Raw genomic sequence first — 57,671 nt, 5'->3', positions numbered from 1 at the left:
GCTGGACCTTTCCATTCGCAAACTAATGAGGCATGGTTTACTAAAACCCCAGGTTTAAAAGTAGTTTATCCTGCATTTCCAGCAGATGCCAAAGGCTTATTGGCAACAGCTATAAACGACCCAAATCCCGTGTTGTTTTTTGAACACAAAGCCTTATATAGAAGCATTAGACAAGAAGTCCCAACAGATTATTTTACACTTCCTTTTGGAAAAGCATCTCTTTTAAAAGAAGGACATCAAGTAACTATTATTTCTTATGGTGCAGGCGTGCATTGGGCATTAGAAACTCTGGAAAAGAACTTAGAGATTCAAGCAGATGTATTGGATTTAAGAACTTTGCAACCTTTAGATACAGAAGCTATTTTTGCTTCAGTTAAGAAAACAGGGCGTGCCATTATTCTACAGGAAGATTCCTTATTTGGAGGAATTGCTTCAGATATATCATCCATGATTATGGAGAACTGCTTTGAGTATTTAGATGCACCAGTAAAACGTGTAGCCAGTATGGAGACACCAATTCCTTTTATCAATCAATTAGAAGATCAATATTTGGCTAAAGGGAAGTTTGAAACAGCTTTAAAAGAATTATTGGCATATTAAACATGTTATATTTAATAAAAAAAGAGAGCTAAATGCTCTCTTTTTTTATTAATGAATATTTTCTGTTTATTTTAAAGAGTCTGCATATGCTTGAACATCATCCAGTACTCGCAACAAATTCCCACTCCATATCATGCTAATTTGTTCCTCGGTGTACCCACGTTTAACTAATTCTAAAGTTACATTAAAAGTTTCAGACGCATTGTTCCAGCCCTCAATACCACCTCCGCCATCAAAATCGCTACTAATTCCAACATGTTCAATGCCAATTTTATCAATGATATAATCGATATGATCTACCAAATCGGATACATTTACGTTGGGAGGGAAGCCATCAATTTTATCTGCTTTAGCATTTGCTAAGTCCAGTACTTTTTTATAATATACAAAGAAATCATCCTGCTCTTCATTTGTCAACTTCATAAACTCTTCGCTTGAAGCATACCATTTTACACTTAGTGAATCTGCAACTTGTTGTTGAATGTCTTTTATTTCAGCATTTCTGGTTGCCATTTTATCTGTATTCAAATATTCGTCTAAGGCAACAACTTGTATAACACCTCCATTTTCTTTTAACCATTCCAATTGTTCATCATCTAAGTTTCTACTCTCATCACTTAACCCTCTAGCAGCTGAATGTGATGCAATAATTGGCGTTTTACTAAGTTCAATCATTTGTTTCATGGCTTCTTTTGAAGGATGAGACACATCGACCATGAGGCCTAAACGATTCATTTCAGTAATCACCTCTTTTCCTAAATCGCTTAAACCATTATGTAACCAATCACCTTTAGTTTCTCCTGTATGACTATCGCATAACTGACTGTGTCCGTTATGAGCCAAAGATATATATCGCGCACCGAGATTGTAGAATTTTTCAACATTTGATATCTCTAAACCTATGGGATAGCCATTTTCTACACCAATCATGGCTACTTTTTTTCCAGAAGCATGAATGCGCCTCACATCGTCTGAAGTTAGTGCTAGTTCTATTTGGTCTGGAGCTAAGTCTTCTACTAACTTATGGATAGCATCAAATTTTGACATGGCATTTTCATAAGCTTTTTTATAACCTTCGTCCGTTAAGGTATCTTGTCCTGTGTAAACAATAAACCATGCCACATCCAAGCCACCAGCTTTCATTTTTGGCAAGGTTACTTGAGCATTAATATCTTGGGTATAATTTATGGAATCTGTAAAATTACTCACTTCAATATCATCGTGAGTATCTATTGTGATTACTCGATTGTGAATGGCTTTAGCACGTTCCACTAAAGCTAGGGAATTCTTTGTCATATTAGAATCAGAAGTTTGTTTGGTTTCATTTTTGCAGGAGAAACAAGCAAGAATTGAAATGAGAATTAAAAGGTTTGTTTTCATGAGTTTGTTAGATTGGCTTGTTTTGTGAAGTTACAAAAAAGTAAGTTAGGTTTAGTTTCTTACTAAATGTTGTATATTTAATTTTCTATGCATTTAAAAATGATTTTAAAGATATTCTTAACCCTAATTATGTTGTTTTGGAACTCTAGTTGTACAAAAACTATAGAGGATCCGTATACTTGGAAGCCTATTAAAGTTACAGCCTCAGCATATAATTCATTGGCATATCAAACCAATGACAATCCGCATATCACTGCTTTTGGAGACAGTTTAATTCCCGGGTTAAAATATATTGCTGTTTCAAAGGATTTATTAAAATTGGGATTAAAACATAATACTCCAGTAAAAATTGAAGGTCTTGAAGGCATTTATTTAGTAAAAGATAAAATGCATTCTCGATGGGTAAATAAAATTGATATTTATATGGGCATAGACGTCCAGGCTGCTAAAAATTGGGGAAGACAAAAGGTAGAAATTCAATATGGCGTGTTGAAGGTGGAAGATGATGCGCTTGTTGATCATGAATAAAAAAGTCAGCATGTATATGCTGACTTTCTAAATGACTAATTTAAAATAATTAATGCGCATAACGCTTGATACCTGTCCAAAGTTCATCGTTTGAGTTATTAAATCTCTGAGTGAGTTTATTAACTGAAAGATGCTTAATTTTCTCGTAAGAGTCTCTGGAAATTTTAATAACTGCTTTCATAATAATTGTTTTTTGATTGATTGTCCTTTTAAGTTTTTAAAGCTGCTAAACAATTTACCTAGCAATTCAACGTAAGGGGTTGATGTTTTTTTTAGATATACTTATCTACATCTTCTTTTACCATTCCAAGTGTGGCCTTTACTCGAATTTGGTCTGCTTGTTACTTGATTACTGTCTAAAGTTCTCATGATTTCTATGTTTTTGATTGTTTAATTAATATGATACACTTATCTGTATCTTCTTTTACTATTCCAAGTATAACTTTTACTTGTATTTACTCTTTCTGATACCTGATTGCTGTCTAAAGTTCTCATAATTTTATGTTTTTAAGTTTGATTGATACTAAATAGACGACATAACTTTTAAATTGTTACAGTACTATGTATAACATAATAGATAATTAACATTATTTAACAGAATAAGAGGCGAGTAGCTTCACAACTAATGCTATCTAAGCGAGTTAAATGAGATTATTTAATTAAAATTTTGATAAAAAATTGGATATTATTTTTTAAGGTACGATTTTTGAACTTATAACATTTATTATATATAAACGTTATTCCAAAACCTATAAGCTTCACCATGAAATACTTTAGTTTTATTATTTGTTGTTTTATTTCCTTGTCTGCTTTTGCCCAAATTGATGCCAGCAAGGAATCTACAAGTATTCCTGCTATTAAAAGTGACACAGGTAGTCAGGGTACTTCCATATTAGAGTCGAAGCCTATTGAAAATAAAGGTTTAAGCAATACAAATTCAGATAGAGTGAATGGATTGTCTGTACCAAAACAAAATGAATTATCTGATCCAAATAAAAAAAGCTTCTCGATGTTTAGCAGTGAAACTTTTGGTAATCCAGCTGAATTGTATACCAAACAAATTAAAAAGCATGGTAAATACACTGAGGAGGAAGCTGGTTCCAGAGATAATGGAAGTAAAACCAATCAGTATTTAGGAGATTTTAAAACAGGAGTTTCCAAAGTAAATGTTATTTATAGAGATCATCAATATCCTGATGGCGATCGGGTACGAATTTTTGTAAATGACGATGTAGTTATTGCCGACGCTTTATTGCAGTCTTCATTTAATGGTTTTCAATTAGATTTGGTTGAAGGCTTTAATAAAATAGACTTTCAAGCGTTAAACCAAGGGGATTCTGGTCCTAATACAGCCGAACTTCAAATATTAGATAACACAGGAAATGTGATAGCTACAGGGGTTTGGAACTTGGCAACAGGAGTAAAAGCCACATTAATTGTTATTAAAGAATAGTCGAAATTTCTTCAACATCTCCAGGCTGCATTTGGTTTAAAGTAAAATTACCAATTCTTATACGCACCAATCTTAAGGTTGGAAAACCAACAGCAGATGTCATTTTACGTACTTGTCTAAATTTCCCTTCTGTTAAGGTTATAGACAACCAACTAGTTGGACCGTGTTTTTTATCTCTTACAAAACGTTTAGGAACATCTGGGTTTATTTCAAAAAGAAAAACTTTAGTTGGTTTTGCTAAATAGGGTTTTCCATCCACTGAAATTTCAACCCCTTTTTTTAAAATTTCAATGACTTCAGAAGTTATTATACCATCAACCATGACATAATATTCCTTTTCTACATGCGAACTTCTTATATGTTCGCTCATTTTTCCATCGGTTGTTAATAGAAGTAATCCTTCAGATTTTTCATCTAGTCTGCCAATGGCCATTAGGGTTTCAGGAAAATCAAAAAGGGTTCCTAAGAGTTTTTTATTTCGTCTTTTAGATTGATTATTAACAAATTGACTCAAATAACCATAAGGTTTATAGAGCTTAAAATGTGTGTGTGATTCGGAAAGTCCCATAATATAACGAAATAAGAAAGTGTATTAAAATAAATAAGCAATTCATTGTTGCATCTTATTAACTGCAAATGTTAAAAAAACTTAAGAATTTTATTCGTTTTAAAGCTACAAAAACTAAGAAAAGACCTTATTTTTGCACATTGACAATTTTTATGAGCAAGACAGTTACATCTTTAGAATTAGAAGACAGACGCGTAGGGAAGGACCTCTATAGCTACCAAAAAGGGGCTATTGATAAGATTTTTAAATGCTTTGAAGAGGCTCCAGAAGATTACCATCTATTATATCAATTACCAACTGGAGGAGGGAAAACAGTTATTTTTTCTGAAATCGTTAGGCAGTATTTAAAACACCATAAGAAAAAGGTGTTGGTTATGACGCATCGAATTGAGCTATGTAGACAAACATCTAATATGCTTGAAGAATTTGGTGTAAAAAACAAAGTGGTAAGTAGTAAAGCCAATTTGGACGACCAGGCACAATACAGTTGTTTTGTGGCTATGGTTGAAACCCTAAACAATCGTTTACAAGAAGATAAATTAGATATTTCTGATATTGGTCTAGTCATTATTGATGAAGCGCATTACAATTCTTTTACCAAGTTATTTAAGTACTTCGAGAAATCTTTTATTTTGGGAGTAACAGCAACCCCTTTAAGTTCGAATATTAAACTTCCAATGAAGGATAATTACGATGAGCTGATTGTAGGTGAAACCATCGAGTCTTTAATTAAAAATGAATTCTTGTCCCAAGCTGAAATTTACTCTTACAATGTAGGTTTAACTTCATTAATTGTTGGTGCTAACGGAGATTATACAGTTAAATCTTCTGAAGATTTATATACCAATAACGACATGCTTACCAAACTGATGCAAGCATACGAAGAACGCTCTAAAGGAAAGAAAACCCTTATTTTTAATAATGGGATTAATACGTCTTTGCATGTATATGATACGTTTCGTGCTGCTGGGTATCCTGTAGCACATTTAGATAATACCAATACCAAAAAGGAAAGACGTAAGATACTAAATTGGTTTAGAGATACACCAGATGCCATACTTTCATCTGTAAGTATTTTAACCACTGGTTTTGATGAACCAACAGTAGATTCCATTATCCTTAATAGAGCGACTAAATCTTTAACTCTTTATTATCAAATGATTGGGCGTGGATCTCGTATTTTGAAGAATAAATCGACTTTTAGCGTTATTGATTTAGGAAATAATTTACATAGGTTTGGACCATGGGGAGCCGATTTAGACTGGCAACGTATTTTTAAATCACCTAATTACTATTTAGATAATATTTTAAGTGATGAAGAGTTAGAAGATAACTTTAGATATGAGATGCCAGACGAGTTACGTGCCGAGTTTGGAAAATCGGATGTGGTGTATTTTAATATCAAGGAAACCTATATAGATGCTGTAAGAAGTGGTGAATCTTCTAAAGTTGTTTTAGAGCGCTCTATCGAACATCATGCTAAAATTTGTATCGAAAATAGCGAAGACCTATATGATGCTTTAGATTTAGCCAAAAAACTTGGGGACGACATAGACTATAGAATCCATAGATATACCAAATGTATTAGTAAAAGCACCTTTAATTTTGTGGCATGGTTGAAAGACGATTACAGAAAAAAACTAAGAGCGTATTTAAGATCTAACTTCGATGAAGTTTTTGAGGAAATACACGGAAGACCAGCAGAATAATTTGTAAGTTGTTTTTAGTAAATTACCACTTTATATGGTGTTTTAAAGGGCTGTTTCATTTTGTGGCATTCATGCCTAAAAGTGATAAATATCAATGGATATCTTACAAATAAATAATATCTTTAAACTTTAAATATAATTCTCATGAAAAAGATATTATTACCAACAGATTTCTCTGCAAACTCCTGGGAGGCTACACTTTATGCTTTAAAACTATTTAAGGATAAAGAATGTGCTTTTTACATCATGCATTCCCTTGAGCCTTTAGTGTCTGCTCCATCTACAGCTGTTTCTTCGAAAAGAGCCAATGAAGCTATAATTAAATCTAGGCTTAATGAATCTAAGCTTGAGTTAAAAAAAGAACTCGAGAAAATACATGAACTTCCTAAAAACGACAAACATAGGTTCGAGACTGTTATTGCTCATGATTATTTTTTAGAGGCTGTAAAAACTTCTGTTAAGAAATTAGATATAGACATCGTGGTTGTTGGAACTAAAGGAGCCAGTGGTATAAAAGAAATGACCATTGGAAGTAATACAGCCAACTTAATCAATAAACAAACCTGTCCTATTATTGCTGTGCCTCAAGATGCACTGTCTAACGACATGTCTGAAATTGGTTTTGCAACCGATCTTAGCATTAGTAATTACGGACATGAGCTTGATTTATTAAAAGAAATTGCAACTTCTAGCAAGTCTAAAATAGCTGCTGTACATGTTATAAACAAGAAAGGGGATTTAACCACGGAATTACTTGCCAAATTGCAAGCGTTAGAAGCGACATTAAAGCCTTTAGAGATGGACTTCTACCTCATTACAGATGTTTCTGTTGAAGTTGGAACTCGTGTGTTTAGTGAAAGCAGAAAGTTAGGCATGCTTTGTATTATTAATAAAAAACGAAGTTTCTTTGAGAAATTATTCAGTAAAAGTAATAGTAAGTCCATAAGTAGTCACCTAAACGTACCCTTGATTATTTTTAACCATGAAAGTTTTAAATAACTAAGAATAAAACACAAATAAAAAAGACGTTACACTATGGATAACGTCTTTTTTTTGGACTAATTAATATAATATTGAGGCTATATTTATTCGTTAGAAGCCATTAGGGCAAAAAACTTGTTAATGTTTGGTAAGATGATAATTCTTGTACGTCTGTTTTTAGATCTATTCTCACTAGTATTGTTATCTACTAAAGGTTGATAAAAACTTCTTCCTGCAGCAATTAGTTTTTCAGGAGCAACATTAAAATCACTTTGTAGCTTTTTAACAACAGAAGTAGCACGTAATACGCTCAAATCCCAATTGTCTTTTACAGCTGCATTTGGAACCATCAGTTTGCTATCTGTATGTCCCTCTACCATAACGTCTAAACTCTCTTCAGAGTTTATAACGTCGGCAATTTTCTGTAAAATATTATTGGCTTTATTACTTACTTTATAACTTCCAGAGTTAAATAACATTTTATCTGAAATAGAAATCATAACCACTGTTTCATTAATATCTATAACAAGGTCTTCATCTTCATTCATATTAGACGAATCCATAGATTTACGCAAGTTGTAACCTACAGCTAAATTCATAGAATCTTTAAGGGTTTTTGCTTGGGCTAAATCGTCTTGGTTGACGTTTTGAAGCGTCGATTCCATTTGCTTTCTCACATCGTTAGAGATTACAATGTCGTCTCCAACAGTTACTATTTTAGCATCGTTCTCTTCTGTTAAAGAACTAATTTTGGTATTGTAAGTATCAATTCTAGATTGGATTTCATCGAATTTAGCTTCTAAATCTTCTTTAGCAACCTGTGTTTTTTGTAATTCGCTTCTTATTTCTCCATTCTCTTGTTCTAATGCTACATATTTCTTTTTTGAGACACAGGCAGTCATTAAAATTCCTGTAAGTATAAAAATTGATAGTTTTTTCATAATATAAGTTTCTTGTTTTTGGGTTTTATATATCTACGCAAGAGATATATTGGTGGACGTTTCATATCTTATTTTATCATTTTTTTAACATTTAAAAACTTATTAGTTCTTTTATAAAGTTTTTACATGTTAAATTTTATTAAAAACTTGACATTTAACACTTTGTCTTTTAAATTTAATAAAAATTTATATGTTATGAAACGATGGATATTATTTATTATATTAATAATTTCGACAAAATTATTTGCTCAGGATCCAATGATACAAAGTCCTGATAGGTCCTTAAACGATGAAGTGGTTGCATTAACAAAGGCCTATAACATGGAGTTGGCTTTAAGTAGTGAACAAATAGGTTTGTTTGAAATTAAATTAGAGGAGTTCTTAATTAGAAGACAAAAAATAGAAGCAAGGCTGGAAGGTGTTGAAAAACTGGAAACCTTATATAAAATGCAAGCACATGAAACCTCAGAGATGCAGGATATATTAACTTCATACCAATTTGAAGTTTACAAAAAGATAAAGCCCAGAATTCAACCTATTGATAAGGTTGAAGCATCTGGCACTTCCAAAAACACCAAAGATTAATACTCATTATTATATTAAGGTAACATGATATTCTTGTTTAAAGAGTTACACGTTAAAACAAATCAAATACAGAACCTAATAACCAGTAAAGGATTAAAAAGACAAAAATAGTTCCGATACAACCACATTTTCCACCACCTATTTTTTTTGCTCCCCATGCAGCGCCAATAATTTGTAGTAATTTCTTCATAAATAATTGAGTATCTATTGTATAACAAGGTACAAAATTTTCAAATGTATTTAATAAAAAAGAATGACATGAATTTGAAGTGAAGTGTTTTGATGGTGTTATTAATCAGGTCAACTAAAAAACTAAGTAAGTAGAATAACAATATTTAGTTTTTAAACGGTATTCGGTCTATAACCACCAAACCACAAAACATTTTTTTAGTTCGCCATTTGGAGATTTTATCCAAACTAAAGGTGCCGTTTTCTTTTCTAAAATAGGGCTAACTGTTTGCATAAATAAGGTATAGGTTAGCCAAGACACCTGAGCATGTGGTTCTATCAACCAATTGGCTTTGCTTGGAATATAAAACTTAGCCATCTTGAATTGAGACAACTCTTCTTGCTTGAGATAAAACCCCATCAAGCAGTCAGGATTAATAAGTTTAAAATTGTAGGTTGTTTTGTTGAAAGGCACAAATAACTGCGCTTTAAATAAGACCTGTTGTTGTATGTCATCTACATGGATGTTGTGTTTCTCCAGATATTTTAAAGTTTCGGGATGATAGAGTAGTGGTAACTGTTTGTTTTTTAGCTTGTCTAGCTTCTGTATTAGACTATCTTTTCGGTTTGGGCCAATCCAATGTTCTAATTCTGAAGTGCCAACAGAGTCATCATACAAATAAAACTTATAGATAATTTCCAGATGCACTGGTTTTTTATCCATTAGTATTAAGGTGTCCATTTCTCCTAACGTGTGCTTTTCTTGTTGGATTTGAAGGTTTTGGAAAACGATTGAAATCTGAGACTGTTGTTTTAATTGATGAAATACAAATTGTTCCACACGTTTTCCTAAGCGAATGTTTTTAGGAAGGGGTTCATTAAAAACTATGGATGTTTTAGAAGGGAGCACGAATTGCTGTAAATGATATACCTCATGCTCAACCCATAAGTTTTGTGTGTTGGCGAATCCTTGGTATTGTAAATTTAACTCTTTAACATCCATAGCTGCAAATTACAAATTCAAGATTTTAACAAGTCATATGAATACAAATTTATTAAAAAAAGCTATTTTTAAGTTCAAAATAAACCAACCTTTAAACACTATGACTTATTTTAAACTCTTATTTTTTGCTTTATTTCTTTGTTTGTTATCCTGTCAATCGGAGAAAAAAGTAGACATAACACCCACACCAGCCGAACCAGAATTTAAAATTGCCTATGAGAAATTCACCTTAGATAATGGGTTAGAAGTTATTTTGCATCAAGACCATTCCGATCCATTAATTGCTGTAGCCACCATGATGCACGTGGGGTCTAATAGGGAAGAGGTTGGGAAAACCGGATTTGCTCACTTTTTTGAGCATATGAGTTTTAACGATTCGGAGAATGTACCAGTAGGTGCCAATAGAAAAATGATTCCAGAATGGGGAGGCAGTAGAAATGGTGGTACCTGGAGTGATGGAACCGTTTATTATGAAGTGGTACCAAAAGATGCCTTTGAGAAAATCCTTTGGATTGACTCAGATCGATTTGGTTATATGCTGAACACTGTGACTGAAGCAGCTCTAGAGCGCGAAAAACAAGTGGTTAAGAATGAGAAAAGACAACGGGTTGACAATGCTGCTTATGGATACACCGATGAGATTATTCGTAAAAACTTATATCCAGAAGGACATCCGTATAGCTGGACAGTTATTGGAGCTTTACCAGATTTACAAGCGGCAACCATAGACGATGTGAAAGCCTTTTACAAAACGTATTATGGCGCCAGCAATGCCTCTTTAGTGATTGCTGGAGATATTGATATAGAAGAAACTAAAAAGCAAGTAGAGAAATGGTTTGGGGAAATTCCGAGTGGGCCAGAGGTTGAAAAACTAATTGCACAACCTGTATATCTAGAAGCTAGCAAGTCTTTATATTTTGAAGACGATTTTGCGAAACTTCCAGAGTTACGAATGGTTTTTCCAAGTGCTGAAGAATACAATCAAGATGTTTATGCTCTGGGAATTTTAGGAAAATTGCTAAGTGGTAGTAAAAAAGCGCCTTTGTATCAAGTGGTTGTAGAAGAACAGAAACTAGCCCCATATATTGGAACTTATCAATCTAGTAATGAACTGGCCGGAGAATTTATATTTCGAGTTAGAGCCAATGAAAACACCGATTTAGATTATGTTAAAAAAGCCATAGATGAGGGATTGGCACGTTTTGAAACTCAGGGGGTTGATGCAGGCGACTTAAAACGAATTAAAGCCGAATTAGAAACCAATTTATATCAAGGCGTTAGTACGGTTTTAAACAAAGCCTTTCAGTTGGTTCAGGATAATGAGTTTAGAGGCGATCCAAGTTATATCACACAAACAGCCAAACTTACCAATGCGGTAACTGCTGAAGATGTGATGCGTGTTTATAATCTCTACATAAAAGATAAAAACTACGTGATGACCAGTGTGGTACCAAAAGGACATTTGGATTTAGCAGTAGAAGGTAGTGTAGAAGCTACTGTATGGAAAGAGCAAGTGGTGCAAGACGTTGCAAACGAAGAAGTGAGTCAGGGGGAAGAAGCCGTTTACGAAAAAACACCCAGCAAGCACGATAGAAGTGAACCTCCGTTTGGAGAGTTGCCATTATTTAAGTCGCCAGACATATGGGAAGGCTCTCTTGCTAATGGTTTAAAACTTTATGGGATTCAAAACAACGAAGTGCCTTTGGTACAGTTTGAAATCACCATTCCTGGAGGGGAATTATTAGATCCAAAAGGTAAAGAAGGAGTTTCTAGTTTGTTTGCCGATTTAATGATGGAAGGAACCGCCACTAAAACCCCAGCCGAATTAGAAGAAGCCATTGGATTACTTGGTGCATCTATCAATCTGTTTTCCAGCAAAGAAGACTTGCATATTACAGGATCTTGTCTGACTAAAAACGTGACAGCCACCATGGGGTTAGTCCAAGAAATACTATTAGAACCACGTTGGGACGAGACAGAATTTATAAGATTAAAACAAGCCTTAGAAACCAGTTTAAAAGGGAGGGAAGCTAACCCTAATGCCATTGGCTATATGGCTTTAAATAAATTACTATATGGAGATTCTCACCGATTTGGCATTCCAGGTTCTGGAACTTTAGAGAGTACCAAGGATATTAGCATGGACGATTTAAAAGCCTATTATGAACATTTATCTCCTAAAAATGCCTCTTTTCATGTGGTTGGTGCTATTTCGCCATCGGAAACAGAAGCTGCTTTAGCAGGATTAACCGAATGGACAGGAGATTCCATCGAGATTCCAAAAGAAACTCTTCCTAAGAGACCTTTAAAAGGAACCTTATACTTTATTGATGTACCTGATGCGAAACAATCGGTTATATATATAGGAAAACTGGCCTTATCTGCTACCCATGAAGATGCGAATAACTTACAATTTGCCAACGAAATTATAGGAGGAGGCTCTAGTGGTAAGCTGTTTCAGACCTTACGGATCGAGAAAGGCTATACTTATGGGGCCTATTCCAGAATTGGTAATAGTGAAGAAGTAGCACCAATTTATGTGCAAACCAGTGTAAGAGCGAATGCCACTTTGAAATCTTTAGAGATTATAAAAAATATGTTGAAGGATTACGCCAGGGAATTTACTGATGATGAAGTGGCTATTACCAAAAATAAGATTCTGAAAGCCAATACTACAGCTTACGAGAGTTTGGGGGCTAAATTAAATGTTTTAACGGAACTAAGTAAATACAACAAACCAAATACCTTTTTAGTAGATGATCAAAACGAATTGATTTCTATGAAACTAAATGATTATCAAGCTATTATTAGAAACTATTATAAGGAATCTGATATGATTTATGTTGTAGTTGGTGATAAGGCGACTCAATTTTCTGAAGTTAAGAAACTAGGAAAGCCTGTAATAGAATTAGATATTTACGGGAATAAAAAATAGTTTTTAAAATAGCTTAGTATTTAAAAACACACAAGCCATCAAACGGTTGTGTGTTTTTTTTTGTGATACATGGACGTTTGCTTGATGGTCTTAAAAAGAGGGAGAAAGATTATTCAGATGAGGGTCATTTATATACTGAATGCCATTGAAAGCATGGGGTTCTTTAAAATTTCTATTTTACATAATATAAATTATAATACATATTGTTAATGTAGCAAATTGGTGTATAGCTTTGCTATTTTAGCATAATTGTAGATATAGTGCCTTTAGGTCTATATCGTCAACAATTATGTAAAAACCAATTTGCGATTTAGTTTTCATTAATTCGTTAGCTATAATTCTATACTATCTAAAATATCCCAGAATGTTTTGTTTCCATAAGAAACGTTTGTACTTGGGGCATTAAACAGTATCGTTTTTTACTTTTCGATAAATTTAATATTCTGTACAATTGTTCAAGTTTTTTTAAATACGCGATTCTCAAGAAACATTCGAACTACAAATTTGATACTATAATTAGCCGTTATGTAAAATTACTCACACCTTTAATATTCAATAAACCTGTGTTTGTGATTATAAATCAGAGATTTATAGTTACCGTTGCCAACGCTCGATTGTTTTATAACACAAATGCAAAGCATTCACGAGCTCCAAATTATTAAATAGAAATAACGCGAGTAATTATCCATCGCTTGCCAACGCCAAAATAAAAGCTAACCTTTTTAGGCTGTATTAAAAATCGTGTATTCGATAAAATGTAAGTAATAAAAAATTTTACGCGATTCTCGTGACTTGTTATATGTAGAACTTCAATTTATCCTTTTTTAAAATATTCTTATCTATTTTTCTTGATAAAAAATAAAACAAAAAAACAAGGCTGCATAAACTTTTGGAAACAATTTGCGGCTCATTCCCTATATTTTAGGAAACATTGTAACTCATTTACATTAACTTTGAAATCCCTTGTACAATTGAAACTTTTAAAAAACTGTATTACTAAACCCCTAAAATATGCACGCTCACTTCACCTTATTGTTTTACCAAAATTTTATGAGGCCAAGTTAAAATCGAGATTCTATTTTACATAATACTATTTTATAAATTTTCAATATTAAAAATACTTCCATTAAACCAATTATTTATAGTTGCCATAGCTGGCACATCCATTGAAGAAAGTGTAAGAATAACCAGGTTATTTTTTGCTCTAGAACAGCAAACATATAGTAGATTCTTACTTCGATTAAACCTATTTTGGTTCTCTATATTATTAGCAAATACATCATTAAACTTATACTGATTCCACGAATCATCATCAATAACAACAAGTACATTTTCAAATTCAGCACCTTTTACACCATGTTTGGTGGAAAATGGCGTTAATTCTTCTATATATTTATATAAATAAATGAATTCTTCATATTTCATTTTCATTAATGATTCATAAAAGCTCTTTTTATTTTCATTTCCTTCATCATCTAACTTATCTATAAATTCAGCCATTTTTATGGGTTTAACTAATAGACTGTTATCAAATACATATTCAAGAACTTCTTTAATTGATTTATTCTTTCTCAATTCAATAAGGGTTTTTACTAAATCACTTATGATTTTTTTATCTTCATGTTTATAAATTTTATAATCTGAAACACCAAGGAGTTTTATAAATTCACCGTATTTTTTATCCTCAAAAAGCTCAACAAATTTTTCAATTTTATTTAAAATAAAATTAGCAAATAGCTCTTCTTTATTTAATAGTCTCTCTCTTCCCCATCTTCCTAATATTTGATATGTTGCTAAAATTGTTTCATAGCCTAATTTATTTGCTATTCCACGATGAGTTAACATAAGAACTTTTGTGTTTAAAACTCCATCTTTATCTGTTTCAAATTCCCATCCTTTATTTTTTAAAAAATCAAGTGTTTTTTTATAATTATCTGCGTTTGCAATGTCATTATTACAATTAATAAAAAAAATACTTCCATTTTTATTATCTCCTGCAGCGTTTTGTGTTAATTCTGGACGTATGACATTTAAGAGATTTATTACTTCTTTAGAACACCTATAATTATCTTTTTTGGTAACCATTACAAGATTTTCATGTTCAATCTCCCCTACTCCTTGGTTATAAATTTTTTGCATAGAATCTCCAAAAAAACCTAAAGTAATATTTCCTTTATTTTTAGTTAATAAATCATCAAGAAGTAATTTTACTGTGATTTCTTCGGTATCTTGATATTCATCGATAAATATATATGGGAATTTATTTGTTACTATTTTTCCCATTTTTGGATACTTTTCAAATATTCTAGCAGAGAATTTAATAACATCTTCATGCGTAATTCTTCCTTCTATAAGTTTTCTACCGTATTGACTATATGTAATGGTTTGAGACCCTAATATTGTATCAAGTTCTTCAATAGGTTTTCGACTTTCATCCTCATTATATTTTAAAATCTCAACTTTAAGTTCCTTCTGGTAATTCTTTATTACATACCATAAAAACTCATGTATAGTTAATGCTAAAACTAAAGGGTTGTTATCAATTCGTTCATTAATTTCATCTACTGCTACATTTGTATAGGTTATACATGCAATAGCCTTGTTTGAGTCATTTAAAGATTTTGATTTAGTTTCAATAAGATATTTTAAACTTTCTATTAATGTTCTTGTTTTACCAGAGCCTGCTCCAGCTTCAAGTAAAAAACTTTGTTTTTCACTTAACAACTTTTTAATTTGTTCTAATACTTCCATTATTCCGCTAAAATTTCATCTTTCTCCAACCATGCAAGACCTTCATTAATGTATTTTGGAACATTCCATTGTTCCATTAACATAATATCAAATGCAAAATCAGTTTTACTTTTGGACATTTTTTCGGCAATCTCATAAGCATTATTATAAATTTCATCTTTGGTCTTTCCATTAAACCTTTTGTCAATTATTTCTCCTGTTGCTTTTGTAAGCTTTTCAGCATTTGCAAGTATGAAAGCGTCCTCAAAGCTTCTTCCACAATCTTCTTTTTTAACACCATTTTCAGGAATTTGATATGCCACTTTTATTCTTTTAGATTTACTGAGTTTATTTTTGTCATCTAATTTTATTAAATCATCTAATAAAGTTTTTTCAGGAAGCCAATTCTTTAAGACAGCATTACTTGTTTTATCACCTTTACTTACTTTACAAGCTTTATTACTATCCGCACTATCAATTGAATCTAAATCAGTAATGACTAATGTTTTAATATTCAAAAATTCCAAAAATTCTTTAAATCTATGAGCATAAGCTCCACCAACTTCAATTAGTGAAAGATACTGAGAATTTAATTTTTTGAACTTGTTACTTATGATTTCTGATAACAATAATCTTTCTACTGTTCCTTCTACCATGATTACTTTATCAGCAAAAAACATATCGCAATTTTTTAAAACTAAATACTGCTTTAAAAACTTAATAGTTTCGGGTTTTTTTACCTCTATTTCATTCTTGAAATCTGACAAATTTTTAATTAAAAGATTGTCTGAAGTATTATCGAAATATCTTATTCCTTCAAATGACCCTTTTTCAACAACATGAGAAGAATGTGTTGTGATAATAACTTGAACATTCCAATCATGTTTTTCTTTAATGAAATCATTGATATTTTTAATAAAAACTTGTTGCATTTGAGGATGCAAATGTGCTTCTGGCTCTTCAATAAAAATTACTTGAAAATTTGGTCTAGGTTCTCTTTTATCATATGCCTCATAAAAACTTATGAATTGCAAAATCATATATATTAAATTGCTATATCCCAATCCATTATATGATTCAGGTAAAACACTTGTATCTTGATTATAAAATAATTGAGTATTACCTTTAAGAATATTTTCAGCATCAAATAGTGATTTAATGATTAATTTTTGAAGTGTAACACCATCTTCTATTCCAAATTTTTCTAAATCCTTAAATATTCCTTGGAACAACTTTTTATAATTTTCATCTAACTCGTCTGAAAATTTACTCAATAATCCTTCAATAGTTTTAACATCATCTTTAAACTGCTCTTTATTTAGTCTATAGTAATCTTCAAATCCTTTTGAAAGTCTCTTATTTTTATCTTTTGCTTGGTCATCAAGGTTTCTTTGTGCATAAATAAATTGAGTAATAAAAACATTTTCTATAAGAGATTTACGTTCTATTTCTCTGTAATTATCCAAATCGTTTTTATCAGTCGAATAAAATTTAATTGTGTAATAATTTTTCAGATTTTGTTTTACAAATTCTGCAAAATCATTGTTATAATCACCGCTATATTTTATAAACTCCTCAATAAATAATTCTTTTTCATTTATACTAAATAGACACTTTATGTATACATCTTTTCTGCTTTCATCCAAGTCCATAATAAATTCAGAGAGTGAACCTAATTTGCCATCATCATTGTCATCATATTCAATATAAATTCCTAATTCTATTGATGGTAATAAATCCTTAAAAACTTTTTCCAATTTATCCTTATCATCTCCATCTTCTAATGCTTTGTATTCTTTATACTTATTGAGTGCCTCATTAAAATTTTTAAGAGATTTAATCGATAAATCTTCAAAAATAAAAGTAGAATTCTCATAACTAAAGAAATTATTGAAAATTTCAATTACAGAAGTTTTACCACTATTATTCCTTCCTACAATTAATGATATTTTATCATCAAGTGAAATTTGGATATCTTCAAGTAATCTGAAGTTTTTTATTTCTACATTTTTTATTTTCATTCTATTATATATGTTTTTTCTTCAATTATGAATATGAAGTAATATTTAAGCAATATTGTTTAGATAATTAATTAAATAGGGAGAGTTTAAATATAATAAATTTTGTAGGAATTGTTCTGGAGTAAAACAGTAAATTTTATAATAATATATCAGAAGAAACTTTTCTAATTGCAGTTTAATAAAATTGCAGTTTTATTTTTATTTTAGTCCTTTATAAAATAAAAAATGTTTTAAAGGCTGAATGAATTAAATTGTTTTTATGGCATCTTTAACTATATCGTAATGATCAAAAACTAATTTAAGATTACTTAAATCTGATAAATGCTTCCAAAATACTTTTTTAGCATCTCCTCCATCTTTTATTTTTACAGATTCAGAATTTACAAAATATTTAAAAGCAATAGAAACGACTTGCGTTCGAGGATCTCTATTAGGTTTTGAATAAACACCTAAAAACAATAATTTACTGGTTGCAATTGAAGTTTCTTCAATTAATTCTCTAATTGCTGCTTCTTCAACAGATTCTCCATACTCAACAAAACCTCCAGGAAGAGCAAAACCAAATGGCTTTTTCCATCTATCTATTAAAAGCACTTCCTTCTTTTCATTTATTACAACTATATCTACTGCGACTTTGGGATAAATTTTAAATAAAGAATTTAGTTTGAATTCTATTTGGTCATTAAAAGTTTTAACTCTACAATACTTTTCAGTTATTATACCTTTCAATAACTCAAAAGACATTTCACTATTGTAAAAAGGAATTACATAGTCAAATTTTTCTTTTTGTTCCAATTCATTATTTATCAGTTTTATTCTATCCTTAACATCCTCCTTATAGTCAATTTCCCTTTTTTTTAAATGATTAATTAAATCTTTATAATTTGCAGGTTGTACAAAAATCAAAATAGATTTCGGAAAAATATTTTTGAATTTTTGAGCCAAAAAGACATCTAATATAAATATTGCATTTCTCTTATCATCAATAGCTTCCTCTAATTCTGTATTTAATAATCCATACCAATTATCATATATATTAGTATTAACTAAAAATTGATTATCATCTTTTAATTTGAAAAATTCGGAATCATCAACAAAATAATACTCACTTTCGTCCTCATTAGGTCTTTGTGATCTTGTCGTATGTTTTCTGGGAAGATAAAAATCAGAAAAATTCTTAACTACATTTTTACATAGAAAACTTTTTCCAACTCCAGAAGGACCTCCAATTATAAATATCATTTACCAGTCTTTTGTGTATAATAAAGAAATAATAACAACTAAAGTCAGTATTAAATCAAATATCCAAATACCTAAAAACAAATTATTGCCTTTAATAGCTAAAGAAAAAGTTAGCAGAATAGCAGATATATTTATACCAACAAAACCGATGACTAAAAATAAAGTATTCATAAACTTTCTCAAACTTCTAAACTTATCTTCATTTCTATGGAATAATTCCCATGTACTGATTTTATCCAAGACATCCTCAATTTTGTAATTGTAATTTTCATCAGAAGAATTCAATGTATTTAAAACTTTTAAGGGAAATTCTTGCTCAAAAAATAATTGAAGCTTAGATATCATTAAATCGTTATTCAAATAAACCCAATATATACAAGTTGAAATTACCGGAATTAATAAAAAAAATGAATATTCAATTGGATCACTTGAAAAAGCAACTGATAATATAGCTCCAATTGCTAAAAAATTTGTTAAATATGTATTCTCTCGTATTGCAATTCTTGTTGTCTGTTCAGCTTTTAAACTACTATATTCACTTTGTAATACACCTACAAGGTTGTCTTTTACATCATTTGGAAAACTATAAACTTCAGAAGGTATATTCTCTTCTAATTCGTTTGTATCTTCTGCCATAAAATTAATTTTAAGGTTTAATTATTGTTAGCTCATAATTTTGAAATAAACCAGATTCAACTACCCCAACGATATTTTTAATTTCTTTTTCCAAATTCCCTTTAATAAATTCAAAATCAACATCTAAGATGAAATTTCCGTTTTCAGTAATTACTGGACCATCCTTTTTTTGAGCAATTCTTAAATCTATTTTAATTGCATTCATCTCTATCAAACAATTCCTAACATAATTTATAGAATCAGGATATATTTCAATTGGAACTTTAAAGTTTGTGCCTAAGTTATCAACCATTTTTGTTTCATCTACAATAATGTAATTTTTATTGCTCGATACTAGTAATAATTTTTCTCTAAACATTGCTCCACCACGACCTTTAATAAGATTATTATTAGGATCTACTTCATCTGCTCCATCGAAATACCAATCTGGTTTATCCTGTTTTAAAGTGGTTAATGATAAACCTAATGATGAACAAGCTAGTTCTATTTCAAAAGAAGTAGGTATAACTTTAATATTTAAGTTTTCAGATTTTACTTTTTTTGCAATATGAGTTAATGAAAGAAAAACTGTTGATCCCGATCCTATACCAATGGTTTGGTTGTTCTTTACAAAACCAGCTATTTTTTGAGCAACAATTTCCTTTTGTTCTTTATTAGTTATTTCAAGTCCCCAATCGAAACTATCACCTATACTATTTTTCCATTTCATTAAGCAAGAATTTTTGTTATTAATTTATGGAATATAGCAATTAAATTCTCAGTATGTAAAGTTGATGTAAAGCAAAATAACCTTATTTCACTTCTAAAAGCTTCATCTAATACTTCTTCATTAAAAATAACTTCACCATTAATATTCTTATGCTTATTTGCAAACATAGAAATTCCATTACCAGATAAATCAAGGGTTAGGCAATAATTGTTTTCACTAGAATTTATAAAGTTAGCTGCTTTATTCCCCAATGATTCAAAATCTACTTCTGTAACATCATCATAAGTACCAAGGTCTACAATGCAATCCAAATAATTTTCTGAAAGTTCCTTTATTATCAAGGATTTTTTAAAAAAGCTTTTATTATCAGAAATAATACCAATTTGTTTCATAATTGAATTTTATACACTTAAAGGGAAGTCTTTAGAAATTAACCTTTGTGCCATTATTAAAATATTTTTATAGTAATTTAAGTTTCTAGGAACAAATGATTCTTTATTTATTAAAAAATCAATTGTCTCATTTTTTTTATTTTTTTCGTACTTATGTAGCTTTAGATTAACATTATCAATTTCATTGTTAAATAATTTTATACCAACATCTGTATTTAACCACATAAGACCACTAACTTCATTTTTGTCAGGGCTTATTGTATCAAGAGATAAATTCTTTTTCAGTAAGTATATATATTGAAATTCTCTATTTCTCATTTTATTATAATTTGTCATTTCAATTCTTGAACCTAAGAAATATAAATCTTCTTTTTCATAATTGAAACCTAATTCTTCATTTATTTCCCTTAATCCTTCTTCGGAAGTTTCTTTTACTTTTAAATGACCAGCAGCACTAATATCTAAAAAATCAGGAAAACTTACATTTGAACCTCTTTTTTGAATTAATATTGAATTTAATTTTTCTGAAACAACCCAGCAATGTACAGTCTTATGCCATAATCCATATTTATGAGCTAAATCACGACTGACAGAATCGAGATAGTTCATATCAGTATCAAAAACATCAATTTTTTCACTCATTAATTTAATTTATTAATTTAATGTGTAAAGTTAAAAAATACTCTGTAGTTGTACCTGAAATTAGTGAATTTATTATTCATTCTTTTTAATCCATTCCACACATATTACGCTTCCCTCCTACGTCGTCGCATAAAAAGTGTTCCATTAACATTGTAGAAGAAACTTTTTAGATATAAATTTTTTCAAGAAATTGTAGTAAAAACCTTCGCTTTTACCAAAGCTCAAGTTACATAACGCAGAACATTATAGTACACTTTTAATATTGGATTATCCAGTGGATGATTCAATATTAAAACAAATAATAATTATAAGTATTATTCATAATTAATCATTTAGGTCTATATCGTCAATCATTATGTTAAAAGCAATTACGGCTAATATATCCATGGGATTAGTGTGGCCTCTAATTTATAAATTTGTTATAGTCAGATCAGTTATACCATTTATAAAATCTTTAAGGATTTTATGTTGGTGTTTATGAAGTTCTATAGATCCTGGATTTCGAGACTACGGATAATTTAAATATTCTGAATACCCATGCATGGAAATTCATTTGAGGGATTTATTTGCGTTTGAAATCTTGTTTGATTTATAGACGCATCCTTATACAAACATTTTGATAATACATTAGTCTTTGGAGGTTTTAAACTTGTTATGTCCATAATTTCAACTTTACTAGACTTATACCTAATGATTATATGGCTAAACCCCGAAGTAACCCCGGAGTACCTATAAAGTATCTACGAGGGAACCCTTTATGAAGTCCGTAGTTACTAGCTTTAAAGCAGGTGGATGGCCTGCATAACCCGCATGTTTTTATAGCTAACATATGTGTGGCCTTCTTGTTTAAGGAACTGAATTCCGAACCAAACCAGAAGTGAGACATTAGTAGAAACCTCTCTTTTTACCGGGGTTTTGAGTTGGATTTGAAGATTTGTATGGGCTATTTTACATAATAAAGGCTCTGTTTTTTGAGTGATGCCTACGGCATTTTGTTTTGGAGCCACTGGTCTGTATGCTTTCTGGTCTGAACGGCATGTGTAATTAGATACCATAGACAGGGCTGCCGTAAGCTGAAAATGTGTGGCTGATTTTGGACGCTTTATCAGGTGGTTTTCTGTACTTTTTGGAATGCTTATGGTGATTAACCGTCTGTTTTTATGGCTTGTAACTACCGGAGTTGCAGCATATATTTGATTAAGCGTCTGTTTTTGGTTGAGTTGGAAGCCAATAAGCGCTTGTGGATTGTTTTGCAGCTTGGCTTCTCTTTTTCCAATGTGTCCTCTCCCCTCTTGGATGATTTGATAACAGGCCCCCGTTAAGCGACTTGCCATTTTGGAATCTTGAAACTCTTTTACTGTTTCTAAAACACCTGTTCTTATGGCTTTTGATAATCTAGACGCCATGCCAAACTCCTGGTTTTTTGCTTTTAAATGGGCGAAGGCTGGGTCTGTTTGAATGCGCTCTTTGGAAGGGCCATTAGCCATACGGGAAATATAGACACCGTTAAGGGGGTAATAACTTTTACCGTTTAATTTACCATGTATTTTTATGATTCCTTTTTGCTTAGGCATTTGACACTTAGATGTTTGTCTCATTCTAAGATAAGAAATAAATGGATAGGTTGGTGTTGATGTTTATTGAAATGTTTAAGAATATGGTTTTATTAAATTGTTGTATTTATAATTATTAGCACAGGGTCATTGCATTTGTATAGCCTAAAATATGGTCGCTCATTACAGCCGCATCATCTCGCCATTATATTAAATCATCCACTTGATTATTTAATATATCACGTGTTTTACCCAAATCGACGAAGGAGATTCATGAATAACTTTTAGAAATAATAGAAAATTATGAACTAAAATTTTATGAGGCTAAGGTTAACATCGAAATCCTATTTTTGCTTAACTCTATGAAATAGTAATTAATTGTTTAACAAAACTTATATGCTATTTATTATCTCCTCTTCTATTTTATCAAACTCTTTATTAGTTGGAACATGCTTAGAACCTTTAAGTAAAAACACTTCCTTTAAAGTTGGAAAAACTCTTTTTGCTCGTTTTATCATTTTTTTACCTGGAAACATCAAATCGTTTTCTGCTGCGAAAATTGTAATTGGGGTTTCTATATCTTGAGCATTTATTTTTGATATTATAGGTAAAGGCGAAAAATCCATATTGCAATGCTTAAAAGTTGATGACATGAATTCTAATGCAAAATCATTGTATTCTGAAAAAAGTGCGTTCATTACTTTTTTAATATCGTGCTGGTTATTAGTCTTTATAAATTTTTTTAAGGGCAGGAACATCTTAAATAAGCCAAGCAATGGGTTTCCGTTTACGATATAAACTGGTGCTATTAGGAAGACTTCTTTTATTGGTATTTCACTAAATTCAAGCGCCTTTAGGCTAATTAACCCACCGAAGGAAAAGCCTACTAAAGTTACCTCTTTTAATCTTAATTTTATAATGACTTCTAATAACCATTCTCCATAGTCTAACGTTTTCGTGTCTAGCCTATTTTCGTCGCTTTTATTAGGCTGTGCCAATACATCTACAGCATAAATACAATAATGTTTGGATAGTTCTGAAAAGGACTCTAGCATTAAAGGGGCACAACCTGCAGTACCATGAATAAGTAGCAATGGTGGCAGCTCAAAATTCCCAGTTACAATAACATTGGTAGCACCAAATTTGGTTTTTACTAATTTTTCGGAATAATCGATACATAGATCTTCTAGCTTTTGATTGTAGAGCTTTAGCATTGCTGATTTTCCTTCTTGTGATTTAAATAACATAAAACTGTTTGTTTTTGATTGATGATATACTAAGAATTAATGATTGCTATGTTACCATATTTATTTCCACTTTCAAGATAGTTGTGAGCTTCTATAATTTGATCTAATGGATACGTTCTATCAATAATTGCCTGCAGTCTGTCTTCCTTAAAAAGTGAAAGCAGCTCGTTAAATAAGTATTTTAAGTCTTTTTGCTTTCTCATACCCGTTGCAGAAAATTTTACTTTTTTTGGCGAAAGCATTGTACACCATAAAAGTTCGCAACTTAACACTGGTGACATAAAAAGTCCGTTATGATTTAATACTTTTTTGCTTTTTTTATAAGATGATTTGCCTACGGTATCGTAAATAATATCATAAGTATTCCCCATTTCTGTAAAATCATTCTTTTTATAATCTATAACATCCTCCACTCCTAATGATTTTACTAAATCGATATTGGAAGTACTACAAACACCTGTGACAAATGCTCCCATTTGCTTGGCTATTTGAACTGCTGCCGATCCTAAGCTACCAGATGCACCATTAATAAGAATGTGTTGTCCCTTTTTTAAATTTCCTATATCCTTTAAAAAACTATAGGATGTTAAAAATCCATCGCTAATAGTTGCGGCTTCTTGATGAGAAATAGTAGTTGGTTTTTTTTCAATTACCATATCTTCTGCTATACATATATATTCAGCATTACAACCATTACTAAATAGTTTTTCTCCAAAAACTTCATCACCTACTTTAAATTTTGTGATTTGTGAACCTTTAGCCTCTACAACTCCTGAAAAGCCAGTTCCTAAAGCTGTGTTTTTGGGTTTAAATACACCTAAAAATAACCTTCCAAATTTCGGTACTCCTTGACGCATCATGGTATCTGCTATTGTTGCAGATGATGCTTTAATTTTTACTAAAACCTCGTTAGGTTTTGGTAATGGTTTTGCGGTATCAACAACCTGAATAACTTCTGGTGAACCGTATTTTGTATAAATTGCTGTTTTCATAACTAAATATTTATAGCAAAATTGCAGTATATTTCAAACATAAAGGTTCGTGTTTGAAAATTAGAACCTATTTATAGAATATTAGTTATTCTATTTTCCTTAATTAAATTCGTCTGTTTGTTTTATTTCTTCTTTACAAGATTAATTCCAAGCATTATTAACATTGTTATCAATGCAATAAAAAACATACTGGTTGAAGTGCTTTTTATAACTGAAAAAGTATTGGTTGCATTAACTGTAGCCTCTGTCAAGTCTGGATAACTGTTCAACATTATGATAATCCCGATATTTTCCAGATAATCCGAGATTCCCGCAATTATTGGTAAAAGTAAAAGATAGATAAAAGGGGATTTGAGTTTGTTTAATTTTTTCAAAAAATATGCCAAAAGCAGAGAATAGGTCAGTCCAAAAAGTAGCGGATAAATCATATCCACAGGAATTTGGTTAGTTAAATAGGTTTCACGTCCATTTTCACCAAGCGTCCTGAATAATTTATTTACATAGTCCAGATTATATCCTGTAGGCAACATATCCAACAACTTCATTCCGTTAGAGAATTCCATTGTTTTTGGAATGGTTACTAATATCATAAATAAGTAAACAACATTGGTCAGTATAAAAAGACCTAATACTTTTTTCCCGGAAGTATATTTCTCTAGGGTTCTAATGAATCGATTCATTGATTTTCAAATTAGTGCCAACGGGTTAGTGTATGTAAAGGAGGTGATTTCAAAGCGCAAGGCTTACAGTTTAGCACAAGCTTCGACAAGAACCAAAAGACTTGGTTTTAGTACTATTATGTCTATTTTTCATATACATTGTTAGCTGTTCGTTTTTTCTATAAAAGATGTTTAACTTTCAAACTCTTTAATATCCTTTAAAAATTCTAAAGCTTTCATGGTTTTTGTTCCAACAAATAATCCTATAGTTTTTCTTACCCATGTAATATGTAGGTTTTTATAAGTTAATTTATATAAAAACCAAACTAACGGGATAATTAATAAGGCATTAACCATAAGGTATTTTAGCACAAAATCGACATCCATATTAGCATATAAATCAATGTTGAATAAAGAGTCGCTTGCAACCACCACATAAGCCCACCATATTGGGGTGGATAAAAACATTAATTTCACAAATAACAATCCGTGAGTATTTACTAATTCTATCTTTTTTCTTATATCAACTATTGGTTTTGCAAAGTCAATTTGTTTTAATAAGGTTACCTGTCCTATACTGCCAGCTAATGCAATTAGAGTAAAAACACCAACAATAATTCCACTTATCGCTAAATGTGGTTGTGTCCAATTACTTGCAATATAATTTCCCATAAACAGTGCTAATAAAGAAAAAACAACAATTTCTATAATTCTGTACTTAAGAATACTTTGTGTTCTCTTTTCTGATTTGTCTAAATTGATACTTTTAAAAGAGGCTACATTCAAACTTAATTTTTTGTCTAGTTTAGTATCGTAAGCTGCTAATATTTTATTTAATTCTCTTGCTTCCATAATGCTATATATTTTGAAATTCTTTTTTTAATTTTAATTTAATTCTACTAATTTTTGTGGCGACATTAGTTTTAGAAATACCGAGCACTTCTGAAATTTCCTCATAACTTTTCTCTTCTAAATACAATAGCATTAGTGCTTTATTTAGTTCGTTTAAATTATGAATGAATTCTTGTAATAATTTTAGATGATAATTTAGTTCAGTTTGCTCTTCACTAGTATCTTCTTCTATTTTGAAAATAGATTCTTCATTGTAAAAGTCATTTTTAACAGACCACTTTTTTTCTTTTCTATAAAATGAAATCGCAACGTTTAAGGCAATTCGATACATCCAAGTGGAGTACTTATAATTGCTGTCATACTTATCAAACGATTTCCATAATTGGATAATAATTTCTTGTTCTAAATCTTTTCTATCTTCTTTATTTTGGCAGTAAGAATTCACAATTTTATAAATGATTTTTTTATGCTCATCTAAAGTTTTTATGAATTGTTCTTTCTTGTTTGCCATCATTTGTAAGTGATTTCACCATTGTAATTTATGATTTTTTGTCCAAAGTGAAATTACTTCCATGGCTTTCTTGTTATGACGAACTCCATTATGGGTTTCATTTTCAACAATATACACTTCACCAGTACTATTTTCTGTAACAGCTGAAGTAAACTTATAGGCATCAAAAGCCTCGTCTTCACTTCCAACTACCACGAGTAATGGTTTGTCTATGGCGCTTAAGCCTTTTTTATAATCTAATGGAGACATACTTTCGTTTGCGCTATAACTATACTTTGTAATAGGCATCGATTCTGGAAGATTAAAAAACAATACTGGAAGGTTATTGTGTGTTGTGTCTCCAATAGCGTTCATCATTTTTAAACCAATAATTCTATTCATATGCAATTTTATAAAGGCTTGTTCTTCAACTGAATTTGTTGTTTTTACAGTTGGAGAGTTTACACCCAAATAAGGAGCAAATAAAAGGTATCCGTCAACTTTAGGAGTATTCTCTTTCATAGCATATCGTAAAATTATTCCTCCACCCATTGAGTGTCCTGCAAGAATTATTTTTTGATTCGGTTTTTCATTTTTAATCTCCGAAATAACATCTTCTAAATCATCCGCATATTGATTGATATAATCTACATCTCCAGGTTTTCCATCTGACTGGCCGTGACCTCTAAAATCCAAAGCTACAACTTCACTATTCGTTGCTTCTTTTAATAATCCAGCTGTTTGGTTCATTAAATAAGAACTGGAAAGGATTCCGTGAAGTAAAATAATCGTTGTATTACTTTCACTTTTATATACATAAGAAAATAGTTGTTTTCCATCTCTCATAGTAAACTTCTGTGAAATGTTTTTATACGTCTGTTCAAACCCTAAGTCAGCAATTGCTTCAGGCGTCATCGGTTTAGGAACTATATCTGGACTAAACGTTGGATTAGGTAAGTTGATAAGGTTTATAATTTCATTTTGAACTTTCTCAAATTGCTTTGCTTCATTTTGTGCTGTAGCAGTATTCATTGTTATACAAAGTGCAACTAAAATAATTTTAAAGAAATGCGTTTTCATTATTTTGACTGTTTTATATATTATTCGCAGTACAGGATAAAAAATCACACTTTTTTAGAAAAAAATTATAAATAATAAGAAAAAGCATTAATTATAGTTCCCATAATTAAACTAGAAATACCATTTTTTAAGGATAAGCGTTTTTGATTGATATTGTCAGAATAAGCAATCCATAGAGCAAATAGTGCACTAGAAAAAAATATTGCGACAATATAAGTTGGAAAATCAATAGACATTATACCAAACCAACTGAACACAATTCCTTCAAGTACTGTGAATCCGAATAAGGCTAAAATAGGATTTGATTTAGTAGGTTTTATTATTAACAATATACCTCCGTACAAAAGAATTAAGCAGATGATTAGTGGTAAAATTTGATTAAAATAGGATAAACTGAAATAACTTTTAAAAGAAAAATCAAAATATTCTTTTAAATCAATATTTAAATCTGAATGTATTACGAAGATTGTACTAAATAGAATTGCTATAACTGAAAACACAATTCCGATAATTTTTCTAGTTGCCATATTATAATAGGTTAGTTTACTTATTATTCGCAAATTTTTTGAAAAATCACACTTTTAAAGATTTTTATTCAGTTTTTTGTTTTTTTAGTTGTTTTCAGAGGGAGAATAATGTTATGAAAGAAATCTAGGAATGACAACCAATTTTGATTTCTTTTTTGTTTCTATTTGTTCAATTGTTTGTATTTATTTCTTTCAAAAGAAGTTGGATTGTTGGAGTTTAAAGTTCTACTTAAATAATCTGACCAAATTCAATTATTCTATAAATTTCTCAATTTTATTGTCAGTTAAGTTCTTTACATTCTTAGTGATTTTTTCGATATCCCAATGCCACCATTGAAGCTCTAAAAGTTTTGTAATGACTTCTTCTGAAAATCGTTTTCTAATTTCCTTGGCAGGATTTCCACCAACAATGGTATAAGGGGCAACATCTTTAGTTACCGTTGCGTTTGTAGCAATAATTGCTCCATCTCCAATAGTTACACCAGCCATAATTGTTGCGTTATAGCCTATCCAAACATCGTTACCAATATTAATGTTTCCTTTTTGTGGATATGTTTTTCCTTCCATGGCATGTTCCCAGCCATTACCAAAAACCGCAAAGGGATATGTTGACATGGCGTCTGTTAAATGATTTGCTCCGTTCATTATGAATTTAACGTTAGAAGCAATCATACAGAATTTTCCAATGATTAATTTGTCGCCCACAAAGTCAAAATGGTATTTCACATTTTTCTCAAAGTTCTCTACATTTTCAAAATCATCATAATAGGTATAATCTCCAACAATGATATTTGGATTTTTAATTATGTTTTTCAAAAAACATAGTTTGTCGTAATGCTCCAGTGGGAATTTTATGTTTTTATCTGGTCCGGTCATAAGGTATTATATTTTTAATCTGTACTATTTATCTTTTGCTTTGCTAACTCAAATTCTTTTGTTCGTTTTAATTGCTCTTCGAGATTCCATTCAAAATCAAATCTATTATTAAGGAATACAGCAATTGAATCCAATCCAATTTCAGTTCTTCTTTTATCTAAATTAACTGGATCGTAAATTGGCCATACATTAAAGCTCTTGGTTTCTGGGTAGTATTTCATCTGTCCGCCATAGATTTGTAAATCTCCTCTTTCGGTAGCAATTCTATCTTCAGCTCTTACCAAAAATCGAGGTTCTAGTTTTTTATCCTTTACAGCTTGCCTCATCATGGGAAGATATTGTATTCTAACATCATTATCTGCATGTTGAATGACATTACATATAGTCCAATTTCCTTGCTCTCCAGCCATTTCTTTCGTTGGCCATCCGTAATGATCTAAAATGTCTTTCACTTTTTTCTCATTAATTGCGTGGTTTCTTTCTATAATAGCTTGCTGCTCTTTAACTAACTCCGAGTCTACACCATGAATAGCCATTAATGAGTCTCTTAATCTAATTGGGGTTTGTTCGGTTGTCCAGATTGTATCAAGTACTTGAATAAGACTTTCTTCTTTACCTAAAGTTGATGATAGTTTTTTTGAATTGGCCTTATTTGAGCAATTAAGCAACAATACTAAACAGGATACTAAAATATATTTCATTTATAAAATTTTTATAACTCTTCGCTTATAGCATCCTAAAATACATAGAATTCATAGGATGCTATTTAGCTACTTAATTTCATGATGATTTTTGGAATACATTATTGTCTTTATTGCTTATAACCAGCTAAAGCCAAATCCTATATTACAGGTTACTGCATCTCTGTGTGCATCGCCATCTAAAAACGCACGACCAAGAAGGACATTAGCCTGAAGATTAAGTGCAAAGTTTTTCTTCTTATAAATTTCGTACCCACTACTTGCCTTAACTACACAACCAAAGTTCCAATCGTCGTTTACATGGTCTTCAATATCATATAGTGCTGGCGAATCTATTGCTAAACCGATTCCACCATGAACCCACCAGCGATCTTTTACCCAATATTGAAGTCCTGGAACAAACCCTCCGAAGTGTCTGTCGTTATCCTGAAATTCGTATATCATTCCTGGCATAGAGACTGTAATGGCGAGCTTTTCATTTAACATATAGCCTAACTTTAAATCTGGAAAAACAAATGCACCTTGAGCTTCGTCGAAGGTTTGTATACCAGCACTATCTTCTACACTGATAATACCCCCTCCTACTACAAATTCTACGATAAAGCCCTCTCTTTGTGTTGTTGTTTCTGAATTTTTGTTTTGTGCGTATGTTATACTAGATGATAACGCCAAGGCTACACAAGCCATTTTTAATACGATTTGTTTTTTGATTGTTTTCATTTTAATTGATGTCATAATTGTTTGATTTTTGATTAATGATTTTTTTAATTGAGGTGCAAATTTCTTGTAAATGCAGGACGATTATGAAATTAAATAACCGAACTGTTGTTTTAGAAAGATGACTTGTTGATTGTTTATTAAATTCTGAATTTACTTTGTGATTCTTTACTAAACTGAAAAGTCTCATTATAAGACCATATCATGCTATAGAGGGATAATGCGGAGCTTATGTAGCCTTTAGTTTAGTTTATATATTCATTTCCATTTCATATTGATTAACAGTATTCGCTAATCCTATTGAATTGATGAAATCTATTTTTTTGTTTAATCTCGTATCAACGTTTATGATTTTTATTGAGTTTGAAACTTCCTTTATTCCTTTGAATAATCTTTCCCAGCACCCAGCACTTTCTATTAGAATCTCAAATTGTGCTAAATACGCATTACTAGGGTTTATGATAAAATACGATTCAACCAAATTGTCATTTATTAATTGATAGTATTTGTAATTTCCGTTTTTAATGACTTCTAAACTAAAATCCCAAGAATATAGATGTTGATTAGGTAATTTTTCCCAATCAAAAGTATCATAGTCGGCTTCATTCAACTGCATTTTTTCATTTGCGTTTAATTTAATTTCGCCACTGAAACACTTAAATGTTTTACAAATATTAAATCCAATACTCTGGTATGTTTTTACGGCTTTACTATTTTCAATGATAACTTCTAATGAACATTTTGTAACACCATTTGTTTTTAAATTTGGTATAGCAAAATCGTATATAGATTTAACAATTCGTTTTCCTCTGTATTCTGGAAGTACACCTGTACCCGTATTAAATGCTATCTTCTCTCCGTTTCGTGTATCGATTGCATTAATAATAAACCCAACTAATTTACCTCCATCAAACATTCCGTAAGAAAGCGCATAATCAACTTTTGCTATTTTCCACCTCTCTTTATAGTAATTTTTGTCAGTTGGAATTTTGACGTAGTAATTCTCAAAAGATTTTAAAAAGCAATCTGCGATTATTTCAAATGATATATTCTCTAATTTTTTTATTATCAAAACTTTATATGTTATTTGCTCTTAAATTCTAACTAACTGAATTATTCGTCTTCTTTCAACAATTCTTGTAATGTTTCCTTTGAGCCTTCACTACCAAACTCAACAGCTTTTGAATAACTTTTTATCGCATCTTCTTTTTGGTTGTATGTTAAGTAAGCCTCGCCCAATGAGTCCCATAAATTACCGTCTTCAGGGAATAATTTTACATTCAATTTAAACAGTGCTAATGCCCAATCAGGTTGGTCTTCTTTTTTCAATCTACTATACCCTAGTCTATTTAGTATGGCAGGATCGTTAAATTCATCTTTAAGTTCTTTATTTAAATAAATTGGTAGTTTGTCTGCATTTGCAGATGGATTGGTTCTCATAAATTCAAGAATCAATTCATAAATATTTCTGGAAATTGGTGGCGCCTTATAATTTGTATCAAAAATCATTTTACCAATTTCTCTAGCCACGTTTTCAGATTCAGGTCCTAAAAACGCATTTGTGATGTATATGACCACGACATCGTCGTCTATAAACCTCACAAAGTCTGCAAAGTACAAGCCATTACTACCGTTATGAGCAACGATTTTGGTGCCTCTATCACTTTTAGATATGGCCCAACCATAACCATAATACGATGTCATGTTATCATTTTCAGCTACGTATGCCGTTTCTTGAATTTCTCTAGTTTTGGATGCTAAAACAACATTGTTTTTTAAAGCAACATGCCACTTATATAAATCTTCAATGGTAGCATGTATGTCACCTTTACCTATACTATACCAATGATTATTATTGTAAGGCAAGTGTTGTTGGGTTGTTCCCCAATCTGTCCACTTTTCATCATCTCTGTTATAGTAATAGCCATGTGCCAGTCGTTCTGTATTAAAATTGATGCTTTTATATCCTGTACTTTTCATTTGAGCAGGCTCAAATAGATTTTCCTGTAGAAAAGCATTATAGGTTTGCCCTGAAACCAATTCTAATATAGCAGTGAGCATAATATAGTTGGCATTGGCATATTGGTAGGTTGTGCCAGGTTTAGAATGCAATGTGGACTCAAAAAATTCGTTTAAAAACTGTTCTTTACTTGCTTCATGATATCTAAAACCGCCTGTTCTATTAGAAATTCCAGAGGTATGTGTCAATAATTGATGAACGGTTATATCACTCTTATCACTAGGTGTCTGATTAAAATATGAACTGATTTTATCGGATGTTTTTATTTTTCCTTGTTCCACCAATTTTAAAATAGCCGATGCTGTAAATTGTTTGGTTACAGAACCAATATTAAAAACGGTTGCTGGTGTGTTTGGGATTTTATTGTTCCTATCTGCCCATCCATAGCCTTTAGACAAAACTACCTCTCCTTTTTTTGAAACCAAAACAACTCCAGAAAAGCCATTTGTTTCGCTTGCCTTCAAATACGAGTCAATTTTGTTGAAGAGCACTTTATTGCTGTTTTGAGAAAAAGCATTTAACGTTGAAAGCGTGATAAATGCAAAAAATACTGTTTTAATAGATGATTTCATTTTTATGATTGTTTTTTATTTGAGCCATATTCTAACGCAGCACCAATAGCAATACCCAATACAAACCATAATTGCATATTTGAGGTTGCATACCCTATAATAGTGCCTAGTATAATTCCTATGCCTAATTTAACTCCTTTTTTACTTTTTTTAGTTTTCATGTTCTACACTTTAGACTACAAAAGTATTATTGAATGCCTTTCTGAATGTTCTAATTATGAAATCGGAACTAATTCTTTAAAGTGCTTTTGATGAAGGCATTTGGTGTCATACCTTCAATTTTTTTAAAGAATGTGTTGAAAACGGTTTTAGAATTAAAACCACTATCATAAGCAACTGCCATAATGGTTAAGCCTTTGTTTTCCTCTAAAAGGATGCGTTCTTTAAATTCCTTAACTCTAAATGTATTCACATATTCAGAGAAGTTTTTTTGAAAGCCTAGGTTTAATAATTGAGAAACGTAATTAGTAGGAAGTTCTAAGTAAGATGCTAAATCCTTTAGTGACAAATCAGAATTTAAGTACAATTTATAATCCATCATAATCTTTTCTAATTCTTTACTGTACTTTTTAATTTCGATTGTATCCAATAATGCTTGCTTGTACTTTTTCTTCTGTTTGTAATTGACATTATTAGGAATGGCTTTTAGCATGATGTTCTTAAACCTTTTGTGATTTTTTACAGGTTTCAGAATTGGTGAGGGATTTAATAATAAAACTAACGGCAAACGGTTATTGTATGCTTGCGCTACTAAATCAATTACCTTTTCATTATTACCCAACAAGGCATTTACTAATATTAAAAACGTCAATGCCTTATCTACCAGTGTTGTTGTTAAATAAGTTTCTAATTCTTTTAATCCCTCATTGCACTTTTCTGTTTCGTTGAGCTTTGCATAACACATGGTTTCACCTCCTAATTTGGTGAGGTCTCTTACGGAAACGCCTTCAAGTGAACCAAAATATGACAAAGCTTCATTTGGTTTGCCTGATAGTAATAAACAAATTCCTATATAAATTGGTGGAAAGGGCAACTTTGGGTCTATATCCAACGCCTTCATTAAATACGGTATGGCAGTGGTGTATTCTTCTTGTAAGTAATATAAAAACCCTTTATAATGATGGTTGATTGCGGCATAAGGGTCTAACTGCAAAGCTTTGTCAAGATAATTATGTGCTGCTCCTAATTTTCCTTCTACTGTCAAAAAATTAGAAATGGTTAAGTAAATATCGTCTGCTTGTTGTATCTCCAACGCCTTATTAGCATTTTCGTAAGCTTTCTTGAGATTCCAGTTTTGCCAGCATTCTATCCAAGCCAAATTTAATTGTGACCTGGATGAGTTTGGGTCTAGCTCTAATCCTTTTAACAAATAAGGCTAGGCTTTTTCGTAGGCTTCAAATGCAGGCAACAGCCCCATGGTTCCCATTTGAACATAGGCTAGATTAATATCTAGGTAAGGGCTTGAAAAATTGGGCGATTTACGTATTACTTCTTTTAAGATATTGATACCCTTTATTGAGTTTTTATAATCCAATTTCATGATATAATACCTTCCTTTTAGATATTCCCTATAAATAGCTACAGGCACATCAATAGGTGATACTAGCTTTTCTTCAATCTCAATATGACCTATATGTTCACGTAATTTTTCTGCTATAAACAGACTTACTTCATCTTGAATTTCGAAAATGTTGTCTGGGTTTCTATCAAAGGTTTCTGACCAGAAATGAAAATCGTCTACAGTATCAATCATTTGCACTGTAATGCGCATTTTCTTTTTTGATGCTCTTACACTGCCTTCAATAAAGGTAGCTACCTTTAATTTCTCTCTTATCTCTTGAGCAGTTACTGTTTTGTTTTTAAAGTAAAATGAAGAGGTACGAGAAGTAACCGAAAGTTGTTTGATTTTTGCTAAAGCATTAATGATTTCTTCTGTTAATCCATCGCAAAAATATTCGTTTTCAATATTATTGCTCATATTGACGAATGGTAGAACTGCTATGGATTTTTTATCTATCAAACTCTTTCTTTGCAAGTAACAAATGTAAAAAAATAAAGTTTGTGATAATCTTTAAGCGAAAAACTGTTCTTGCATCCGGAGTTTTCAACTGTGTTTGGTCTATTGTTTCATATCTTTAATGACCCATTGAAGCATGTTATCGTTTCCTTGTGAGAAATCATTCCAATTATAGTACAAAAGCTCATCTGGTTGAATACCTTGTGTTACTGTTTCAGATAATTCAAACCTCCTTTTGGAATAGGTAATGACCAATTTTGAATTGGGTAACTCAAACTGATCCATATCTTGATAGCCTGTTGGATTGGATCCTGTAGGCTGTCCAACAATTTTAGCATTCAATAATTGTTTAAAAAGTGCCGAATTACTTGTGGCTGCCGAAAATGTAACTGCATCAGTCATAACATACACACCTTGCTTCCAGTCTATAGTATCAGCCAAATTAAGCGCATAGGCTAATACAACACCAACATACAAATCACCTCCTCCATTATTACGCATATCTATTACTACCTGTTTAATTTCATTTTCAATAATATAGCCTACCAATTCTTCTCCAAAAATCTGCATGTCTTCAAAAGTTGGATAACTATTAAATTGAATATAAACTGCCTTTGTGCCTTTTATTGGCGCATACCATAAATATTCGAACATAAGGCTGTTTGGTTTGGTTATTTCGGGAACACCAATGGATAAAGCAACAAAATTTGCTGTCTTTTCTGCTGCACCATTATCTAATGTTTCAAGCGTTACTGTAATTTTTTTATTATCTAAGTCTACAAATGTAAATTCTGCTGAGTTTGTATTTTTAGTTATTTGTAAGGCGTGCAATAATTCACTAATAATTAAATAATCTCCTGTTCTAACTACTTGCGAATGTTTATTTTCAACAAATTGTGCCACGTCTGAAACTTTAGCTGCAATCTCATCAATAGGAACACCATCAATAGCTACCAACGACGACTTTAATAAGTCTTTATGCTCATGACTTATTTTTACTACTCGCCATTCATTTTCTATAAACTTGACTTCAAATGGAAACGTATGTGTTTCCAAATGACGCAATGATACTGCAGTATGACCATCTCCAATACGTCTGGTGAGTTTCATCAACTCTAAAATTACCTCGAAATCACTTACAGAATCTGACAGCGCCTTTATGCGTGATAATTCCTTATCAAATGTTTGCTTATTTATGGAATGGTATAAGTCGATGTGTTTGCTTTCTAACTGTGATTTATAAATTTCCAAATCCGTTGTCCAATCTATACTATTTTCGTTTTGAGCATAACCAAATGAGGCAACTAATAAAGTAAAAAGTATTGTCATTTTGAATTTTAAAATTGTTTTCATACCTATTGTTTTTATTGTTTTTCAGAAATAAGTGACATAATGTTGCTTAACAAAAGGATGGTCTGTCTTACTTCATCTGTTTGATTTAATGTTCCCGACACATATGTATCCAAACTTGGACAGTAAAATAAATAAGAGCCTGTACTACCTGAATGTCCAATAACTTCAAGTTTAGGCAAACTTGGATGTAGTTCGTTAAATACTATTTTCCTAAGTCCAAAACCATAGTACATACCTTGAGTTTCTGGAGTCCATTGTTGCATGGTTTGTAACGTGTCATTTTTAACCAACTCGCCATGAAATAAAGCTTCTTGAAACCTTATTAAATCTTGTGTGGTAGAAACCAAACCTCCTCCAGCCCAATCAGCTGTTAAGCTATTAAAACTAGAGATGTTGTATGCACCAGCATATATCTCAGCCATTTTTGCTGTTTCCTGTATGGGGTTTGATCTTAAGTTCATGTATGTATGTTTCATCTTTAGTGGTTGAAAAATATACTGTTTAAAAAACTCATGAAGTTTTGAACCACTCACACGCTCAATAATCAACCCTAATAACACATATTCCGTATCAGTATAATGATAACTAGTGCCTGGAGCAAATAAGGGCTTCATATTCTTTTTATAAAATTGAATGAGCTCTAAGGGTGTCCAAATCTTTGTTGGATCATTAAAGAGTTGTTCCATCATATTTGGACTTCCATTAATAGTTTTATCTTCAAAATAGTCTGATAAACCAGATGTATGTTGCAATAACTGCACAATAGTAATCTTGTTAGAATAATCAACACCTTCAAAAACGTGTAAGCCCTTTAAAATATCTTTAGACAAGTATTTACTTATGGTGTCTTCAAAGGCTAATTGCTTGTTATCTTTTAGAATACCTATGGCTGTTGCTGTAAATGTTTTCCCGATACTTGCCACATAAAATGGATTATCAATAGTTACTGTATCTCCTGTGCTAAATACGCCTTCAGCTAGTTGAACATCAATGGCTTTCGACTTTGAATATACGTGTAAGAATGCATTATTAACCGTCTCTTTTTCCAGTTCAGCTTTTAATAGTTGTTTAAATTCATCATTCATAGTTTGTTGACCAAAGCATGAAAATGAAACAAAAAGTGCCAAACTAAAAGGTAATATCTTTTTCATATGGTTATTTTTTGGATGTTATTAGTGTTTCTAAAATCAATTCTTTTATTCTGTCGTAATCGTCTTTACTGGGAACATGTTTAGAGTTTTCTAACAAAATAGTTTTTTTTAATGAGGGAAATAGTTTTTGGGCACGATTCAAAAGCTTTTCACCTGGAAACAAATAATCATCTTTTGCTGCAATAATATTTAATGGCATGGTTATTATTTGAGCTTCTTGCGTTGTCATTAAGGGTATTGAAAACCATTTTGTTCTATAAGTTAAAAAAAGTTTTGATAAAATCTTTAAAGTAAAAGCATCTTCATTGGTGTATGTGTTTTTCATGAATTGCTTAATACAGGTTGTTTTTTTTCGAATTTTAAACGATGTAGATGGCAGATATGCCTTAACAAAAAATTCAAACCGATTACCGTTTACAATGCCAGCAGGATGAATTAAAAACACTTCAGATATTCTATTTTGGCTGTATATTAATGATTTTAAACCAATAAAACCACCTAACGATATTCCTACAAAATAAGTCTTATATATTTGAAGTCGCGATAAAATCTCATACATCCATTTTCCATAATCATCTGTTTTTGGATTAAGTCTGACTTCAGTACTCATATTGGGCTGTCCAAGTACGTCAATGGCATAAATTCGAAATTTTTTCTCAAGCCCTTTTAGTTTTTCAATAGCCATTGGTGCACAGCTATTGTTACCATGCACCAAGACTAATGGTGGGCTATTAATATTTCCTAATACTATAATATTTGTATCGCCAAAACCAGTTTCAATTGTCAGGAACTCGTATTCTAAATCTAGCTCATTAAGTTTTTTATAGTAGAGATCCATAAAATCTTTTTTTGATACGCTATTTGAAAAGAATGATTGCATGAGAGATTTTTTAAAACCAACTAAATCCTAAACCTAAACTAAATAATACTGCATCTCTATTTACATCTCCATCAAGAAACGCTCTACCTAAAATTATTTTTGATTGAATATTTAATGCGAAGTTCTTCTTTTTATAAACTTCGTAACCTGAACTTGCCATTACGGCACATCCAAAATTCCATTCGTCGTTATCATCATTAATATCATACAGAGCTGGACCATCGATAGCCAAGCCAATACCTCCATGAATCCACCAATGATCTTTTATCCAATATTGTACTGAAGGAATGAAACTCCCAAAATGTCTGTCATTATCTTGAAATTCATATATCATTCCTGGCATTGCTGCTGTAATAGCCAACTTATCGTTTAGCATATAACCAAGCTTCAATTCAGGAAAAGTAATGGCTCCTTGAGATTTATCGAAGGTTTGAATATCTTCACTATCTTCTATACTTATAACACCTCCTCCAAGACCCATTTCGAACAAAAACCCTTCACGTTGAAATGTGGTTTCTTTAGTGGAATTGTTTTGCGCAAATGTTATTGTAGTTAATAATGTTAATGCAATAACTGCCATTTTTAACTTCATGTTTTTTTTGATTGATTTCATAATTGTTCGTTTTTTGATTTATTGATTTTTTTTTAATTTGATGGTACAAAATTGCAAAGCATTATAGATTGAATCGTCTTGAATTATAATTTAGAACCTGTTAATGGTTAAGAAAATATTACCTATTAGATTCATTAAGAAAAAAGTCTCTTAGGTGTTGATTTCCATATGTTGGTGCCACATGATCTTCAGCCATTAAGGTTAGAAAAAATTCAATCGGACCATAGGTTTTTACAGCAGTACATGTTCTTAGTATCCAAATGGTAAGTTTTCTCATCCAATCTGGTAAATATGTTATTTTGTGAGGTTTATTTAAGGCGTTTAATGCCAGTCTACTAATGTCGTTCAAGCTTAAAATATCAGGACCTCCAACTTCAACTTCCTTTATTGACTTATCTAATAATTGGTAAATAAAACCAGCAAGATCTTCACCGTGAATAGGATTAAACTTTTGATTTCCATTTCCAAACAAGTATATGCGTCCAGATTTTGCCATTTGTAAAAAGTCTTTCATATCTGAGAAAAATCCATTTGGTCTCACAATGGTATAATCTAATCCAGATGACTTCAAAGCATCTACAAACCTTTCTTTGGCTTCAAATATTTTAAGATGCCGATACTTATCACCATTAATGGCAGACACGTAAATAAATTGTTTTACACCTGCTTGCTTAGCCTCTTCTAACAAATTCATATTGGCTTGATAATCGACATCCATATAAGTAAGTCCATCTTTTTGTCTGGTAATACCTACTGTAGATATTACTGTATCAACACCATTACAAACACCTTGAAGTGTTTCAGGTTTCGTAACTTCTGCTTGTTTTATTTCTAAATTGTCCTGATTAAAATTTTGAAGTTTTTTAGAGTTACGTACAATAATACGAACGTACTTTTTTTCTTCAATTAGTACTTTTAAAATATAATTACCTAAATAACCTGTAGCTCCTGCTAATAATATGTTGTTATGATGTTTCATAATTTAGATACTGATTGGGACATTATTAATTAAATTCGTGAGCAAATAATTGTTGAATAATGGTATTACGTTGTGAACCTGTATTGTCTTGCTGATTACTTAATATGACAATTGTTGCGTTATATTCTGGTATAAAACCAATCATAGACCAAAAGCCATTAATATCACCTCCATGCCAGTACATGGTTGTATCTCCTTCTTGAGTAGTGAACCAACCTAAGCCAAAATCTACAAAGCCACTTGGGACATTTTGAGCAAATATTTCAGCTTTTTCAGTCTCTGTAAACCAATTCGTTTTAACGGCATTCGTCCAAGTTTCCATATCTTTTGGTGTGCTACTAAAATCGCCTGCACCAAATGGTATAACCATGGGATAGGTACTATATGGGCTTCCGTTTAAATAGCCTTGTGCGTGTGTATTCGTATTAATTTCATCAGTACCTCTATAAGAACTGGTCATCCCTAATGGATTAAAAATCTTCTGCTGAACATACTGATGGTAAGACATTCCTGATAATTGCTCAACTAACAAAGCTGAAATAAGATAGTTTGAATTACAATATTGTTTATAAGAACCTGGTGTAAAGTTGAGCCCATTTTCCAAAATCAATTCTGTAATAACTTCATAAATATCTTCTTCTTCCAAAGTAATCCCTTCTTCAATTGCTTGTTCAACTATTAATTGATACTCTGGAATACCGGATTGATGTGATAATAACTGTGCAATAGTAATTTGATTCCCGTTTGGAAATTCTGCATCAAATTCATCTAAAGTTTGATTAAAACTAGTAATTAAACCATCACGCTTTAATTGTACAATAGCTCCTGCTGTAAATGATTTACTTACCGAACCTATGCGATAAGCAAGGTTGTAGTCTTGCGGCATAGTCGTGCTTTGGTTTGCTAATCCAAAACCTTTGCGCACTAAATCGTTTCCATTTTTAGTAACAATGGCATAGCCTTGAAAATCGATGTCGGTTAATAGATCTTCAACGGTTGTATAATCTTTAGTTTGTGGTTTGCTATCATCGTCACTATTAGAGCATGATGTAAAAAGCACTACAATTGATACTATAAGTGCTACTAAAAGTTTGTGTAAAGTTGTCATATTTGTTAGTTTTTTAATTGATTGATTTAAACAAGAAATTATACAACATAGCATTGAAGCTTATATCTTGTGTCGTTTTCCCTAATGGGAATCCAACATTAAAAGGGTCTGCGCCAGGCCATGTGTGTCCACCATTTTCTATTTGTATTTCTGCCACAGATCCATAATTTGTAAATAATACTGAAGTACCATCATCTTCATCGTCTATTATTTTAATAACAGGTTGTGATTCCAAAGCATTTCGATTTTTCCAATATGCTATACAGTCATCAACAGAAAGGTAAGCGCCTTCTTTTCCATTACGATCAACAATTTTATCTGCTGTACCATGTACATACATTGCCTTTATGGGTGTATTTACAGATATTCGGTCCATAACTTCGTTTGGCATAGGCGCTCCTACAGATACAAAACCTTTGATTTTATTTGGCAATTCTGTTGCTAATCGTTGAACAAAAAAACCACCTCTAGACAAACCAGTAGCATATATTTTAGTGCTATCGATAGGATAGTTTTTCACTAACTTTTCTATCAAAACATTTATAAATTCTACATCCTGTGTACCTGTATCATAATCTTGACCAAATCCTACATTCCACTCGTTGTTAATACCTTGTGGATACACAACTATAAAGCCTTTAGCTTCTGCTAGTTTATTTGTTTTTGTATAGAGCATCTGCTCTATAGCTGTCATACCAGACCCATGAAAATTCAATAATAGTGGTACTTTTTCATCGTCATTTATTTTAGTTGACTGATACGCTGTGAACTGTCTTAAAGTATCCTTAACTTTAACGACTCTTGTTTGAGAATAGCCTTTAATAGTCATAAAAGCTATGGCGAGAATAAAAATTGCATTAGTTTTCATTATTCGTTTTTTTGATTGTTTTTTAAAACTTTTTTTGATAATGCAAATTTGAAGTTTAGACAGCTGCGAGTCGACCGAAATTATAATTCAGGACGTACGGAATTAATTGAGAGAAAAAAAGTGAAATTTATTAAAGAGCTTTATTCAGAATGTAGCTGAACCCATTTACTTGGTGTAATTCCCTCAGCTTTTTTGAAGTAGGTGTTAAAAGCACTTTTAGAATTAAAACCACTATCATAGGCTAAACCAAGAATGGTTATGTGGTTAAATTTTGGATCTAAGGCAATAGTTTTAAAATAAGTTAACCTGTAATGATTTATAAAATCGTTGAAATTCCTATTGAATTCAGCATTCAATAGCCACGATAATTTATTAGAATGCAAATTTATATGTTCGCCAAGTACTTTTAAGGAAAGGTTGGGATTCAAATATAGTTTCTCGTCATTTAAAGTGCTAATTAATGTTTCTTTATAATTAGAAATTTCTTGTTCAGTTAATGGCTTAATATTGTTTTCCGCAATTTGGGCATTAACAGTCACATACTTTTCTTCAGAATTTAAAACAATTTGCTCATCAAGAGATTGATAATCTTTATGCAATCTTATAGGTTGTAAAAGTGGATCTAATTTATAATTTACAAGTTGCCCAAGTCTTAATTGAATTTTATCTTGAAATACAGAAAATGCTTTATCAGTTGCTCCTGAATGAATTAGTAGATAAAAATTCCATGGATACAAGCTTTTAAAACTGTTTTCAATATCTATTTTAATGTGATTTAAGGTCACTTTTTCTTTATTCAAGAAATCAAACAAAAGCTCACAAGTACTAGGATTTTCTAAATGAGGCGTTTCATTGATAAATTGCTTAAATTGTTTTTCGTCATTCAATAGCAAGTAACAAGCCAGTTTTGTCTCTAATGCAAGTCCAAAATTCTGTTCAATTAATAACGATTCGTTTAGATGGATTATTGATTCTTGATACTCCTTTTTTAAAAAATAAATATTCCCTTTTGTAAAATGATGGTTGGGAGATAAGGGGTTTATTTCTAATGCTTTATCTATATATGTCAAAGCCTTATCCAATTGATTGGTAGCCATATATATTTCAGACAAGGCTTCAAAAGCTATAGCAAAATTAGGGTTTAATGCAATGGTTTGTTTTAAATTATGTATTCCTTTTTCATATTCCCAGTTATTCCAAAAGCAAACAGATGCTTTAGAAAAAAAACCTAAATATGAACTGGCATTAAGTTTTAATCCTTTTTCTAAATAATTTAATGCACTTTTAAGGCCGTTTTTTCTTTTTATATAACCCCAACTTGTTAAAATACTATAGCTTCTACTTAATGCAAAATAAGCATCAGAAAAATTAGGGTCTTCAATCAAACTTTGTTTATAAAAATCGATAGCCTTTAAGTAGTCTTCCAACAACCAATTTAGTTGATAATGCCTTCCTTTTAAAAATAATTTATAGGCCTTAATGTTTTTAGTTCCGACCGAAGAAATAGTTTCTGAAATATTAAAATGCCCGAAATTTTCTCTTATTTGTTGGGCAATAATGAGGCTAATTTCATCTTGTAGTTCAAAGATATTTTCTAGATTTCTTTGAAACTTTTTTGACCAAATGTGAAATCCATCACTAACTCTAACCAATTGAACATTGATTCTAATTGTATTTTTATAAACTTTAATACTTCCTTCTAAAATGTTAGAAACATTTAAAATGGCCCCAATCTTTCTAATGTCAACATGTTGGTTTTTAAAAGCAAAAGAAGATGTACGCGCAGTAACCTTTAATCCTTTTACTTTTGTAAGTGCATTTATTATTTCTTCTGTAATACCATCACTGAAATATTCGTTATTAACATCTCTACTCATGTTAACAAAAGGTAATACTGCTATGGATTTTTGGTTAATCAATATTTTTTACTTGAGTCAACAAATGTAAATTAAATTATTGAAAACATTTATATTTGATACCTTTCCACACACATTTACTCATACACGTTTATTGTTTAATGGAAAACGTTTCACTACTCTCCTATCGTTATTTATTCATAGGCTGTTATTTTAACAAATAAGTATTTATGGATCTTACAGGTTCGTTTATTAAATAAAAGGTATTGGGTTTTATTGTAATCATAAATTATTTTCAAAATTCATACAAGTAGGCTTTTACTATATTTGCTATTCTAAATTTAAAAAACAAGGTATATGTATAACAACAGGTATTTTTACTTTACATTTTTTTTATTCATATTAAACCAGGTCACAAGTTATGCACAACACGAAACGTTAAGCGTTTCTGGTCTTGTTTTAGATACCCAAACCAACGAACCCATTGAATATGCTACCATTGCGATCATGGACACCCAATCTAAAGAAGCTATTACAGGTACTATTTCTGCTCAAGATGGGCGTTTTTCATTAGAAACAGATGCCACCAATTTTTATATAGACATTAGTTTTATAGGCTACAGTACTAAAACCATACATACTTTTAATAGGGAAAACAATCGCATTGATTTAAAAACGGTTCTATTAGAACCAGCTTTGGAAGGCTTGGATGAAGTGTTGATTCAAGCTGAAACCTCTCAAACAGTATTTAAATTAGATAAACGCATCTTTAATGTAGGTAAAGATTTAAGCGCATCAGGTGCCAGTGCCTTAGAAGTATTAAACAATGTTCCTTCTGTAAGTGTGAATATTGAAGGCGCCATAAGTTTGCGTGGCAATGAAGGAGTGCAAATACTTGTTAATGGGAAGCCTTCGGTTTTAGCTGGTGATGATGGTAGTTCACTAGGTATTATAACAGCAGATATGATTGAAAGTATTGAAGTTATTACCAACCCGTCTGCCAAATATGATGCACAAGGGACTTCGGGAATTATCAATATCATTCTTAAAAAATCTGAAAAACGTGGTCTTAATGGTTCTGCAAGCTTAAATGTAGGCGTTCCCAACAGTAATAGCTTTGGTTTAAGTATTAATAAACGTACCGAAAAATTTAATCTTTTTAGTCAATTAGGATTTGGAATAAGAACCTACCCTACTGAATACGAATCTATAAATGCAGATTTAATAGATGATATTACTATTACGAACTATGGGGATAGTGAGTTTGATGAAAAGTTTGGAAATATTCTTATTGGTGCCGATTATTATATTAATGATAGAAACGTAATTACCTTGTCAGGTTCCTATGCCTATGAAGTTGAAGATCAAACGGCTTCTTCAGAATTCTACCAAACGGATGCCTCCAACACGGTTACAGACAGATGGCATAGAAATGAATACACGGAAGCTACCAACCCAAAAATACGTTACGAATTACAATACAAAAGCGATTTTAAACGTCACGAAGACCAAACCTTATTATTTAGTGCTCTGGGAAACTATTTCCGTAAAGATCAGACCTCACAGTTTGATAATATAACCACCTTTGGGACAATGGACAGTTTTAAACAGCAATCACGAACTGATTATAAATTAGAGGATTACATTTTTAAATTAGATTATACCCATCCCTTTCTAGAACATTACACCTTAGAAACAGGATCGCAATATACCCTTAATAAGGTGTCTAATGATTATGCTGTATCCGATTTTGCAGGTGGTGTTTGGATTGAAGATCCTTTTCTAACCAATGTTTTCGATTTAAATCAAAACGTTTTTGCTGTTTACACCACAGCAGCTTATGAGGCTAACAAATGGGGTTTTAAATTAGGATTCCGTTTAGAAAATACGGCGATTAATACCTTATTGGAAACCACCAACCAATCTGATGATCAAAATTACACCAATCTGTTTCCAAGTGCTTACACCTCCTATAAAGTATCTGACGATTTTTCGTTGCAGCTTGGGTATTCCAATCGTATAAACAGACCCAGTTTAAGACAGCTAAATCCATTTTCTAATATTAGAAATAATTATAATATCTCTGAAGGAAACCCAGAATTACAACCAGAATACACGAATTCTTATGAGCTAACGAGCATTCAGAAGTACGAAAACATCTCATTCAGTATGAGTTTATATTACTGGTACACAACCGATGTTATTGAATATATTACTGTTTCTCAAAGCAATGTTAGTGTTTCCAGACCAGAAAATGTTGGAACCAACAATACCATAGGTTTTGAAGCTAATGGAAAATACAGTCCATTAAAGTGGTTGACTATCCATGGTGATTTTAACTTTAATTATTTTGATAGAAAAGGATTATTTGAATTACAGTCGTTTGATTTTACAGGCAATAGATGGACAACTTCCATTACCGCTAAAGTAAAACTCCCAGCTGATTTCGATTTTGAAATCTCTGAAAATTATAATTCCAAATACGAAACCCTGCAACAGACTGTTTCTGCCATTAATTTTGTAGATCTTGGTGTAAGAAAAAAAATAGTTAAAGGGCGCATTATCTTAAATTTGAGCATACGAGACGTATTTGCGACACGTGTAGATGAAACCACTACTACACAACCAGACTTTTATTTATATAATAGTCGCCAACGTGGCCGTTTTGTTAATTTTGGTATTAGTTATGGCTTTGGAAAAGGAGAAGCCATGCAGTTTTCTGGACAACGTAGGTAGTTTTATTTCTTTATAAATTACTTTATTCCCACCCATTTTCATTTTGTATGGTTTTATCTTTTAATAAAAAGGCTTCAGCAATTTTGGGTGTGATTAAAGACAGATTTAATTCTTTGGCTTTTGGTAACGTGTTCTAAAGATCCATTGTTATGTACATTGTAATTGCTGAACAGATTCGCATTAGAATACATTTTGGGTACTTTGAGTTATTCATTTTCTTGTTTTTAACTTATTTTTTGTTTGGCACAGGCATTTCTTTCACGTTGTATTCAATGTCTTTAATTTTTAATTTTAACCAAGTCCATTTACCACTCTCCAATTTCCAGCTTGCCTCACATTCCACAGGTATTTTAATTCCATTCCGTTCTTTTGTTTGTGTGGCAATGACAGTCCATTCTGTAGGATCTGTTTTTTTTGAATCCTGATAACGCATGGCCACAAATTTTTTGAAATTTCCTTTTTCGTCAAAGTGGAATTCTCCCGAACCTTTTGCTCCTTTAAATTCCAAAGTTGCTTTGGCTGCATATGCGTCTAAAGATTCCCACTTTATAAATGGACTTAAAGAGGCTGAAGGATACCAAACCATTTCAGCTAAATATCTTTGCAGGGTTGCTTGGTCAACTTTATCGCTATTATTTTCATTTGCAACAGAGATGAGCGATAATAACTTTATTGTCATTTCTCCATTTCCGTTCTCAAATTTATCACGACCTACTACATTAAAAATTGAATTCATTTTCGTATTGATGTTCCAATTAAATGCTGGGGGATTTGTCGTTATATATTGTTCGGCTTTTCCATTGTTCCAACTTTCTTGATCTGGATTTAGTTTAAGTTGTAATTCTTGAGTTAAATGCACATTAGATATCGGTTTTTTACCTATTGTTCCGTTGTTGGTAAGCCACTTTTGAACACTTGAAGGTAATTCCGAAATAGCTTCTTTAGTAATTACCTCTCCACTAACAGCTATTGAGTTTTCAAACAGTTTTTTCCTTTCTTCGGCAATCTTATTTTTAAAACTAAAACTGGAATAAGCTAGAATTAGAGATAGGAGAATTATTAGATTTGCTATTGTACCGAATTTTGCATCAGACCAATAGTTGAAAATTAAAATTTGTGAAATAATTACAGCTAAAAACCCACTTAAGCACCAATAATTGGACTGAAATATTAATAAAACAATTGAAATTGCAAAAAGAATAAATGTCACTAGCCAAAGCCATCCCAAAGTTTTAGAAATTGGCTGTGATATGGCATTAAACTCATATATTCCAAAGGCTTTTAGAAATCCGAATAAGTGGATAATTCCGTGTATTCCAATGAATATGATTAAAGCTATTCGCATTGTTTTTTTGCTTGTGACATTGGTTTTTAGTATGATTCGTGGCGTATTGTTATTTATCTTCCAACGCGTTCATTTTCTGTCATGTTTATTATTCCGACACCATTTACAAGCCATTGCTCATTTTTCCGTTCCATTTTTATTTTCAGTTTAAAATCGTTCCAATCTTTACCTTTTACCGTTATGTATTCAGATTTAAATTCGGCCTTTTCCAATTCAAATCCGTTATCGGGATAGTCTTGAGCGTCGAATATTGGATCGAATCCAAGTCCTAATTCGGGGTTGTTTTTTTCTGCCTCAGTACTTATTTTTTTAAGTTCATTTTTAAAATTTTCCGAAATGTTTGGTTGTTTAGAAATCCAATCCGTAAGGCCAAGTTCAGTATTTCGGTCATTACAAAATTCGACGTAATTATTGATAAATTCTAGCGCAATAAGTTCTGCTTGATTTTGTTCAATGGCAACTTCTTTTTCCTTTGAAACTGATTGTTTACAAGAAAATAACGTTAGTAAAAGAATTATGGTTAAAGTTCTCAATGTTGTTTGTTTTAAATGATTCGTGGCGTGTTTAAGTATCTAATTTAGTAAATAAATCACAGATAGAAAGCCTGTGAGTACAAGCTATGAATTATACACGGCTTAAGTTAGTATTATAATAAACCTTAAGTTATTATGAAAAAGTGATTTTTAGCTTCGTTGAGGATTCGATTAATTTTATATATAAGAACTTATGTTTTATGCAATAACATATCAATTTCTTGAAAAGTACATTTATATTGATTATCTTAATATACTTATGAAGCAATCACAAACAAAATACTTTTTAGGATTTATATTGCTATTTGTCAGTATGGTTTCTTTAGCACAAAATATGAAACAAAAAGCTATTTCACTAGAAGAGGACTCGAGTTTAGATAAGCTCATGTTGGCAACTGCCAATAAGGAGTTGGTGTTATTAGGTGAAGCGAGTCATGGTACTCACGAATATTACTTATGGAGAGATAAGATAAGTAGAAGATTGATATTAGAACAGGGTTTTAATTTTATAGCGGTAGAAGGCGATTTTGCTAGTTTATATCATCTCAATCAATATGTAAAAAATTTGGATGGCGCAGCAAGCTCTGCCCGAGAAGTTTTACTAAAACTAGACAGATGGCCAACTTGGATGTGGGCCAATGAAGAGGTTGTCGCATTGGCCGAATGGCTTCGTAATCACAATGACAAATTAGCTCAAGATAAAAAAATAGGCTTTTATGGCATGGATGTATATGATGAGTGGAATTCTAAAAAAGTGGTTTTAGATTTACTTAAAACAACAAACCATACTGCTTATAAGTTTGTAAAAGACCAATATAAGTGCTTCAATCCGCACAAAGGAGAAAGTTGGAATTACGCCCACGCGGTACATGCAGGAAAAGAGGGTTGTGCCACTGCTACAAAACATGTCGTGGAGTATATAAAAAATAATCGAGCTAATTTTTCAAAGCTTTCTGATGATACTTATTTTTATTTATTACAAAATACCATCGTCGTAAATAATGCCGAAGAATTTTACAGGGAAAGTGTCGCATCAAAAGGACCTGTTTCATGGAATTCTCGAGTTCATCATATGCATGGTACTGTAAATGATTTATTAAATCTTTATGGTGAAAATTCTAAAGGAATTGTTTGGGCACATAATACACATATTGGCGATGCAGCGTACTCTAGTATGCGAAACACTGGTGAGAAAAACATTGGACAACTTAGCCGAAAAGAATTGGGGAAGGATCATGTATTTTTAATAGGTTTTACTACTTACGAAGGAAAAGTTATGGCTGGCTCGAATTGGGGTAGCCAAATGAAAGAAATGACCATCCCTCCTGCTGTTCCTAACAGCATAGAATTTCAATTAAATCAAATAGATATGGAAAGTCTTTATTTGATTTTTGACAAGGAGGACCGATTGGATAAAAACCTAAAAGCAATTGGAAATAGAGCCGTTGGAGTAGTTTATAATCCTAGAGGAGACAGCAGACAGTTCGTGCCTACGATAGTTCCACTGCGATACGACGCTTTGTTCTTTTTTAAAAAGACCACAGCACTACACGTGTTGAAACATTAAAAACCCTAGTATATTTAATAAACAAAACCTTTTATATATCGTTTTCATGCTATTTTATAGAACAACCTACGGCAATAAGTTTAGAGAAATAATTTAGTTTCAAAGGATCTTTTTCCTGTGAAAAACATGAAAAGGTAAACACTAGAGTTTGATTCATTCTATTTAAAAACTTTTCAAGTTTAATTTCGAAAAGTCATTAATGACTAGTCATTTTTTGAGTAAATCTAATTACAATGAATTCTGCCGGTTTCGATACAGCCATTCCTATTTCTACATTCATATTTCCGTATAACAGATCTTGAGCAGTCATGGTTTGCCCTAAGCCTACTCTTACATAAAAAGCTTCCTCTGGTTTTGCTCCACTAAGTGCTCCTTCTCGCCAAAGCGTTGTGAGATAGTTTTCTATCATAGCTCTTGAACGCACCCAGGTATTAGCGTCATTAGGCTCAAAAACAAACTGTTCTGTAGCTTTCCTGGTAGATTCCTCTACTACATTAACTAAACGGCGCACAGAGATGTAGCGCCATTCATTATCATTTCCAGCTAATGTACGAGCTCCCCATACCATAGTTCCTTTATTGGTAAATTTTCGGATGGCATTGATAGATTTTCCACTGCTATCTATATTAAGAATACCTTGATCGCTATTATTTATTTCTATTTTTGGTGCTTGTACGTTATTTAAAGAAACATTTGCTGGCGCTTTCCATACACCTCTATTTGCATCTACCTGAGCATAGACACCAGCAACTGCAGCACTTGGTGGCAAAGTGAGTTTCTGATTTTGTAGGGTCTTGTGTATCTGTGCATATACATTTTTATATTTTCCGTTTTTAGCATGAAACAAAGATTCTTCTATTTTACGAGGATTTTCTGAAATAGACCTTTCTGTATGTTTTAGCACTAATATATTATTATTTCCCTCTAGAATTACAGGAATCTTATCTTCGGTAAACACATAATTAAGAGTAGTTTCCAATGATGGAAAATAAGCAGCTCCATAAGCAAGGTTGCTAGTTCCTATAGAATTTCGAAAGAATTCAGCTGATTTTACAATATCATTTTCAACCACTTCTACATCACAAATCAAGAAACGATCTTTTCTAATTGCTGCCTGCAAAAGTGCAGCATCATATAGTTCCGCTGGTTGCTGGCTGTTTTTAGAACTTGTAGCATCTGGAAAAAGAATTAAAGTGGGTAAGTCTTCCTGATTAAGCAACTCGAGTCCAACTAGCATTTCGTTATTTTTTACAGAAGAGTCTTCTTCATCATAATTTCCTACAGAAACAATAAAACAATCCGTTCCACCATTTGCAAAGAACATTTTGAGCATATAATACATCTTATATTTTGGTGTAGACAACAAGTTTGGATTGGTGATTTTTTCGTTTATATCAACCTCAAACACACCAATATCTGAATGAAAAGGCCCACCGAATATATTTATATAATCTAGCATAGATTGAATAGGTGTAGGATTATTAGGTCCTTTTTCTGTATATCCTATAAATGCAGGAATTGTAGTTTCAACTTGAGTTACCGATGGCGGAAAAACAGAAACCTCCTCAATATACAGGCCTGGAGTTTGATTATTCAAATTATTTCCAGACTGCTTACTGCTATCTATAGCATTAGCTGACCATTTTTCTTTTTCAAGCTTGTCTTTATTAATTGTATTTTCTTTTTTGTCATTTTTTTTAAGCCTTTTAGCTTTCTCTTGAGAAAAGATAGGAGCTACAAAAATAAAAACCAAGGCAAAACCAATTGTAAATCGCTTATTCATAACAAACATATTATTTCATTAATTATCAAGAATTTAATAACTAAAAGTACAATTAAATGAAAAAATTTAAAAGAGATCTTACATTTAAATTCATCTTAAAAAGCTAAAATCTTATTCACTTAACTATAGTAGAATTCTGTATATTTATCCACAAATTTTGTAACAAACAAGATGTATAAGCCTAATAGGCTACTTATATCTTTTTGTTATGAATTAGATGATATAAAAAGAACTTTGCTTCCATATCCATGAAATTTACACAAATAATTTTACGAGGTATCGGTCAGGTAATCTTTCAAAATAATATTTATTCTGGGATTTTATTTTTAGTTGGTATTTTTTACAATTCCTGGTTATTAGCAATAGCTGCTTTATTAGGAACAATTATCAGCACAGGTACGGCTCATGTTTTAAAGTATCCAAAAGAAACCATTCAAAACGGACTTTATGGTTTTAATGGTACGTTAACCGGAATTGCTATCCTGTGTTTTTTCAAACCTGATTTAGTTAGCATTTTGGCTCTAATAATAGGTTCTGCTTTGTCCACAGTAGTAATGCATTTTTTAATGAAAATTATTCCGCCATTTACTGCCCCTTTTGTTTTATCCACTTGGCTTGTTATTTATTCATTGGTATTCCTTTTTAAGGTTCCGCTAATAGATTTGTCTAGTGCTACAGCTAACACTTTAGATGTATTTAGTGCATTGAGCAATAGTTTTGGTCAGGTTATGTTTCAAGAAAACAGGATAACTGGTCTATTTTTTCTTTTGGCAATATTGATAAATAATAGGTTGATGGCTGCTTATGCTTTTTATGCTGCAGCTTTAGGCTCTTTAACCGCATGGCTTTTATTGGAATCTGCTTCTACAATTAATGCGGGACTTATGGGCTATAATGCCATACTTTGCGCGATTGCACTTATAGGAAAACGATGGCGTGATTTTCTATGGATTAGTATTGCTATCCTACTCTCCACATTTTTAAATATAGGATTAGCAATGACAGGAATTATTACACTAACCGCTCCTTTTATTTTAGCAACTTGGATCGTGATGATTTTAAAAACAATAAGCTCGGGTAAAAACCGAATAATTTAAAGAGTGATAAGCAGGTAATATTTGATCAGGGTCAGTAATTCAACACCTTGAATCATAGCGCTATTTCACTTATATCACCTGTAAGAAAATAACCATCTTTTTTATAGCTATTTAAAGAGATGACTCCAGAGGATTCTGTTACTCCATAACCCTCATATATTGGTAATCCTGCTGCAGTAAACACTTTTGTCTTCTAAAAAGTTACCACATTCCCCCATTTTAAAAGGTAAATAATACAGACTGTAATTCCTCCACTAATGAATAATGCGCCAGTCCAATAAAACGTTCTAGTTCCCCATTGTTTAAACATCTTTTTGCCATATTCTTTTTCAGCATACCGGTTTGTCAGTTTCCAATAAAGAAAGGTAATTATTGAAAAAAGTGCTATTAGTAGTAATATTGTCCAAATATTTTCCATGTGTTTGGTGTTTAGTTTTATTGGTGTTAATTGCTGCCAATGGCCGTCTGTTTGTTACCCTACTGTTATTTTTAATAATTCTACTAAATTACAGTTTTCTGTATTCGTGTGACGGTGTTGTGCTTTTATTTTTAACTATTTTTAAAACTCTACGATACATGATCTCTGATAAACTCCAGTTATAGCCGTCAAAATCTACTGTGTTTGTAAATTGAATGATGACTGTATCTATATCTTTGTGGTATTTAGCAATTGTTTGATAGCCTGGAATGAGACCTGTATGTTTATATTTGTAAATTGAGCTGTAGATTTCTTGTTCTTTTTTATCTTTAAATACAGAGCCATCATTTAGAGCGCGGATAAATTTACCTAAATCTTCTGCTGTTGCCAACATGAGACCATTATTATCCGTCTTTAAATCTTTATCATAGCCTACATAATATCCACTCATTACATCATTTAAATTGACATTCTGAATAGAACCGTATGTGTTTTCAAGATTTAGCGGATCTAAAATGTTTTCTTTTATAAATTCAAATTTACTTTTACCTGTTGTTTTTTCTATAAGTTTTGAAAGTAATAGGTAGTTTGTATTGCTATATTCAAAGTCCGTTCCGGGTTCAAAATTGGCGGGTAGGTTTAGTACTATATCTAGTCGTTCTTTATCGTTATCTTTTGGATGCACCCAATAATCATCAATCCGTGTATAATCTGGAATTCCACTGCGATGTTGCAGCATCATTTTTACAGTGATTTTATCGGCATTTTCTATACGTCCTACCAGTTCGGGAAAGTCATTTGCTAGAGTTTGGTTTAAAGACAAGCTATTATTGCTTACCAATTTTGTAATAGCAACAGCTGTATATAGTTTAGTAACGCTGGCTATTTTGAACAATGCATGTGGGTTGGCAGGGATTTTGTTTTCTCTGTTTTTATAGCCAGCAGCATAGAGTTTAGATTGTTTACCACCTTGATCTACATAGACAATTATTCCATCAAAACCATAATCTGATGCTTTATTAACTTGTTTTTGAATACTGTCAGGGAGTGGCTCTATCCATGCTATTACTATTGGCCAAGGAACATAAAACAAAGAGATTACTGTTCCTACAAGTAAGACTATTCTAAATATTTTAGTTTTTTGTTTGTTCATTATGTGAATTTACTTTTATCGTAGTTGGTGTGTTTAAAACACTTTCAAAAATGCCTGTATATGTTATGAATAGAAATTTAAAATTTCTGAAGTGTTGCATTTTCTAGATGGATTGTAACCCTACTTTATAAGTTTGGGTAAATTAGCCATTAATATTATAGTGTCTTGTACTGAAATATGGCTACAGACTAATTAGTAATTTAAGCTTTTATAAACTCGCCTACCGGACGGGCTGGCATGCCATATTTGGTGTTTTATAGTCTAAAGATAAATGTAATCTTACTTTATTGTATCAATTAATTATACTTTTTTGAAGTTCTCTTTGCGAGTGTAACGGCGACAAAGGTCTGGTCTTGACTTATTAAAAGAGCATCCGCTAACGATGCATCTTATCCAAAATCTCAATAATCTCTACTTTTTTTCGAACAGATACTGGCACATTTTCTCCGTTTTTAAGCATTAAATAGCCACCATCGGTTTTTATATATTCGCTAACACATTCTAAATTAACTAAATGACTTTGATGGATGCGAATAAAATTATAACTCTTGAGCATGTCTGCAAAATATTTCAAGGTTTTGGTAACAAATATTTTACGTTTATCTCTTAGGTGAAACATGGTATTATTACTATCTGATTCGCAGCGAACAATATCGTCTAAATTCACAATAATAATCTTGTCCAGAGTATGTAAGGATATTTTATCTGGTTTCTTCTCTGGTGCAGACAGGGTTTCCTTTAAAATGGTTAATCGCTCTTTATTAGGTTGGATTTGTTTTTTAGCACGAGTTACAGCTAAATCTAATTCTTCATAAGAATAGGGTTTTAAAACATAGTCTATGGCTGCAAATTTAAAAGCTCTAATAGCAAATTCATCACTAGCTGTTACAAAGATGATTTTCGATTTTAAATCTGGAAAAATCTCTAGAATATCAAATCCGGTACCATCACCTAGCATGATATCTAAAAAAAGGATGTCTGGTTGTTTTTTTCTTAACAGCTTTGCTGCTTCTACCACATTCTGTGCCGTGGCTATCACTTCAATTTCGGGATGCCTGATTTTTAAATCGTTTTTTAGAAGTTGTAAAGCATCAATCAAGTCTTCTACAATAATGGCTGTAAACATAAGTTTCTAATAATCTGTTATTAAAGGAATTTTAAAGCTAATTTTTGTGCCAGCAACCCTGCCATCTGCATTTTTTATTTCTGTAATCTGCAGTGCATTTTCTCCAGAAATAGATGCTAAACGTTCTTTTGTAACGGTAAGCGCCATGGATTGGTGGTCTGTTTTTTCTTTTATTTGTTGCGATTTAAATATACCAATCCCATTATCTATTACTATGCAATGTAAATAGTGTTCAGTCGTGTTAAATTCAATTTGAAGCTCTCCTTCTTTGTTGCCTTTTAAAATACCATGTCTAATGGCATTTTCCACAAAGGGTTGCAAAAGCATGGGTGGTACCAGTATTTCTTCCGGATCTAATTGGCAGTTAGAGTTAATTGAAAAGTTAAACGGTTTGGCAGCCATTAACTGTTCTACCCTAATATATTGTTCTAATGTTTTTATTTCCTGTGCTAAAGTAATCTGGTCTTTTCTGGAGTTATTAAGGGTTTCTCTAAGCAAGGTTGCAAAGCTATTGATGGTGACGTTCATCTTATCTGGTTTGTTTATGGCCATGCCTTTGATTCCATTCAACACATTAAAGATAAAATGCGGATTCATTTGCAATTGAAGCGCTTTATGTTCCAGAGTTAACAGATGATTTTGCATTTGTAACTGGGCTTTTTCTGCTTTGTTTTTTAACCTGATTTTTCTAAGATACCACCAACCTAAAATTAATAAAAGCACCAATGCTAATCCTATAACTGTCCATTGAAATGCTGCTTTTTTGTAGAGCGGACTATCTATAAAAAAGTTGAAGGTTATGGGGCTGCTTTCTTCCCATCTATAGTTTCTGGATTGAGCTGAAAACTGATGCGCACCATAAGCCAGATCTGCAAAGTTTTGTTTGTTTTCTTTAGACCAAGGACTCCAGGCGTTATTATTTAATTTAGACCGGTACTCTATTTGATGGGGATGATCGATGTCCACACTTCCATAGGCAAAACTTAATTGTGTTTGGGTAGGGTTTAACTTTAAGACTTTATTTGTATTGGTCCAGGCTTTTAGATTCAAAGAATCGACACTTTTATAAGCTACTTGCACATCTTTAAAATAAATCTCAGGCTTTATAGTATTTTTGCTACCTACACTTGGAATGTATTCTGTTAAGCCATACAGGGCACCAAACCAGAGATGACCTTTATGGTCTTTATCTACGGCATTTAAACAGGTTTCTATCCCGAGAAAGCCATCATTTCTTCCAAAATGATAGATGTCTTCTATGTTATTGTCTTGATCTAATTGTATTTTATCTACCCCACGTTCTGTACCTGCCCACAAATAGCCTTGATTATCGAAAATAAGTTGATATATGTTTTCTGAAGCCATTTTTTTCGTCCCTTTCAAGGGTTTGAAACTGGGAGAATTCTCATCTATTTTTGACACCCAGATCCCTTTTCCTGCTGTTCCCAGAAACAATTTATCTTGATGAAACAAGAGCGTTCTTATGGCTGTTTTCTGATTTAAAACAGCTCCTAAGCTGCTGTGTTTTCCGTTTTTAAGATAGCCTAAGTGTCCCGATTGTGTGGCATACCATAATCTG

54 protein-coding genes (2 of these 54 only partly in view) are annotated in these 57,671 nt (G+C 31.7%); 10 read left to right on the top strand and 44 right to left on the bottom strand.

The genetic code is table 11. The annotated features are described in order from the left end of the window. Positions 1-600, top strand: partial view of an alpha-ketoacid dehydrogenase subunit alpha/beta gene (locus tag OS191_RS02405; protein WP_267154113.1) — the 3' portion only. Its footprint begins 1,407 nt before the window's first position; only the last 600 of its 2,007 coding nucleotides appear in the window; the start codon falls outside the window, past its left edge; the stop codon is at positions 598-600. A gap of 66 nt (positions 601-666) precedes the next feature. Here OS191_RS02405 and OS191_RS02400 read toward each other — a convergent pair whose 3' ends face one another. After that, a complete protein-coding gene (locus tag OS191_RS02400; protein WP_267154112.1) occupies positions 667-1,980 on the bottom strand; it encodes a dipeptidase in 1,314 nt (437 codons plus the stop codon). Positions 1,981-2,079: 99 nt separating this feature from the next. Here OS191_RS02400 and OS191_RS02395 point away from each other — a divergent pair, with 99 nt between their 5' ends. Beyond that, a complete protein-coding gene (locus OS191_RS02395; protein WP_267154111.1) occupies positions 2,080-2,508 on the top strand; it encodes a 3D domain-containing protein in 429 nt (142 codons plus the stop codon). Between the two features lie 49 nt (positions 2,509-2,557). Here OS191_RS02395 and OS191_RS02390 read toward each other — a convergent pair whose 3' ends face one another. Then, a complete protein-coding gene (locus tag OS191_RS02390; protein WP_267154110.1) occupies positions 2,558-2,689 on the bottom strand; it encodes a hypothetical protein in 132 nt (43 codons plus the stop codon). 582 nt (positions 2,690-3,271) lie between these two features. On the opposite strand from OS191_RS02390, the gene OS191_RS02385 reads away from it, so the two are divergent. Further along, positions 3,272-3,961: a hypothetical protein gene (locus tag OS191_RS02385; protein ID WP_267154109.1), complete on the top strand. Its 690-nt coding sequence runs from the start codon at positions 3,272-3,274 to the stop codon at positions 3,959-3,961. Here OS191_RS02385 and OS191_RS02380 read toward each other — a convergent pair. After that, a complete protein-coding gene (locus tag OS191_RS02380; RefSeq protein ID WP_267154108.1) occupies positions 3,951-4,529 on the bottom strand; it encodes a pseudouridine synthase in 579 nt (192 codons plus the stop codon). The two genes, OS191_RS02385 and OS191_RS02380, sit on opposite strands and share 11 nt — an antisense overlap. Positions 4,530-4,681: 152 nt before the next feature. Between OS191_RS02380 and OS191_RS02375 the strand changes: the two genes are divergently transcribed. Both OS191_RS02375 and OS191_RS02370 read left to right on the top strand, forming a co-directional pair. Continuing rightward, entirely contained in the window at positions 4,682-6,238 is a 1,557-nt protein-coding gene (locus OS191_RS02375) for a DEAD/DEAH box helicase (protein ID WP_267154107.1), read from the top strand. A 144-nt stretch (positions 6,239-6,382) separates the two neighbouring features. After that, on the top strand, positions 6,383-7,237 hold the full coding sequence (locus OS191_RS02370) for a universal stress protein (RefSeq protein WP_267154106.1): 855 nt from the start codon (positions 6,383-6,385) through the stop codon (positions 7,235-7,237). A gap of 86 nt (positions 7,238-7,323) precedes the next feature. Here OS191_RS02370 and OS191_RS02365 read toward each other — a convergent pair whose 3' ends face one another. After that, a complete protein-coding gene (locus tag OS191_RS02365) occupies positions 7,324-8,160 on the bottom strand; it encodes an OmpA/MotB family protein (RefSeq protein ID WP_267154105.1) in 837 nt (278 codons plus the stop codon). Positions 8,161-8,355: 195 nt separating this feature from the next. On the opposite strand from OS191_RS02365, the gene OS191_RS02360 reads away from it, so the two are divergent. Beyond that, positions 8,356-8,745 (top strand): hypothetical protein, encoded by a 390-nt coding sequence (locus OS191_RS02360; protein ID WP_267154104.1) that lies wholly within the window; start codon positions 8,356-8,358, stop codon positions 8,743-8,745. A 52-nt stretch (positions 8,746-8,797) separates the two neighbouring features. Here the strand turns inward: OS191_RS02360 and OS191_RS02355 are convergent, their stop codons facing one another. Both OS191_RS02355 and OS191_RS02350 read right to left on the bottom strand, forming a co-directional pair. Further along, positions 8,798-8,935 (bottom strand): hypothetical protein, encoded by a 138-nt coding sequence (locus tag OS191_RS02355; protein ID WP_267154103.1) that lies wholly within the window; start codon positions 8,933-8,935, stop codon positions 8,798-8,800. Between the two features lie 168 nt (positions 8,936-9,103). Further along, positions 9,104-9,916 carry a DUF1853 family protein gene (locus OS191_RS02350; RefSeq protein ID WP_267154102.1) on the bottom strand — a complete coding sequence of 271 codons (813 nt, stop codon included), beginning with the start codon at positions 9,914-9,916 and terminating at the stop codon, positions 9,104-9,106. Between the two features lie 37 nt (positions 9,917-9,953). Between OS191_RS02350 and OS191_RS02345 the strand changes: the two genes are divergently transcribed. Then, positions 9,954-12,851, top strand: coding sequence for a M16 family metallopeptidase (locus OS191_RS02345; RefSeq protein ID WP_267154101.1), 2,898 nt, complete (start codon positions 9,954-9,956; stop codon positions 12,849-12,851). Positions 12,852-13,946: 1,095 nt separating this feature from the next. Here OS191_RS02345 and OS191_RS02340 read toward each other — a convergent pair. From OS191_RS02340 to OS191_RS02190, 31 genes are all read right to left on the bottom strand, one after another. Then, positions 13,947-15,602 carry a UvrD-helicase domain-containing protein gene (locus OS191_RS02340; RefSeq protein WP_267154100.1) on the bottom strand — a complete coding sequence of 552 codons (1,656 nt, stop codon included), beginning with the start codon at positions 15,600-15,602 and terminating at the stop codon, positions 13,947-13,949. Next, positions 15,602-17,602 carry an ATP-dependent nuclease gene (locus OS191_RS02335; protein ID WP_267154099.1) on the bottom strand — a complete coding sequence of 667 codons (2,001 nt, stop codon included), beginning with the start codon at positions 17,600-17,602 and terminating at the stop codon, positions 15,602-15,604. The genes OS191_RS02340 and OS191_RS02335 overlap by 1 nt, the downstream gene beginning before the upstream one ends. Positions 17,603-17,848: 246 nt before the next feature. After that, the gene (locus OS191_RS02330) at positions 17,849-18,844 is read right to left on the bottom strand and encodes an NUDIX domain-containing protein (protein ID WP_267154098.1); all 996 of its coding nucleotides are present in this window, start codon (positions 18,842-18,844) and stop codon (positions 17,849-17,851) included. Beyond that, complete coding sequence (locus OS191_RS02325; protein WP_267154097.1) at positions 18,845-19,480, bottom strand: hypothetical protein; 636 nt, start codon at positions 19,478-19,480, stop codon at positions 18,845-18,847. It lies immediately after the preceding gene. A 10-nt stretch (positions 19,481-19,490) separates the two neighbouring features. Then, entirely contained in the window at positions 19,491-20,189 is a 699-nt protein-coding gene (gene rpiA, locus OS191_RS02320) for a ribose 5-phosphate isomerase A (protein ID WP_267154096.1), read from the bottom strand. Continuing rightward, entirely contained in the window at positions 20,189-20,581 is a 393-nt protein-coding gene (locus OS191_RS02315; protein ID WP_267154095.1) for an RpiB/LacA/LacB family sugar-phosphate isomerase, read from the bottom strand. The genes rpiA and OS191_RS02315 overlap by 1 nt, the downstream gene beginning before the upstream one ends. Before the next feature lie 9 nt (positions 20,582-20,590). Next, entirely contained in the window at positions 20,591-21,223 is a 633-nt protein-coding gene (locus OS191_RS02310) for an NUDIX hydrolase (RefSeq protein ID WP_267154094.1), read from the bottom strand. A gap of 779 nt (positions 21,224-22,002) precedes the next feature. Beyond that, a complete protein-coding gene (locus OS191_RS02305) occupies positions 22,003-22,821 on the bottom strand; it encodes a hypothetical protein (RefSeq protein ID WP_267154093.1) in 819 nt (272 codons plus the stop codon). Between the two features lie 347 nt (positions 22,822-23,168). Further along, positions 23,169-24,023 carry an alpha/beta hydrolase gene (locus OS191_RS02300; protein WP_267154092.1) on the bottom strand — a complete coding sequence of 285 codons (855 nt, stop codon included), beginning with the start codon at positions 24,021-24,023 and terminating at the stop codon, positions 23,169-23,171. Positions 24,024-24,052: 29 nt separating this feature from the next. Then, positions 24,053-25,015, bottom strand: coding sequence for an NAD(P)-dependent alcohol dehydrogenase (locus OS191_RS02295; RefSeq protein ID WP_267154091.1), 963 nt, complete (start codon positions 25,013-25,015; stop codon positions 24,053-24,055). A gap of 122 nt (positions 25,016-25,137) precedes the next feature. Then, positions 25,138-25,695, bottom strand: a complete 558-nt coding sequence (locus tag OS191_RS02290; protein WP_267154090.1) for a hypothetical protein — start codon at positions 25,693-25,695, stop codon at positions 25,138-25,140. Between the two features lie 171 nt (positions 25,696-25,866). After that, positions 25,867-26,526 (bottom strand): hypothetical protein, encoded by a 660-nt coding sequence (locus OS191_RS02285; RefSeq protein ID WP_267154089.1) that lies wholly within the window; start codon positions 26,524-26,526, stop codon positions 25,867-25,869. Positions 26,527-26,530: 4 nt separating this feature from the next. Beyond that, on the bottom strand, positions 26,531-27,040 hold the full coding sequence (locus tag OS191_RS02280) for an RNA polymerase sigma factor (protein WP_267154088.1): 510 nt from the start codon (positions 27,038-27,040) through the stop codon (positions 26,531-26,533). Between the two features lie 12 nt (positions 27,041-27,052). After that, a complete protein-coding gene (locus tag OS191_RS02275) occupies positions 27,053-28,096 on the bottom strand; it encodes an alpha/beta hydrolase (RefSeq protein WP_267154087.1) in 1,044 nt (347 codons plus the stop codon). A 65-nt stretch (positions 28,097-28,161) separates the two neighbouring features. Next, positions 28,162-28,623 (bottom strand): hypothetical protein, encoded by a 462-nt coding sequence (locus OS191_RS02270; protein ID WP_267154086.1) that lies wholly within the window; start codon positions 28,621-28,623, stop codon positions 28,162-28,164. Between the two features lie 252 nt (positions 28,624-28,875). Further along, a complete protein-coding gene (locus OS191_RS02265; protein WP_416236352.1) occupies positions 28,876-29,499 on the bottom strand; it encodes a CatB-related O-acetyltransferase in 624 nt (207 codons plus the stop codon). 14 nt (positions 29,500-29,513) lie between these two features. Continuing rightward, a complete protein-coding gene (locus tag OS191_RS02260; protein ID WP_267154084.1) occupies positions 29,514-30,200 on the bottom strand; it encodes a DUF6624 domain-containing protein in 687 nt (228 codons plus the stop codon). 117 nt (positions 30,201-30,317) lie between these two features. After that, complete coding sequence (locus tag OS191_RS02255; protein WP_267154083.1) at positions 30,318-30,935, bottom strand: hypothetical protein; 618 nt, start codon at positions 30,933-30,935, stop codon at positions 30,318-30,320. A gap of 232 nt (positions 30,936-31,167) precedes the next feature. Then, positions 31,168-31,989 carry a GNAT family N-acetyltransferase gene (locus OS191_RS02250; protein WP_267154082.1) on the bottom strand — a complete coding sequence of 274 codons (822 nt, stop codon included), beginning with the start codon at positions 31,987-31,989 and terminating at the stop codon, positions 31,168-31,170. A gap of 41 nt (positions 31,990-32,030) precedes the next feature. Continuing rightward, entirely contained in the window at positions 32,031-33,509 is a 1,479-nt protein-coding gene (locus OS191_RS02245) for a serine hydrolase (RefSeq protein WP_267154081.1), read from the bottom strand. A gap of 2 nt (positions 33,510-33,511) precedes the next feature. Further along, positions 33,512-33,670, bottom strand: a complete 159-nt coding sequence (locus OS191_RS02240; RefSeq protein ID WP_267154080.1) for a glycine zipper domain-containing protein — start codon at positions 33,668-33,670, stop codon at positions 33,512-33,514. A gap of 68 nt (positions 33,671-33,738) precedes the next feature. Then, positions 33,739-34,878 (bottom strand): helix-turn-helix domain-containing protein, encoded by a 1,140-nt coding sequence (locus tag OS191_RS02235; RefSeq protein WP_267154079.1) that lies wholly within the window; start codon positions 34,876-34,878, stop codon positions 33,739-33,741. A gap of 6 nt (positions 34,879-34,884) precedes the next feature. Then, positions 34,885-35,529, bottom strand: coding sequence for a hypothetical protein (locus OS191_RS02230; RefSeq protein ID WP_524534356.1), 645 nt, complete (start codon positions 35,527-35,529; stop codon positions 34,885-34,887). A 99-nt stretch (positions 35,530-35,628) separates the two neighbouring features. Beyond that, complete coding sequence (locus OS191_RS02225; RefSeq protein WP_267154077.1) at positions 35,629-36,879, bottom strand: S41 family peptidase; 1,251 nt, start codon at positions 36,877-36,879, stop codon at positions 35,629-35,631. Positions 36,880-36,890: 11 nt separating this feature from the next. Next, on the bottom strand, positions 36,891-38,030 hold the full coding sequence (locus OS191_RS02220; RefSeq protein WP_267154076.1) for a serine hydrolase domain-containing protein: 1,140 nt from the start codon (positions 38,028-38,030) through the stop codon (positions 36,891-36,893). Positions 38,031-38,034: 4 nt separating this feature from the next. Further along, positions 38,035-38,910, bottom strand: a complete 876-nt coding sequence (locus OS191_RS02215; protein WP_267154075.1) for an alpha/beta fold hydrolase — start codon at positions 38,908-38,910, stop codon at positions 38,035-38,037. A gap of 10 nt (positions 38,911-38,920) precedes the next feature. Next, positions 38,921-39,523 carry a hypothetical protein gene (locus OS191_RS02210; protein WP_267154074.1) on the bottom strand — a complete coding sequence of 201 codons (603 nt, stop codon included), beginning with the start codon at positions 39,521-39,523 and terminating at the stop codon, positions 38,921-38,923. A 118-nt stretch (positions 39,524-39,641) separates the two neighbouring features. Continuing rightward, complete coding sequence (locus OS191_RS02205) at positions 39,642-40,502, bottom strand: SDR family oxidoreductase (protein WP_267154073.1); 861 nt, start codon at positions 40,500-40,502, stop codon at positions 39,642-39,644. 25 nt (positions 40,503-40,527) lie between these two features. Next, complete coding sequence (locus tag OS191_RS02200; RefSeq protein ID WP_267154072.1) at positions 40,528-41,610, bottom strand: serine hydrolase domain-containing protein; 1,083 nt, start codon at positions 41,608-41,610, stop codon at positions 40,528-40,530. A 13-nt stretch (positions 41,611-41,623) separates the two neighbouring features. Further along, positions 41,624-42,478 (bottom strand): CE1 family esterase, encoded by an 855-nt coding sequence (locus OS191_RS02195; RefSeq protein WP_267154071.1) that lies wholly within the window; start codon positions 42,476-42,478, stop codon positions 41,624-41,626. A gap of 140 nt (positions 42,479-42,618) precedes the next feature. Then, entirely contained in the window at positions 42,619-44,397 is a 1,779-nt protein-coding gene (locus OS191_RS02190) for a helix-turn-helix domain-containing protein (protein WP_524534355.1), read from the bottom strand. Positions 44,398-44,691: 294 nt separating this feature from the next. Between OS191_RS02190 and OS191_RS02185 the strand changes: the two genes are divergently transcribed. Then, a complete protein-coding gene (locus tag OS191_RS02185) occupies positions 44,692-47,070 on the top strand; it encodes a TonB-dependent receptor (protein ID WP_267154069.1) in 2,379 nt (792 codons plus the stop codon). Between the two features lie 229 nt (positions 47,071-47,299). Here OS191_RS02185 and OS191_RS02180 read toward each other — a convergent pair whose 3' ends face one another. Continuing rightward, positions 47,300-48,415 carry a DUF6920 family protein gene (locus OS191_RS02180; RefSeq protein WP_267154068.1) on the bottom strand — a complete coding sequence of 372 codons (1,116 nt, stop codon included), beginning with the start codon at positions 48,413-48,415 and terminating at the stop codon, positions 47,300-47,302. A gap of 53 nt (positions 48,416-48,468) precedes the next feature. Further along, positions 48,469-48,948 carry a DUF3828 domain-containing protein gene (locus OS191_RS02175; RefSeq protein WP_267154067.1) on the bottom strand — a complete coding sequence of 160 codons (480 nt, stop codon included), beginning with the start codon at positions 48,946-48,948 and terminating at the stop codon, positions 48,469-48,471. 259 nt (positions 48,949-49,207) lie between these two features. On the opposite strand from OS191_RS02175, the gene OS191_RS02170 reads away from it, so the two are divergent. Then, positions 49,208-50,515, top strand: a complete 1,308-nt coding sequence (locus tag OS191_RS02170) for an erythromycin esterase family protein (RefSeq protein WP_267154066.1) — start codon at positions 49,208-49,210, stop codon at positions 50,513-50,515. 196 nt (positions 50,516-50,711) lie between these two features. Here the strand turns inward: OS191_RS02170 and OS191_RS02165 are convergent, their stop codons facing one another. After that, positions 50,712-52,298: a contractile injection system sheath protein gene (locus OS191_RS02165; RefSeq protein ID WP_267154065.1), complete on the bottom strand. Its 1,587-nt coding sequence runs from the start codon at positions 52,296-52,298 to the stop codon at positions 50,712-50,714. Positions 52,299-52,546: 248 nt separating this feature from the next. Here OS191_RS02165 and OS191_RS02160 point away from each other — a divergent pair, with 248 nt between their 5' ends. Beyond that, positions 52,547-53,395 (top strand): urea transporter, encoded by an 849-nt coding sequence (locus OS191_RS02160; protein WP_267154064.1) that lies wholly within the window; start codon positions 52,547-52,549, stop codon positions 53,393-53,395. A gap of 193 nt (positions 53,396-53,588) precedes the next feature. Here OS191_RS02160 and OS191_RS02155 read toward each other — a convergent pair whose 3' ends face one another. The 4 genes from OS191_RS02155 to OS191_RS02140 form a co-directional block, all read right to left on the bottom strand. Continuing rightward, entirely contained in the window at positions 53,589-53,813 is a 225-nt protein-coding gene (locus tag OS191_RS02155) for a hypothetical protein (RefSeq protein ID WP_267154063.1), read from the bottom strand. Between the two features lie 88 nt (positions 53,814-53,901). Then, positions 53,902-54,966: a serine hydrolase domain-containing protein gene (locus OS191_RS02150; protein WP_267154062.1), complete on the bottom strand. Its 1,065-nt coding sequence runs from the start codon at positions 54,964-54,966 to the stop codon at positions 53,902-53,904. Positions 54,967-55,342: 376 nt separating this feature from the next. Next, a complete protein-coding gene (locus OS191_RS02145; protein WP_267154061.1) occupies positions 55,343-56,092 on the bottom strand; it encodes a LytR/AlgR family response regulator transcription factor in 750 nt (249 codons plus the stop codon). Between the two features lie 6 nt (positions 56,093-56,098). Continuing rightward, positions 56,099-57,671 carry the 3' portion of a ligand-binding sensor domain-containing protein gene (locus OS191_RS02140; protein WP_267154060.1) on the bottom strand. Its footprint extends 1,460 nt past the window's final position, so 1,573 of the gene's 3,033 nt are visible here — the last part of the coding sequence; its start codon lies off the right edge, out of view; the stop codon is at positions 56,099-56,101.

It is taken from the genome of Xanthomarina sp. F2636L (assembly GCF_026410195.1).
GTDB lineage: Bacteria > Bacteroidota > Bacteroidia > Flavobacteriales > Flavobacteriaceae > Xanthomarina.
This window is presented reverse-complemented; position numbering and strand designations above follow the sequence as displayed.

Excerpts from the sequence above, each read along its gene's own strand:
- OS191_RS02400 (WP_267154112.1), bottom strand. The coding sequence starts at position 1,980 with ATGAAAACAAACCTTTTAATTCTCATTTCAATTCTTGCTTGTTTCTCC.
- OS191_RS02395 (WP_267154111.1), top strand. The coding sequence starts at position 2,080 with ATGATTTTAAAGATATTCTTAACCCTAATTATGTTGTTTTGGAACTCT.
- OS191_RS02390 (WP_267154110.1), bottom strand. The coding sequence starts at position 2,689 with ATGAAAGCAGTTATTAAAATTTCCAGAGACTCTTACGAGAAAATTAAG.
- OS191_RS02385 (WP_267154109.1), top strand. The coding sequence starts at position 3,272 with ATGAAATACTTTAGTTTTATTATTTGTTGTTTTATTTCCTTGTCTGCT.
- OS191_RS02380 (WP_267154108.1), bottom strand. The coding sequence starts at position 4,529 with ATGGGACTTTCCGAATCACACACACATTTTAAGCTCTATAAACCTTAT.
- OS191_RS02375 (WP_267154107.1), top strand. The coding sequence starts at position 4,682 with ATGAGCAAGACAGTTACATCTTTAGAATTAGAAGACAGACGCGTAGGG.
- OS191_RS02370 (WP_267154106.1), top strand. The coding sequence starts at position 6,383 with ATGAAAAAGATATTATTACCAACAGATTTCTCTGCAAACTCCTGGGAG.
- OS191_RS02365 (WP_267154105.1), bottom strand. The coding sequence starts at position 8,160 with ATGAAAAAACTATCAATTTTTATACTTACAGGAATTTTAATGACTGCC.
- OS191_RS02360 (WP_267154104.1), top strand. The coding sequence starts at position 8,356 with ATGAAACGATGGATATTATTTATTATATTAATAATTTCGACAAAATTA.
- OS191_RS02355 (WP_267154103.1), bottom strand. The coding sequence starts at position 8,935 with ATGAAGAAATTACTACAAATTATTGGCGCTGCATGGGGAGCAAAAAAA.
- OS191_RS02350 (WP_267154102.1), bottom strand. The coding sequence starts at position 9,916 with ATGGATGTTAAAGAGTTAAATTTACAATACCAAGGATTCGCCAACACA.
- OS191_RS02345 (WP_267154101.1), top strand. The coding sequence starts at position 9,954 with ATGAATACAAATTTATTAAAAAAAGCTATTTTTAAGTTCAAAATAAAC.
- OS191_RS02340 (WP_267154100.1), bottom strand. The coding sequence starts at position 15,602 with ATGGAAGTATTAGAACAAATTAAAAAGTTGTTAAGTGAAAAACAAAGT.
- OS191_RS02335 (WP_267154099.1), bottom strand. The coding sequence starts at position 17,602 with ATGAAAATAAAAAATGTAGAAATAAAAAACTTCAGATTACTTGAAGAT.
- OS191_RS02330 (WP_267154098.1), bottom strand. The coding sequence starts at position 18,844 with ATGATATTTATAATTGGAGGTCCTTCTGGAGTTGGAAAAAGTTTTCTA.
- OS191_RS02325 (WP_267154097.1), bottom strand. The coding sequence starts at position 19,480 with ATGGCAGAAGATACAAACGAATTAGAAGAGAATATACCTTCTGAAGTT.
- rpiA (WP_267154096.1), bottom strand. The coding sequence starts at position 20,189 with ATGAAATGGAAAAATAGTATAGGTGATAGTTTCGATTGGGGACTTGAA.
- OS191_RS02315 (WP_267154095.1), bottom strand. The coding sequence starts at position 20,581 with ATGAAACAAATTGGTATTATTTCTGATAATAAAAGCTTTTTTAAAAAA.
- OS191_RS02310 (WP_267154094.1), bottom strand. The coding sequence starts at position 21,223 with ATGAGTGAAAAAATTGATGTTTTTGATACTGATATGAACTATCTCGAT.
- OS191_RS02305 (WP_267154093.1), bottom strand. The coding sequence starts at position 22,821 with ATGAGACAAACATCTAAGTGTCAAATGCCTAAGCAAAAAGGAATCATA.
- OS191_RS02300 (WP_267154092.1), bottom strand. The coding sequence starts at position 24,023 with ATGTTATTTAAATCACAAGAAGGAAAATCAGCAATGCTAAAGCTCTAC.
- OS191_RS02295 (WP_267154091.1), bottom strand. The coding sequence starts at position 25,015 with ATGAAAACAGCAATTTATACAAAATACGGTTCACCAGAAGTTATTCAG.
- OS191_RS02290 (WP_267154090.1), bottom strand. The coding sequence starts at position 25,695 with ATGAATCGATTCATTAGAACCCTAGAGAAATATACTTCCGGGAAAAAA.
- OS191_RS02285 (WP_267154089.1), bottom strand. The coding sequence starts at position 26,526 with ATGGAAGCAAGAGAATTAAATAAAATATTAGCAGCTTACGATACTAAA.
- OS191_RS02280 (WP_267154088.1), bottom strand. The coding sequence starts at position 27,040 with ATGATGGCAAACAAGAAAGAACAATTCATAAAAACTTTAGATGAGCAT.
- OS191_RS02275 (WP_267154087.1), bottom strand. The coding sequence starts at position 28,096 with ATGAAAACGCATTTCTTTAAAATTATTTTAGTTGCACTTTGTATAACA.
- OS191_RS02270 (WP_267154086.1), bottom strand. The coding sequence starts at position 28,623 with ATGGCAACTAGAAAAATTATCGGAATTGTGTTTTCAGTTATAGCAATT.
- OS191_RS02265 (WP_416236352.1), bottom strand. The coding sequence starts at position 29,499 with ATGACCGGACCAGATAAAAACATAAAATTCCCACTGGAGCATTACGAC.
- OS191_RS02260 (WP_267154084.1), bottom strand. The coding sequence starts at position 30,200 with ATGAAATATATTTTAGTATCCTGTTTAGTATTGTTGCTTAATTGCTCA.
- OS191_RS02255 (WP_267154083.1), bottom strand. The coding sequence starts at position 30,935 with ATGACATCAATTAAAATGAAAACAATCAAAAAACAAATCGTATTAAAA.
- OS191_RS02245 (WP_267154081.1), bottom strand. The coding sequence starts at position 33,509 with ATGAAATCATCTATTAAAACAGTATTTTTTGCATTTATCACGCTTTCA.
- OS191_RS02240 (WP_267154080.1), bottom strand. The coding sequence starts at position 33,670 with ATGAAAACTAAAAAAAGTAAAAAAGGAGTTAAATTAGGCATAGGAATT.
- OS191_RS02225 (WP_267154077.1), bottom strand. The coding sequence starts at position 36,879 with ATGAAAACAATTTTAAAATTCAAAATGACAATACTTTTTACTTTATTA.
- OS191_RS02220 (WP_267154076.1), bottom strand. The coding sequence starts at position 38,030 with ATGAAAAAGATATTACCTTTTAGTTTGGCACTTTTTGTTTCATTTTCA.
- OS191_RS02215 (WP_267154075.1), bottom strand. The coding sequence starts at position 38,910 with ATGCAATCATTCTTTTCAAATAGCGTATCAAAAAAAGATTTTATGGAT.
- OS191_RS02210 (WP_267154074.1), bottom strand. The coding sequence starts at position 39,523 with ATGAAATCAATCAAAAAAAACATGAAGTTAAAAATGGCAGTTATTGCA.
- OS191_RS02205 (WP_267154073.1), bottom strand. The coding sequence starts at position 40,502 with ATGAAACATCATAACAACATATTATTAGCAGGAGCTACAGGTTATTTA.
- OS191_RS02200 (WP_267154072.1), bottom strand. The coding sequence starts at position 41,610 with ATGACAACTTTACACAAACTTTTAGTAGCACTTATAGTATCAATTGTA.
- OS191_RS02195 (WP_267154071.1), bottom strand. The coding sequence starts at position 42,478 with ATGAAAACTAATGCAATTTTTATTCTCGCCATAGCTTTTATGACTATT.
- OS191_RS02185 (WP_267154069.1), top strand. The coding sequence starts at position 44,692 with ATGTATAACAACAGGTATTTTTACTTTACATTTTTTTTATTCATATTA.
- OS191_RS02180 (WP_267154068.1), bottom strand. The coding sequence starts at position 48,415 with ATGCGAATAGCTTTAATCATATTCATTGGAATACACGGAATTATCCAC.
- OS191_RS02170 (WP_267154066.1), top strand. The coding sequence starts at position 49,208 with ATGAAGCAATCACAAACAAAATACTTTTTAGGATTTATATTGCTATTT.
- OS191_RS02165 (WP_267154065.1), bottom strand. The coding sequence starts at position 52,298 with ATGAATAAGCGATTTACAATTGGTTTTGCCTTGGTTTTTATTTTTGTA.
- OS191_RS02160 (WP_267154064.1), top strand. The coding sequence starts at position 52,547 with ATGAAATTTACACAAATAATTTTACGAGGTATCGGTCAGGTAATCTTT.
- OS191_RS02155 (WP_267154063.1), bottom strand. The coding sequence starts at position 53,813 with ATGGAAAATATTTGGACAATATTACTACTAATAGCACTTTTTTCAATA.
- OS191_RS02150 (WP_267154062.1), bottom strand. The coding sequence starts at position 54,966 with ATGAACAAACAAAAAACTAAAATATTTAGAATAGTCTTACTTGTAGGA.
- OS191_RS02145 (WP_267154061.1), bottom strand. The coding sequence starts at position 56,092 with ATGTTTACAGCCATTATTGTAGAAGACTTGATTGATGCTTTACAACTT.